The following is a 57,671-nucleotide window of genomic DNA, read 5'->3' as shown; positions in this document are numbered from 1 at the left end:
CAAGTCGCCGCAACCCTTTGAGCACACCTGTGGTGTGTGGGACCGGGGACGTGTCGGCCCCGCCCGCGCGAGGTATCGCCTGCCGCGGCGCGTCACCTCGCACCGAGCCTAAGGCGGGCTCCGGCATCTGCTCCCGTGTCGGGTTCGGGTGTGTCGTACCGAAACACTCGAGTGTCGGGTTCCTCGCCTTCAGTCAGCACCTTGTGTGTCCTAGCCGAACGGGCCACCGCCGAAGGCGCTACCCGCTAGTCCTGTGCCCAGAGGTCGTTGACGACTCGGTTGATGGCTGGTTGGCCGCCCTCGGGCGCTGTGGGGGCCTGTGGTGATTGTACCGGTCGGGAAACTCGGGAAGGTCAAGGTGGCAGCGCCGTTGGTGTCTGGGAGGGTTCTATAGGAGCCTAAGGTCCGGTCGGTCTCCTCAAGCGAACGCTTGGCGAATGCGAATCATGGCGACGTTTCCCCGGTAGTGAGACGAACAATGTGGCGAGACCGCTCAGCCAACCGCACGACCGTGTACATCTCTTTGGCACAGCGCGCCATAACCCAAACCTCGTCGAAGCAGCCCAACGTAAGGCCGTTGACGGACTCAAAAGAGTAAGGCGGGCTGGTCTTGGGACCGAAGTGGTCGTTCAACTGCCAGGCCGAGTGTCCGCCGTCCAATCCCACGGCCAACCATTTGAGGTCTGGTGCGTCAGCCAACTGGTCCTTGCCCGTCTTGATGTCGATGCGCTCTTGAATCGCGGTGCGCAGCGCCTCATGGTCGCCCCAGGCGACACCGCCGCCCACGTTCCCGTGTGTGTAGACCATGCCATGGGGGGCTGGCTCAGGCGGCTTGACCACACTCACCCGCCGCGCTACGAAGGGATCGTCGAAATGGTCGATCAGAAGCTTCGGGTTCCAGAAGCCAGATTGCTCCGCCCAAAGAGGCAGCCACTCCTCGAAGCGCATACCAGCCCGCGCTTCGATCCAAACCCAATCCGCCCGTTCGTAGACAACTCTCCACACGTCAACCAAGCGACGGTTGGCGATGTCGACCATTTCTTCGGGCGTGGCACCAGTGGCTTCCACGTCAGCGAGTACAGGGATCAGCGCATCAACTAGCTGCCGGACCGGTCTTCGTCTGTTGGCTTCCGGTTCCGGATCGCTCACGAGCACGGTCCACTTGTAGGTGAGACGATCGTCGAGCCACTCAGGGCCCGGCCTGTCACCTATCTGAGACCAGAAGCTGTTTCCATACTGATCGGTACGCACAGTCGCCTCGATGTCGGCAACCCGTCCATTTCCCAGCATCATCCGCCACTCGCCGTAGGGGTGAATGCACTCGATACGTAGCGGAACCAAGATTGAAGCAATGGTGTCGCGGGCCACCCGTTCCACAATCTGCGCCAAGCCGCTCATGCCAGCGAAGCTAACACCGATTTCTCGGCTCGTGCGTAGAACAACTGACCCCTCCCGGGCTGGTTCCTAGTTTGGTGCGGGATAGTCGTGCTACCTACACAGAAGCGCGCAACGCAAGGCACACAACGCCGCGGTCCTCTGCCTCGCCCGCCGACACCGCAACATCATCCTCGCCGTGCTCGAAACCCAAACCCCCCTACCAACCCACCAACCCGAAAACCCCACGCGGCTTGACAACAAGACACGCACCCCCACCCGGTTCGAGGGTGCAGTCGGTCTCCGGTTCTCGTCACATCCTCGGAGGCTGTCCCCGCCTGACGCGTCGGGCCTCTTCCGCGGCCGTGGGTGCAAGGTGGTGCGACGAGGAGGATACGTTGGTGGTCGAACACGACGGTTACCTCAAGTTGCCCCACCGAAGCTTTTCTACTACCGCCCGGACCGTCCACACCAGGTGATCGTCGGTTCTCTCCCTAGCTACGACGGCCGGTTAGGCTCTCCCGAGTCGCGGGCGAACTCGGGTTGGGTCTTCTCTCGTAGTCGGCGTAGCTCGCCGAGGTTGTGAGCGGCGAGCTCGTCCCACGCCGCCTGTTCGAGAACATCAACACGGGCGCGGCGTTCGGGGTCGTTATCTATGTGGGCGACCAGTTCGCTGAACTTGCGAGTGCCCATCGGTGTCTCCTCTACTTCCACCAGCATAGAGCAGACTGGAAAAGGGCCATCGGACGGTACGACCATGACCGGTCGAGAAATGGTGTGTGGGTGCTAGGGGGTATGGAGTTGCCCACTTTGGACCGGACTGGCGGGTCCGGTCGGTGAACACCAAGGAGGTGAAGGAAGGTGCCATCGAACCCGCGTTCCGCTCCAACGGGTGCTTCAGCTGGGGACGGACCTCACGACACGACCACCGTGGGTCGCCTCGATCCAATCCGGCACATCGCCTGCAAAAGGGAAGTGAGCTCCTGGGAACCGGCTGCTAGGTAGCGTTACCTATGGTCGGGTGACAGGAGCGCCCGATTGTCGCCTTCTCTGCTTTCGCCGGGTCCTGTGGCCACTTCCTCTCCGATGTCGGCACAAGCCGCGCTTAGGGTCCCCCGGCTTCTAGGGCAGAGTCGTCCTCATCGTCGTCCCACTACGGGAGCCAGTCCGGAGTGCCTTTGTCAAGCAGCCGATGATGAGAACCAGACCCGGTGGTAGCCACAGATCTCGGCCAGCGGCCGCCGCCGCACCATCCGGCCATACGGGGTGTTGAAACGCCCAGCGAGCAGCATCACATGCTCGGTAGCCTGGTGACCAAGCACCCAATCAGGTAGTGGCATCTGTGCCCGGTCCACCAGGCCGTGTACGACAACAGCGATCGCTGCCAACAACACCGGATCGTCACCCTCGTACTGTTGCGGCTCGATGATGAGAGAGCCAGGGTCGTCGGCGGTTTCCAGTTGGCGATGAGCTGCAGGAGGGGGACTCGGTAGGGGCCTCTCGGGTCGGCCGATGCTATTCGGCGCTTAGTCCCATCCCCAGGTCTTGGGTGGCTCGAACGGCTCGAAGCCGAGTTTCGGGTGCCATCGTCTCGGGAGGAGGTGGTCGATGATCTCGTACTTGGGTACCCACACTGGGGTTTCCCACACCGACGTCGGCCAGTGCTGTTCCCGCCAACCGAGTAGATAGGGACCGCGGGCGTTGGTCGGCGCCGCCCCGGCGAGAGCTTCGCCGAGGTCGGGACGCTCTCCCACATCAGCGAGGTAGCCGGTCTTCATCCACACCGCCCGAGGCTTTCCCTCCAGCTCGGCCAGCAGCAGATCGAGCTCGAGGTGTTCGCACACCGCCCACAGCCATTGCTTGATGTCTTCCCAACTGATCCGCGACGGTCGTGCAGCCATGTAGCAGAGCAGCGTCTCGGGCTTCCACATCGGCAGCCCCAAGAACTCGTCCAAGCCGATCTGAGGGTCCCACCGGTGAACGGCGAAGTCGGACAGACAGCGGGGGACCTTGGCGCCGGGGGGCATACCGATGTCCGACTCGACGGGCCGCCACAGCCAGTTATGGAGCATGGCCACGGTCTTGCCGGCAATGCACGCCGGCGTGTCGGGCCGCACCCGCATCCGGGCGTGGAGCTCCAAATACCCTGGCGCCCGTGGGGCGCCCAGCCGGGACCCGGAGAACCCCCACACACCGCGGGTCCGCATCGGGAACAGCCACCCCGCCTCCCGCAGCGCCCTAGCGGTACTCTGCGGAGCCCGGCCGGGCAGCAACTCGGCCAGATCACCCAGAGTGACTATCACCCGGTCCTCCTCCCGCAAGGTATTGACCACGCCAGCCAGCGGACCCCGCACCGGTCGGGTGTCCGGGAAGTCAACCAGATCAGGATGCAGCGCTACAGCCGCTGCAGTAACCATGGGCAGCATCGTAGAGACCCGCTGTCACAACCCACACCACCACCCACCCGGTCACCTACCAACCGCCGCAACACCTTGGTGGTTGTGTACGGCTAGGTGGCTGCGGGTATCAACTTGGGTACATCGACACCCACACGGCCGAGTAGGTGGGTGTCGGCGCCGAGGGTGTCTTGGCACATCACGAGGGACACGTTCACCTCGAACGAGTACCGGTGCTGGTCGACCTGGAGGATGGCACCCAGCTGGGGCCGGTCACAGCCCACCGATAGCTGCTGGTAGCTATCCCAGTATGGGGCATGTGTCGGAACCCACGGGGCGGGAAGCACTTCGTTCCACAGCTCGTGCGGTGGATATGCGGCTTCGCAGGCGTCCAGGAGCCTGGCAGGGTCGGTAGCCCATACCCGTTTCAGTTTCCATGCGATGGTTTGCTGCACCCGCCCAACGTTATGTGCCACATGCTGTTCCCAGCCGAAGATCAGCAGCTCCCACATCGCGGTCACATAGGAGGCCACGTCCCCGACGTCGCCCACAACCTCTCGGGCGGGTGAGTAGCCGAACACCGGGAGTCGAACAAGTTCACGCTCCCCGCAGAACCACGCCCGCACAACAAGGCTATCCGCCCCCTTCCGCTCGCCCTCGAAGGTCAACACCATGCTGTCCAACACTTGGGGATCAACCTCGATCCGCTCGCGCACCCGAACGATGAACGCGGCCTCCAACACCCCCACCTGACCGCTACCAGGCCGGGCCAGAAGCGGGTACGAAGTCAGATCAGGCGGATCCCCCAGCGGCGCTCGGTCTGACAGGATGCTCAGTTCATACATACGAGGCTCAGCCTCCCCTCACTCGGTCCACCCACAACTCGCGGCGACGCCCTCTCTCACGTCACCCGGACGTCGCATCCTCCTCGGACGGCGGTCCGGTTCGATCTTCACTTGAACCACAGCCTCTCACACGGCGGCATCGCACACGGCCACTCGCTGCGATGAGGACAAGCTGGTTCTGTTTCAACCAGCGGCCAAGGGTGCAGCAGCCGGTACCGCTCCCCTCCAACCAACAACTCGTCGGCACGGTTCCGCATATCGGCCAGGTCACGCTCGTAATAGATGCTCCTGGTCCTCGCCTGCCAATACCGCTCAGCCGAACAGAAATCGAGGAGCCGGTCGTAACGGTTAGAGAACCTGAGAACCACACGGGTCCTCACATGGCCGCGTATGGTGGCGGTTCGTACCGCGTCGGCGGTTATGCCGAACAGCGTCGCCGCGCCCATCTTGGTGATCAGATCGACCGGTTCATCCGATGTGATTAGCCGGCCCCCAGGGAGTTCGATCATTGCGTGCCCCGTTCTGACTGCCCACGTTTAGCGAAAGTATATATGGCTGGAAAGGCTATGCCAACACCCGCAGGCCGCCCCTAGAGGAACTGGTCTCCTTCATCGACGGCTACGGTGGAGGATTCCGGGTGTCACCGACTGAGTTAGGCATCGATGTACTCGCCCCATGCCTCCATTACCGGCTTGCGTAGATCGAGGAGGTCGGACCGGGCGTAGGCACCCTCGACGCCGCCAACTGAATGGGCCAATGCCTGTTCTGCCACCTCGCGGGGGACGCCGGTCTCAGAGCACCAGTCCCGAAAGCTCGACCGCAGTCCGTGGACGGTTCCGATATCGAGCCGGCGAAACGTCGCGGCGAGCACCCCGTGGCCGGCCGGTTTGCCACTTCTCCCAGGGAACAGCAACTCGCCACCAGCATGCCGGTACGCCTCGTCTAGCACACGGAGCGCGGCACTGCTGAGCGGTATCCGATGTTCTCGACCTGCTTTCATCCGCTCGGCCGGGACCGTCCATACTCCGGCCTGGTGGTCGATCTCCGACCTGGTAGCGAGCCTGACCTCGGTGGTTCGGGCTGCCGTCAGTGCGAGGAACTCGATGGCCAACCGTGTCGATGTGGCTACAGCTGACTCGCGGACCTTCCGCAGCGCGCCTGCTACTTCGGAGTGGTGGAGAGCCCGGTGGTGAGTCGTCACGTTGGGGCGTTTCGGTAGAACCGCGGTGAGAGCCGGCCCTGCGGCGTCGTCCGGCCGGTAGCCCTGCGCGACCGCCCAGCGCATGACCTGGCTAATCCGTCGTCGTAGAGCCTCGGCTTGCCGGGGTGCCGCATGCCATATGGGAGAGAGCACGGCTAACACGTCCGCGGTCGTGATCACGTCTACTCGTCTGTGGCCGAGCTTCGGATATACGTGGCGACTGAAACCATTACGCCATGCCGATTCTGTGCGGCTACCCGGCTTCCAGCCGTCGCGGTGCAGTGCGATGACCTTGTCGGTGGCCCTCGCGAAGGTCGGGATCCCTCCGCCTCGCGGGTCCCTGCCCGCTTCGATCTCGCGGCGGTTCTTGAGCGCTTTTCGTCGGGCCTCGGCCAGTGTGACGGTTGGATAGGTGCCCAGGCCAAGATACGTTGGTTTACCATTGATTACAACCCGTTGAGCCCATACTCTTGACAACCGGCCGTTGCGGGTTTGCTTAACGCGGAAGGTCAAACCGAAGCCACCGCGCCCGTCGCCGTAGGTTCCCGGCGTGGAAATGGTCTTGCAGAAGGCTGCTGTGAGCGTCTTGGGCCGCCGCATTCTTACCTCGCACGTAGAGCTGGTCGAAATAGGATGTTACTTATGATGTTACATTTTCGGCAGGATTATGTGAAACGAGACGGGTGCCTCTGTAACCGTAGGTTCTGGGTTCAGGGACCAAATACCCTGGCAGATGGCGGTTTTAGGGTACCTTGTGAATCCCTATGAAACCACTGTGGGCGTTGACGGGCTCGAACCGCCGACCTCTTCCTTGTAAGGGAAGCGCTCTCCCAAGCTGAGCTAAACGCCCTGGGAACGCTGCATTGTAGAAGAACCCCAGATGGAGCGACCAGCCCCCGGCCCTACTCCGGATCGCCGCCGTTGGGGAGGCGCACCCGCCAGCCGTCGCCCCGGCTGGACAGCAGGGCATCGGCTTCTTGGGGACCCCATGAGCCGGCCCGGTAGAACGAGGGCCGGAGATCCGCCTCGAGCAACGGCGTGTAGAGCCTCCACGCCTGCTCCACCTCGTCAGACCGGACGAACAGGGTGCGGTCGCCACACATGACGTCGTACAGCAAGGTCTCGTAGGCGTCGGGAAGGTCGCCGAAGGCCTCCTCGTAGGCGAACGACAGCGGCTTGGTGGCCAGCTCGGGATGGTCGCCCGGTACCTGGACATCGAACAGCAGTTCGAAGCCCTCGTGAGGTTGGAGGCGGACGAAGAGGACGTTTCCCTGGTGGCGGCTCCGGTCGAAGGACTTGAAGAGCGGCACCGGCGGCTCGCGGAATGTGACCGCCACCTGGGTCAGGCGGGTCGCCAGTCGCTTCCCGGTCCGCAGGTAGAAGGGCACCCCGTGCCAGCGCCAGCTGTCGACGAAAACCCGCAGCGCCGCATAGCTGGCGGTACCCGACTCCTCGCCCACCCCCGGCTCGTCCCGGTAGCCGCGAACCCTGCGTCCGCTGATCCTGCCGGCCGCGTACTGGCCCAGCACCACGTCGTCGTGTGTGAGGGTCCGGATCGACTGCAGCACCTTCACCTTCTCGTCGCGGATCGCCTCGGCGTCGAACGACACCGGCGGCTCCATCGCCACGAGGCTCAGGACCTGGGTGAGGTGGTTCTGGACCATGTCGCGGAGAGCCCCGGACCGGTCGTAGTAGCCCGCCCTCGATCCGATGCCGAGATCCTCGGCGACGGTGATCTGTACATTGGAGATCCGATCACGATTCCAGACCGACTCGAACAGAGGGTTGGCGAACCGGAACACCAGAAGGTTCTGGACCGTGGCCTTGCCGAGGTAGTGGTCGATCCGGTAGATCCGGCTCTCGTCGAAGGTCTCGTGGAGGACGGAGTTCAGCGCCACTGCGGAATCCAGGTCGACACCGAAAGGCTTCTCCACGACAAGACGGGTCCAGCCCTCACCGCCGGCCAGGCCCGATGCGCCCAGGCCCCTCACGGTGGGGCCGAAAGCCGCCGGGGGTAGGGCCAGGTAGAAGATGCGGTTGCCCGGCAGACCGTGGTCTCGCTCGAGGGCTTCGATGCGGCGCCTCAACCCGTCATATCCGTCCGCTCCGAGCTGGTGGTAGTGCATCACCGCTTCACACCAGTCGGCCGGACCCGCGCCGGGGGTGTCCAGCGGCATCTGGCCGGGTGAGGCCTTCTCGATGGCGTCGCGGGAGTGGGCCCGGAACTCCTGGTCGCCGAGCGCCGCACGGGCGACGCCGAGGATGAGGCACCGATCGACCAACCCGTACTGGCGGACCAGGTGATAGAGGGCCGGCGCCAGCTTCTGGTGATACAGGTCTCCGGTGGCGCCGAACACCACCAGCAAGTGCCGGTCGACCGCTCCGGACCCGATCGTCGGCAGTGATTCCACGGCTACCTACCCTCCAAGCAAGCCCGCGACCGTCTCGACCGCGGAGCGGGGATCACCGGCGAGCCGGACCCGCAGCACCCGGCGGTCCCGGCCGGTCAAGGCCTGGTAGTCGCCGGCCGCCTGACCTTCGAGCAACTCCCCGAAGCTGAAGTCCGCCTCCGGAACATCGATGTCGGGACCCGGGGAATCCACCAGCTGGAGGAACACCCCGTTGTTGGCGCCGCCCTTGTGGAGCTGGCCGGTGGAGTGGAGGAACCGGGGTCCGTAGCCGAGCGTGACCGGCACCCGAAGCCGATCCCGTAGAAGCGGCACGAGCGAGTCCAGAACGGGCGCGGCCGGACCGCCCATGGGAAGGTACGCGTGTATTCCGACGTAGTCACCCGGCTCGATCGTCGCCGCCCAGGCCCGCAGCGCACCCGCTAGCCGGGGGGAGTCGCTGGATGTCTCCTCGACGCTGCCCTCCAAGCCTTCCGGCGACATGGCCTGGCGAGCCAGGTCCTTGGCCACCTGGACATCGGGCTGGTCGAAGGGGTTGATGCCGAGGATGGATCCGGCGGACGCCACCGCCATCTCGCTACGGAACATCTCCGCCCCCAGCTCGTCTATGTGACGAAGGGTTATACCGACCATCGGATGGCCGCGCCGCAGCAGCCCGTCCCGGATCTCCTCCCACCCCGGAGGCTCGTCTCCCTGGAGGGCCATGAAGACGAACAGGCGATCCTGCCCGTAGCTCTCAGGATCGCCCAGAGGCTCACCGGCCACCGGCACGATGCCGGTGCCGTTCTTACCCGTGCTCTCCGCCACCAACTGCTCGACCCAGGAGCCGAAAGCCGTAACCGCCGGTGAGCAGACGTAGGTGAGCTTGTCCCGGCCGGCCAGCGCCGACTCGCCCATGACCGCTCCCAGCCGGAGACCCGGGTTGGCGACAACCGGGCGGTCCGGCCCGCACCCGTCGGCCATGGCGGCCGCACTCGCCTGGAGGCTCTCGATGTCCATGCCGATCAGGGCCGCAGGAACCAGGCCGAACGGCGTGAGCGCCGAATAGCGCCCTCCGACTTCGGGCGGCGTGGCGAAGATCCGGCGGAATCCCCGCTCGCGCGCCAGGGCCTCCAGGCCCGAACCCGGATCGGTCAGGGCCACGAACCGGTCGCCCGGGCGATCATGAACGCTCGACACCTCCCCCCAGAAATAGCGAAACAGTGACAGCGTCTCGATGGTGCCGCCCGACTTGGAGGCCACCAGGACCAGGGTCCGGGCCGGATCGAGGCTGCCGGATACCGCTCTTACGGCCTCGGGGTGGGTGCTGTCGAGAACGGTCAGCGAGGGATGGCCGAGGGCGCTCCCGAACGTCTTGGCGAACACCTCCGGCGCCATGCTCGACCCGCCCATCCCGAGCAACACCACCCGGTCGGTTCCGGGACATGCTTCCTCGGCGAAGGCCCTGATAGCGGGCAGCTGCTCAGTCTCGTAGGGCAGCCGGAGCCACCCCAGCCGGTTGGCGAGGTCAGGTATGTCCTCCGCGGACCACAGGCTGTGATCCCGGTCCCACATCCGCATGGCGTAGTTCTGTTCGTCCCATGCGGCCAACCGGTCGTGAACCCGGTCGGTCAGGCTTCCAAGGGCAAATGAGTGCGTTGGGAGATCAGGCATCATCCGTCCGGTCTGTGTGCTCGATGGTCCGACGTTAACCGGATGCGCTGGGGCTCAAGGTCCATCCTCCAGGCGCTCCGATCCGATTCGGAGACCCGGCATCGATGTAACCCGCAGCCCCTACCGCCTGCATCGCACAACCCATCGAGGCAACCGAAGACAGGTGCTTAGCTGGAGCCTCTCGAAACAAGCCTCTTGACTTTAAACATCGTTGAATGTAGTCACTAGGGTATGGGTACCACAGCGGCGATCCTCAAGGCCATGCGCAAGAACCCGACGGGTGTCCGGTTCGCCGACCTTGCCAAGGTGTGTGACGATCATTTCGGACCACCACGGCGGACCGGCGGCAGCCATCAGGTATACCGCACACCGTGGCCGGGAGATCCGCGGGTGAACATACAAGACAGCCGAGGTATGGCGAAGGCGTACCAGGTGCGACAGGTTCTGAAGGCGATCAGAAAGTTGCAGGAGCATGGCTACTGACCACTACACATACCGGGTAATCTGGTCTCCAGAAGACGGGGAGCACGTCGGTCTTTGCAGTGAGTTCCCGTCGCTGTCCTGGTTGGCGCCAACAGTCGACGAGGCAATGGCCGGAATCCGTCGGCTTGTCAACGAGGTCGCCGGTGATATGCAAGCCGCCGGCGAGCAGCCTCCCACCCCCACCGAGTTGGTTCGGCCAGCCGTGTAGCGGAAGCCGGCCTCCGTGCCAACTGAACATCTTTCAGAACCCCTCCTAGCGAACATGTGTTCGTCTATACTGCCTTGGTCCATGGCAGAACTTCGCTGGACCACGACCGACGCGCCCGGCAACAAGAGTGCGCTGTTCGACGCGGTGGTCGAGCGGCGGATCGGTCGGGGTGCCTACACGGGACTCGAGTTCCTCCACGTGGAGTCGCGCACCATCATCAACCGGATACCTCAATCGTCCGCGTTGCCCTTCGAATACACCATCAACGCCTACCGCGGTTGCAGCCACGCATGCACCTACTGCTTCGCCCGACCCACCCACGATTATCTAGGCCTCGGCATCGGGCGCGACTTCGACACCAAGATCGTGGTCAAGATCAACGCACCCGAGGTCCTGCGCCACGAGACCGCCCCGCAGCGCTGGGCGGGCCACCCGATCGCGATGGGGACCAACACCGACCCCTACCAGGCAGCCGAGGGCAAGTACAAGCTGACCCGCCAGATCGTCGAGATACTCGCCGAACGGGGTAACCCGTTCTCGATCCTCACCAAATCGCCCCTAGCGCTCCGGGACCTGGACGTCCTGACCCGGGCTGCCAGGACCGCCGAAATCAGCGTCAACTTCTCGATCGGAACCCTCGACACCGACGCCTGGTCGCGCTCGGAGCCCGGAACGGCCCACCCCCGCAAGCGCCTCGACGCGGTCCGGCGGCTCAACGAGGCGGGAATCTCCTCCGGCGTGCTGATGATGCCCATCCTTCCCGGCATAACCGATCATCCGAAGCAGGTGGAGGAGTTGGTCAAGGGCGCTGTCGAGGCCGGGGCCCGGTTCATCACGGGTGGTTACTTGCACGTGCGAGGACCGCTCAAGGACCACGTGCTGGGGTGGATAGAGCGGGACTACCCCCACCTGTCACGGTTCTACCGGCACACCTACGGAACCAGGTCCTACGCTCCGCCGGCCATGCGCCGGCGTCTCGGGGGCACGATCGGGCGCGCGAAGAGTGCCCACGGCGCTCCGGGCGGGGAACGCCGGCCGCCCCGCGATGCGACACCCCGGAAACAACCCGACCCCCAACTCGCCCTGTTCGCCTGATCGAGCACCGCGGTCCGGCCGCGGGAGAAAGCCCGGACGGCCGGACCGGACAGCATCAGGCGACCACCGGCACCTCCGCCAGCGCCGCCGCGATGGCCTCGGACGGGTACTCGTAGTCGTGCAGCTCGCCCGACAGGAACGTGTCGTAGGCGGCCATGTCGAAGTGGCCGTGGCCGCACAGTGCGATGAGGATCACCTTCTCCTCACCGGACTCCCGGCACTCATTGGCCTCCCGGAGCGCCCCCGCGATGGCGTGGGTCGGTTCGGGGGCAGGGATGATCCCCTCCGTCCGAGCGAACTGCAGGGCGGCCTCGAAGCATTCCACCTGGCCGATCGCTTCCGCCTCCATCAGCCCGAGTTCGACGATGTGGGAGACCAGCGGTGACATCCCGTGATACCGCAGCCCTCCCGCATGGATCGGATCCGGTACGAACCCGTGCCCCAGGGTGTGCATCTTGATGAGCGGCGTCATGCCGATGGCGTCCCCGAAGTCGTAGCGGTACTCACCCTTGGTTATCGAGGGGCATGCCGCCGGTTCCACCGCCCGGATGGTGGGGTTGATGTTCCCGGCCAGCTTCTCCCGCATGAACGGGTACGACAGGCCCGAGAAGTTGGAACCGCCCCCGGTGCAGCCGATGATCACGTCCGGTGTCTCGTCCACCTTGGCAAGCTGGGCTGCGGCCTCCTGGCCGATCACCGTCTGGTGCAGGAGCACATGGTTCAGCACCGAGCCGAGCGAGTAGTTCACGTCCGCGTTGGTGGCCGCCACCTCGACAGCCTCGGAGATGGCGATGCCCAGACTGCCGGTGCTGTGGGGATCCTTGGCGAGAATGGCCTGGCCGGCGTTGGTCACCTCCGAGGGACTGGAGTGGATCGTGGCTCCCCACGTGCGCATCATGGAGCCCCGGTAGGGCTTCTGGTCGAACGAGGCCGCCACCTGCCAGACCTCGCACTCGAGGCCGAACATCCGGCAGGCCAGGGCGAGCGCGCTCCCCCACTGGCCGGCGCCAGTCTCCGTGGTCAGCTTCCTGACACCTGCTTGAGCGTTGTAGTAGGCCTGGGCGACCGCCGTGTTCGGCTTGTGGGATCCGGCCGGGCTGGCACCCTCGTACTTGTAGTAGATGCGGGCCGGCGTGTCGATCTCCCTCTCCAGCCGGTGCGCCCGGTACAGCGGGGTGGGCCTCCACAGGCGGTAGATGTCCCGGACCGGTTCCGGGATCTCGATGTAGCTGTCCTGCGAGACCTCCTGCAGGATGAGGTCCATCGGGAACAGCGGCGCCAGGTCACCCGGGCCCACCGGCTCGAGGGTTCCGGGGTGGAGCACCGGAGGGGGCGGCGCCGGCAGATCGGGGATGATGTTGTACCAATGGGTCGGGATGTCCGACTCGTCGAGCAGGATCTTGGTCGGTACGGTCATCGACTACTCCTCCGCCTAGCCAACCTAGGCTCGATCGCGGGTACTGCCGGAACGCAGAACGGTACACGCTCGCGGCGCCCGATGCCCACAGCCGGCCTGCGAGTTCCGGCCCCGATCCGAGAACCGTGTCACATGGGAGGCACCCTGCTTTCGCCCGAGTCTCCGCCTGCCACAATGAGACTTGTAGCCGCCTCAGGAAACCGTGAGCACCACCATGTCAACCGCCAACCGGCCGGCCCCGCCCGACCCGAAAGACTTCCTCGGCTTGGACCGTCTCCTCGGTCCTGAGGAACGCCTGCTCAGGGACACGGTTCGCCGGTGGGTGGGCGACCGGGTACTCCCGTCGATCGGCGACTGGTTCGTCGAGGGAATCCTGCCCAGGGAGCTGGCCACCGAACTGGGCGGGCTGGGCCTGCTGGGGATGCACCTGGACGGCTACGGGTGCCCGGGCGCGTCCGCGGTCGAGTACGGATTGACCTGCCTCGAACTCGAGGCGGGCGACTCGGGACTCCGCAGCATGGTGTCGGTCCAGGGTTCGCTGGCCATGTTCCCCATCCGGGAGTACGGGTCGGAGGATCAACGCCGGGAGTGGTTGCCACGGATGGCTTCGGGCGAGGTTCTGGGGTGTTTCGGCCTCACGGAGCCCGATTCCGGCTCCGATGCCGCCTCGATGCGCACGACCGCACGCCGAGACGGTCCGGATTGGATCCTCAACGGCACCAAGACCTGGATCTCCAACGGGTCGGTGGCGGACGTGGCCATCATCTGGGCCCGAGCCGAGGATGGAGTGCGAGGGTTCATCATCCCCACCGATACTCCAGGATTCGCAGCCCGCGACATCCCGCGCAAGCTCTCACTCAGGGCCTCCCATACCTCCGAGCTGACCCTCGACGACGTACGGCTTCCGAGAGAAGCGGCGCTGCCCGGCGTGTCCTCGATGCGTGGCCCGCTGTCCTGCCTGACCGAAGCCCGGTACGGCATCGTCTGGGGAGTGATGGGCGCCGCCCGCTCCTGCTACGAGGCGGCTCTCGACTACGCCACCACCAGGCAGCAGTTCGGCCGGCCGATCGGCGCGTTCCAACTCACCCAGCGCAAGCTGGTGGAGATGATGGTCTCTGTGAACCGGGGACTGCTGCTCGCCCTCCATATCGGCCGTATGAAGGATCGGGGTCATGCCGGCTCCGAGCACGTGTCTCTTGGCAAGTTCGACAACGTCCGGATGGCGCTGGATGTCGCCCGGACCGCCCGCTCCGTGCTGGGAGCGAACGGCATCACCCTCGACTACCCGGTAATGCGCCACATGAACAATCTGGAATCGGTGATCACCTACGAGGGCACCAACGAGATCCATACCCTGATCCTCGGCCAATCCCTCACCGGATTCCAGGCCTTCACGTAGGAGGGCCGCGGCCACCCCCCAATGACCATCTTCATCGGCCTCCTCGCCCCACTGTCCATCGGGCTGGCCGATCACATCGGAACCAACGTGGGCCGGCGCGGGCGCCTTCTGGCCACCGTGCTCGCGATCTACGTTTTCACCTTGCTGTCGACGCTGATCCTGGCGGTCTGGTGGGGCGGAAGCCCCACCGTTCCCGACCTGGTGCTCGGCGGCTGCTCCGGCGTGTCCTCCGGAATGGGTCTAATCCAGCTCTACCGGGGCTACACCACCAGGGGCACGGGAATAGTGGGGCCGGTGGCCGCGGTAACGGGAGCGGTGGTCCCGATCGGGGTGGACACCGTCGTGTCGGGCCTCCCCTCGATGGTGGTCGGCTCGGGACTGGTGGTGGGCCTTATCGGTGTCTGGCTGATCGGCATGAAGGACCCTGGAGCGGAATGGGATCTCATCGCCATGAAACACGGCCTGGCCTCAGGTGTCCTGTTCGGCATCACCGCCACATTGCTGGGCTTGACAAGTGATGACGCGGGGACCTGGCCGGTGGTGCCGGGGAGGGTGGTCGCTGTGGCATTCGTCCTGCTGCTGATCCTCATCCGCAGGGAAGCGACTTGGCCCCACCGGGGCACCACTCCTCAAGCCGTCATGGTGGGCATACTGGGCGGGATCGGGCTCGCGACCTTCACGCTGGCCGCCCAGGTCAACCTGGCCGTGGCCGGCCTGTTCTTCCAGATGGCCTACGGCGTCACGGTCATCTTCCAGGTCCTCTTCTCCGGAGAGCGCACCACCCGTATCCAACAGGCCGGATTCGGGGTAGCGGTGGTTGCCCTGGTGCTGATCATCCTGGGTTAGTGGTCCGCCTGCGAAACAACCAGGCGTGCTCTGGCGGCCACCGGCGCCCCTCGCTGCGTTCCGCCTCCTCAACGTGCCGCTGCGGGCACGCCTTCGTCAGCGGGCCTTGCGAGAAACACCGCTGCCGACGCCATACCACACCGCCATTCCACAGACAGACCACAGTGGTCTGGCGGCCACCGGCGTCCAAGTAGACTTCAGGAGGCCCGGGGGTGTAGCTCAGTCGGCAGAGCACCTGGTTTGCAACCAGGAGGTCGTCGGTTCGAATCCGATCACCTCCACCGGTCGCCGGGTTGGGGACTCTGAGGTCATCCGCACACGAGGGGAGACAGGCATGCACCGGGCAGTCGTCGTCGACGCAGTGAGAACACCCACCGGCAAGCGGAACGGCCGCCTGCAGGGTTACCACCCGGTCGACCTGGCCGCCATCCCGTTGCGAGCCCTGGTGGAGCGCAACCAACTCGACCCGGCCCTGGTGGATGACGTGATCATGGGCTGCGTGACGCAGACCGGGGAGCAGAGTTTCAACGTGGGCCGGAATGCGGCGCTGGCGGCCGGCTTCCCCGAGGACGTGGTGGGCACGACCGTGGATCGCCAGTGCGGCTCGGCGCAGCAGGCCTCCCACTTCGCCGCTCAAGGAGTGATGGCAGGCGCCTACGACGTGGCCATCGCGGCCGGCGTGGAGTCGATGAGCCGGGTGCCGATGGGGATCACGGCCCACCAAGGACCCGGGCGGCCGTTCGGGCCCCGCATGGAAGAACGTTACGCCAACAGCCTGGTGCCCCAGGGGATCTCGGCCGAACTCATCGCCGAGAAGTGGGGCCTGTCGCGGGAGCACCTCGACCGGATCGCCTACCGCTCCCACATGAGAGCCGCCAGGGCCACGGACGAAGGCCGGTTCGCCCGCGAGATCGTCCCGGTCGAGACCCGGGCGAACGGCGCCACAGAGACGGTGACCACCGACGAGGGCATCCGTCCGGACACGTCCCCGGAGATCCTGGCCGGGCTTCCACCGGTTTTCAAAGCGGACGGCGTGGTCACCGCCGGCAACTCATCCCAGATCTCGGACGGCGCGGCGGCCGTGCTGATCATGTCGGAGGACAAGGCCGTTGCACTCGGGCTGGAACCCAAGGTCTACTTCCGGCAATTCGCAATGGCGGGCGTGGACCCGGTCAGCATGCTCACCGGACCGATCCCGGCCACCGCCCGCGCCCTGGAGCGGGCCGGATTGAGCATCGACGACATCGACCTGTTCGAGGTGAACGAAGCCTTCGCCTCCGTGGTCGGGATCTGGCTGGCCGAGAACGGCGGGTCCGACCCGGACGCCCTATGGGAGCGGACCAACGTGAACGGCGGGGCGATCTCCACGGGCCACCCGCTGGGTGGAACGGGCGCCAAGCTGACCGCGACGCTGGTCCACGAGATGGAGCGCCGGCAGGCTCGCTACGGACTCCAGACGATGTGCGAGGGTGGGGGCATGGCCAACGCCATGATTCTCGAGCGGGCCGCGTAGAACGCTGCCGAAGAATCCCGGGATGGCACCGCAAGCCCCGGCAAGACCTCCACCGCCACCGGCCACTGACGGATGACGCTTCTCAACATCATCATCGCTGTGGCGATCGGGGCCGCCATCTGGACCGCCTCGATGGCGGTGATCCGGGCGGTGGCCAATCCCCCACCGGATGTCGATCCAGACGACGTGGTGGAAACCCGCCGGCGTTTCCGGTGCAGCCTCTGCGGCACCGAGGTGACGATGACGGTCACCAACACCACCGCCTCGAACCCGCCGCGTCATTGCCGCGAGGAGATGGACGAGGTCCCGGTCACCTGAGCCCGCCTGGACGGGCAGCTCACCCAGTCACCCCGGTTATCCCCAGCTGTGGATAACTCCGGGGAGAACTACAGGGCTGTAACTAGTGGTCTGGCAGGCCAGGAGCGCATTCCACGTATCGCGGGCGCTCGTCTCTCGGTGGCGGGATGGCGGGCGCGGCACAGGGGAGCCCGGGAAGATCGGAGCAGCCCGGGCTTCAGTGATAGTTGGTGGTCATCAGGAAGCCGCCGCCCATGGCAGCGAGCCCGACCAGCAACAACCACGAAGGCGTGTCGAGCACGTACCGGGTCACAACCAGCAGGACCCCGAGACCCATGAGACCGAACATCACGGCCACGTAGAGCTTCGATGATTCCTTGGCCTTCTTCCCGCGGCTCGCCGCGCTCTTGGGCGGTGTCGGACGACCCGCCGTCTTGGACTTACGACGTCCCTTGGATTGCGGCATGCAGACCAGGCTACCACCGCCCGTTACGAGCAGGCCCGGCCGGGTCGCGGTGGCGGCAGTTCCATGCGGCGGTTCGGTAGGCTTGGCGGGCGATGCGAGTGCTGGTTCTGGACAATTACGACAGCTTCACCTTCAACCTGGTCCAGTACCTGGGCGAACTCGGCGCCGAGCCGACCGTGATCCGCAATGACGAGATGGACGCGCCCGCCGCCGCCCGGTTCGATCCGGAACGGCTGGTCATCTCACCGGGACCCGGACGCCCCGAGAACGCCGGCTATACGGAGTCGTACATCGGGCACTTCGCCGGCCTGGTGCCCATCCTCGGCGTCTGCCTCGGCCATGAGGCCATCGTCACCAAATTCGGCGGCACCATCGACCTCGCCCCCCGGATCATGCACGGCAAGACCTCTTCGATCCGCCATGACGGCAAGGACGTCTTCTCCGGTCTGAGGAATCCCTTCGTCGCCACGAGATACCACTCGCTGGCGGCCAGCGCATTGCCCGACGTGCTCGAGCCGTGCGCCTGGAGCGAGGACGACGTCATCCAGGGAGTCAGGCACCGGGAGCTTCCCATCCACGGTGTGCAGTTCCATCCCGAGAGCGTGCTCACCGACGAGGGAATGGCCCTCCTCGACAACTTCCTGACCGGCCCGTCCTGAAGACGGCCTGGATGTTAGGCCGGGGCATGCTCAGTGATTGTGCTCGTCGTGGTGAAGGTCGATCGGATCGGACTCCAGATGGATGGAGCGTTCGTGGGAGTGGTGCCGATCCGTCTCGTCGTGATGAGGGTCATCGAGGAACAGGTGGGTGCCCTCCACGTTCATCAACCCCAAGCCGTAGGCGGCCGTCAACTGCGATGCCGTGAGAACCTCGCCGGGCGGACCGGCGGTGACGACGCGGCCTGCTAAGAGAACCACGTAGTGCGCATCCCAAGCCTCGGCCAGGTCATGAGTGGTGACGATGACCGTGCAGCCGTGAGCGTTCTCCGAGCGGATGGTGTCCCGAACCGCCTGGATGGACACCACGTCGAGGCCGGTCGCCGGCTCGTCCAGCAGCAGGATGTCATGGTCTTGCGCCAACCCCTGGGCCAGCAGTACCCGGTGGCGTTCCCCGCCCGAGAGCCGGGAGAGATGCCGCCTGGCGAGGTGGGTGATGTTGGTCCGCTCCATCGCCTCGTCAACCATCCTGCGATCCTCCTTGGTGAGAAGGCGCAGGGGCCGGCGGCCGGCGTAGCGACCCATGCTCACCACCTCCCGAACGGTGACCGGCAGCGACGGATTGACCTTGGTCTCCTGGAGCACGTAGGAAGTGCGGTAGGTCCGTCCGTTACTGGACCCCACGGTGACGCTGCCTGATGCCGGTTGGACCAGTCCGGCAATCGCGTTGAGCAGCGTCGACTTGCCTGCGCCGTTGGGGCCGATCAGCGCCGTGATAGATCCGGCCGGGATGTCAACGCTGGACTCCTCTACGACCGTCTTGGAGCCGTAGCGGAACACCGCGTCCCGTACTGTCACGGCCGGTCCGCTAGCCCCCATCGCGCCCCGGCTCGGAGCCTCGGCTGATGCCACGGCCGCCCCCTACTCGCCTACGATCCCGAACTGTCGTCCTCGGAGTCCACCGCAGGGGCAGTGTAGTCGCCGAGTACCACCAGCACGGTCTCGCCTCGCAGGAACACCTCGCCCGGGGCGGGTGCCTGGCGGGCGATCCTCCCTTCCAGTTCGGGCGTGTCGACCGCGGCCCTGGAGGCGGCAACCTCCAGTATGAGACCCAACCCGGCCAGGGTCGCTTCCGCCTCCTCAGGCGTGGCGCCGGTGAGGTCGGGAACCTCGACCAGGTCCGGTCCCGTGGATTCGTAGACGGTGACCATCTCGCCCACCCGCAGTTCCGTACCTCCCGGCGGATCGGTTCGGATCACCACACCCACCTCATGGCTCGGGCTTGGCTCCTGGATGACCTGCACCTGCATGCCGGCCTCCCCGAGCAGGACGATCACATCGGCAACCGATTGGCCGGCCAGCTCCTCGAGTGTGAAGAGATCGGGACCCTCGGAGATCACCAGCTGAACACTCCATCCGGGGTTCACGTCCGCTCCGGGAGCAGGTTCCTGGCGGGCCACCATTCCCCGCGGCACCTCGTTGTTGCGGGCCAGACTGGTCGAGACCTCCAGGCCCAGCCCCTCTAGCATCCCCTCCGCTCGATCGCGGCTCAGTCCGATCACCCGGGGCATCTCGATTGGCTCCGGACCCGCCGAGATCACCAACTCCACAGCCGATCCGACCTGGGCTCTGGCCTCGCCCTCCGGATCCTGGCTGATCACCAGACCCACCCCTATCGTGTCGTGGCGGGCGGTACGGACCGTATAGGCAAACCCCTGTCCCTCGAGTTGCCCGATGGCGCGCTCCCTGGTCGATCCGACCACGGTGGGAACATGCAGTAGGGCGGGCCCGTCGGAGACGACCATGTTGACGGGTGACTCCTCCTCGGCCACCGTCCCCTCCGCCGGCTCGGTCCGTATCACCGAGTCCAACGGAGCCTCGCTCGGCTCCCTGCTCGTCGTGACCAGGAACCCCGCCTCCTGGAGCACGATGCGCGCCTCCTCCTCGGAGAGGCCTGTCACGTCGGGTATTGCAATGGTCACAACCGGCACGGTGGTGGACGGCGCCGAATCACTCGAAAGGCTGTTGAGCAGGAGGTATGCACCGAGCACCACTCCCGCGGCCAGGAGAACAGCAGTCAGGATGAAGGGAAGCTGCGAGGGCTGGCGGGGCTGGCCTCGCAGACGACGGTAGGGATCGTCGTCTCGCGGCGGGGGAGGCGGGAGGTCCTGAGCCGGATGGGCGCGGACGGGAGGAGCCGCCGGGGCCTGACCGACCGGCGAAGGTCGGACCGCCAGCAAGACCAGCAGGTCATGGTGGATGTCGGCGGCCGTCTCGTAGCGCCGATCGGGGTCCTTGTCGAGAGCGCGCATCACCACGTTCTCGAGCTCCAGTGATACATCGGTATTGAGCCTGCTCGGCGGAACGACCTCGGCCGTGACGTGCTGGTACGCCACCGATACCGCGCTCTCCCCCCTGAAGGGGGGACGCCCCACCAGCATCTCGTACAGCACCACTCCGAGGCTGTAGATGTCCGACCGCTCGTCGGCCGGGTCGCCACTGGCCTGTTCGGGACTGAAGTAGGTGGCGGTACCGATGACCGATCCCACCTTGGTGAGGCCTTCGGAGGCGTTGCGGGCCCGGGCCACGCCGAAATCGGTCACCTTGACGCTGCCGTCCGTCGTCAGGAGGACGTTTCCGGGCTTGATGTCGCGGTGGATGACACCGCTGCGGTGGGCGGCGTCGAGCGCCTTGGCGATCTCAGCCGCTATCTCGGTTGCTCGACGCGGTAGAAGCTTGCCCTCGGCCTGGATGATGTCGCGCAGGGACCTCCCCCTGACCAGCTCCATCACCATGAAGTAGGTGCCGTCCTCCTCGCCCCAGTCGTAGACCGACACTATGTTGGGATGGCTCAGGTTGGCGACCGCCCGGGCCTCCTTGCGGAAGCGAGCCACGAAGGTGTCCGTCTCGGCATACCGGTCGTGCAGGATCTTGACGGCCACCTTGCGGTCGAGGAGACGATCCCGAGCCTCGAACACATCCGACATGCCGCCCCGCGCAATCTGCGCGGTCAACTCGTAACGACCCAGCGAGTTCGGAGCAACCATTCAGGAAGGTACCGCTAGACCGCGCACAAGAGGCTCGGATGGTGGCCGTCCACTTTCATACCAGGTAGTTTGCCACGGGCGAGTCCCTTACCGTTTGTTTGTCACGTGGTCTGTCTGTGGAACGGCGGCGTGGTATGGCGTCGGCAGCGGTGTTCCTCGCAAGGCCCGCTGACGAAGGCGTACCCGCAGCGGTACGTCAAGGAAGCGGAACGCAGCGACGGGACACCGATGACCGCCAGAACACGCCAAGCTGTTTCGCAGACAGACCACTATCGCGTCTGTCTGTGGAACGGCGGCGTGGTAAGGCGTCGGCAGCGGTGTTCCTCGCAAGGCCCGCTGACGAAGGTATACCCGCAGCGGTACGTCAAGGAAGCAGAACGCAGCGACGGGACACCGATGACCGCCAGAACACGCCAGGTTGTTTCGCAGACAGACCACTATCGCGTCTGTCTGTGGAACGGCGGTGTGGTAAGGCGTCGGCAGCGGTGTTCCTCGCAAGGCCCGCTGACGAAGGCGCACCCGCAGCGGTACGTCAAGGAAGCGGAACGCAGCGACGGGACACCGATGACCGCCAGACCACCCGGTCGTTCGCAGACAGACCACTTGGAGCTACTCGTCTGAGGCGCCGGTGGGGATCATGCCGATCCAGGTGGCCAGCACCGCTCGACCGACGGAAGCCGCCGCCGCCCTGCCCGGCCCGCCCCCACCGGGCCCGTCGGGATAGACGACCACCGCCACCACGATGGTGGGGCGGGTCGCGGGCCAGACCCCGAAGAACCACCCGGCCGGCTCGCCCGTGCCGGCCTCCGCAACTCCCGAGCTGCCGACAGCCCGCACCGGGCGGCCCTGTGAAGCGCCGCCGACCACCAGCGGCCGGCTCTCTCCATAGAGTGACAGGGCGGCTTCGTATCCGAAGGTGTCGGCCATGGGTTCCGGATCCGTCTGCGAGACCCGGTTGGAGTCGGCGTCGAACACCCGGGCGGTTATGTACGGGCGCATCATCAACCCGTCCTGACCCGCGCCGGCCACCCGCGTGGCAATGCCCAGCGCCGAAAGCGGGTCCATCTCGTCCAGGGTGATCGTTCCCTCGGAGGTCAGCAGTTTCGACAATGACCCGGCGATGGCGCGATTGTCGAGGGGACCGCCCGTGCTCTCCGTCAGGGCGTCCCACACCACCGCGGCGTTCGTCCCGACCAGGGAATTGGGATTGAAGGAAGGCGCACTCGCCATGGCCAGCACGCGACCGGTGGCAGGATCGAGGGCCACCACCGCGCCCCGCCGATCGCCCAGGGCTCGGGCGGCGGTTGCCTGGAGCTCGTGGTAAAGCGTCAGCTGGATCGAACGGGGTCGCAGGTCGTCACCGAGCAGCGCGTTGAGGATCCCCGAGGTTGTCAGGTCACGGCGCGACCGGAGAAGCGAGGCGTGAGCGGCTTCCACACCTCTATCACCGAACAGCGCCGACGAGAAGCCGACTACATGGGCATATACCGACCCGTACAGGTACTCGCGCCGGTATGCGCCCGGATCGAGAGGGTCGGGCACCGATCTGGCCAGCACCACCGCGTCCGCGGAGAGGATCTCGCCGCGCTCCTGGCCCGACCGGGTCAGCTCCACCCGCGGGTTCCGTGGGTTCTGGCGAAGCCGGTCGGCCGCTATCGCCTGCCAGTAGGTGAGGTCCACCACGAGAATCAGGAAGACGACACCGAGAACCAAGACCACCCGGCGGATCGGCCCGTTCACACCCGCTCCTCGTGACTTACGCGGGCCAGAACAGCGAGAATGAGGAAGCCGGCCATCGTCAACGACAACCCGTACGACAGAAAGGGGATCGGCGCGGCGGTGCCGGGCAGGAGCCCCACCGCGCCCGCCACGGAGAGCGCGGTCTGTCCACCAAGGAGCAGCGACAGGCCACCCGCGAGGAGTTTGTGGAAGACCTCGCCGGCCCGCAACGCGATGCCGAACCCGGTGACCACCATCAGGGCGTACGCGGCCAGCACCACGACGGTCCCGGCCAGGCCCAACTCCTCGCCGACGGCCGCGAACGCCAGGCTGGTGGTCGCCTCCGGTATCAGGTCGGGTTCGCCAAGACCGAAGCCGGTACCCGAAAGGCTCCCCGCCGCCAACCCGAACAGGCCCTCGGCGAGCCGGTTCCCCGGACCCTCCGGTTGGGTCCATGGATCAGTCCAGACTGCTATCCGGGTCTCGAGGCCCTCCGACAGCCAGGGACCGGCCACCAGCCAGATGATTCCGGCGCCGAGCCCGCCAACCAAGTAGGCGGACCGGTTGGTGGCCATGTAGGCCATCACGCAGAACATCCCCACCACGATCATGGCCGTTCCGGAGTCCCGGATGGCGACGATGATCACGACTAGCCCCAACAGGAGGACCGACTGCCAGGAGGTCGTGACCCGGGCCGGGTGAAGCGGGGCTGTATACCGACCGCCGGCGGAGAAGAAGGCCTGCCTCTCGGACAGGAGGACGGCGAAGAGGACCACCATCACCAACTTGACGATCTCGCCGGGGTTGAGAACGACCGCCGGACCCGAACTCCACGCCAACCAGATCGTGCCACCGTCCGCGCCCAGAGACGGGACCACGACCAGCCCGGCTGCGAGCGCCAGGAGAGGCCACCAACCGCCGCCCCGATGACCCAGGCCCTTCTCCGAGACGGCGTAGAGCCAGAGGACGGACATGGTGGCGCTGAGCAACAGCCACCAGCCATGAAGGCTGGCCAGGTTCTCGTCCAGCCGATAGACAGTGATGAACCCCACCGCCGCCAGGACGGATGCGGTGGGAATCAGGAGGGGGGTGGCGTCCGGCGCCCACGCTCGCATCGCCACGAGTAGCAGCCCGAACGCCACGGACAGCACCAGAAACGCCGCCAGCGCCGGTGTGGCCCGGACCTCCTCTCGGGCGAGGTTGACGAGCAGGACTCCGAAGGCGGCCAGGCCGCCTGACCCGCAGACGAATACGAGCTCCGCCGACCGGCTCATCGAGTCGGTCCGCCCGGACGTCCGCACCATTCACCAAGAGCCATCGGAAGCGGACAGGGTGTTACGTTCAATCCCCGCTCGCTTCGTCCTCTGCGATCGCCACCACTATTACAGACACGTTGTCCAACCCTCCTGACCGGTTGGCGGCTTCGATCAGCGCCCATACCATCTCGGATGGCGCCCCGCTCTCCAGGATGCGGGCAATTCGATCATCTCTGACCATCGACGTAAGACCGTCGGAGCACAACAGCAGACGATCCCCCACCGAGACCTTCAGTCGAGCTCCGTCAACCTCCAGACCGCGGCCGAATCCCAGCGCCCTCGTGAGGACAGACCGTTCGGGATGGCTACGGGCCTGTGCCGGTTCCAGCCGTCCGGCGTCGACCTCCTCCTGAACGAAGGTGTGGTCGACCGTGAGCTGCTTGAAGCGTCCGGCATGCCACCAGTAGGCCCGGCTGTCCCCGACGTGCGCCAGGGTGACCACGCCGTCGGGACGTAGTTCGGCGACCGTGAGCGTGGTCCCCATTCCGGCTAGTTGGGGTTGCTCGAGAACTTCGTCCAGGATGGCATCGTTGGCCACCCGCACCCGCTCTTCGGGAGTCCCGGGGGCCCCGACCGCCGCCTTGATGGCCACGCTGCTGGCCACTTCCCCACCGCGATGACCCCCCAGCCCATCCGCGACCGCCACCAACAACTCACCGGACGTCCTGCCGTCATGCTCGGGGTGGATCGAGTCCTCGTTCTTGGGACGCCTGTGGCCGGTGTCGCTTCCGGAAGCCCAGACGAACCTCACCTCACCTCCAGGACGGTCTTGCCGATCTGGATGGAGTCACCCCGGCTCAGCGCCACGACCGCGGTCACCCGCTTTCCGTTCACGTACGTACCGCTGGTGCTACCCAGGTCCGCCAGGGTGAGCGACTCCTCCTCGGGATCCAACCGGGCATGGAGATCCGAGGCGTAGGCGTCGTCGATTCGTACATCCGCCTCGCTGCCGCTGCCGAGCACGATCGGGCGCCGGACATCGAATTCCAATCCGGTCTGGGTATCGCTCCTGACCACGGTCAAGCCGGTGCCGGGGCCGCCCAGGACCCTCCAGGGCTTGGCGCCGACATGCTCGGCCACCGCGGTGGCCACCCTCCAGACCAGCAGGTAGACGAGGCCCACGAAGATGAACTTGAGAGCAACCAGGATCGCCGCGGGCATCTAAGAGACCATCCTCAGACGGCGCCCTACCGGGCCGACGTGTGCCCGCGCCATCCGTGCCTCAGCATCCTCAGGGTCGCGCGCCGGTGCCACGCCGGTCAGTCTACGGCACCGGACACCAGCGCCACCAGCGGGTGGTGCCCGACCTCCGGGAAGGTGAACACGGCGCCTTACCTCTGGCATGGAGCCGGGTTGTGGATCGTAGGCTGGTTGGGCACAATCGCGACCAGCGAGCAGGGAGTGGAGAGAGTGCCCGCAGGAAGCCGACCCGTAGTGGTGATCGCCGAGGTGCTGGCGGTAAGTTGCGCGGAGTACCTGCGGGACACCTGCGAAGTGGTGGAGGCGTCCGGGGAGTCCAGGTCCCGCCTCATGGACCTGCTCGCGGATGCGGAGGGGCTGGTGGTCCGCAGCGGCACCAGGGTGGACCGGGAGCTAATGGACGCCGCCCCGCGACTGCGCGTGATCGGCCGGGCCGGCGTGGGCGTGGACAACATCGATCTCGACGAGGCCACCCGCCGCGGCATCCTCGTGGCCAACGCTCCACTGGCCAACAGCGTGTCGGCTGCTGAGCACACCTTCGGGCTGATGCTATCCCAGGCCCGCAACATCGCCCGGGCCGATGCCACCATCCGGGCAGGCAGGTGGGACCGGGCGGCCTTCCGGGGGGTGGAGCTCCACGGCAAGGTCCTCGGCCTGGTGGGTCTGGGCAGGATCGGCACGCTGGTTGCTCAGCGGGCTCTGGCGTTCGGAATGAGCGTGCTGGCCTACGATCCCTACATCACCGCCGACCAGGCTCGGCAGGCGGGAGGGGAACTCAGGGACCTGGACTCGCTGCTGGCGGACTCGGACTTCATCTCCCTCCACCTCCCGAGGACCCCGGAGACCGAGAACCTGCTCGACGCGGTCGCCTTCTCCAAGGTCAAGCCGGGGGTGCGGATCGTCAACGCCTCCCGGGGCGGGATCATCGATGAGGATGCCCTGGCGGCGGCTATCCGCTCGGGACGGGTCGCCGGCGCCGCGCTGGACGTCTTCGCAACCGAACCCCTGGTCGGCGGGCCACTGGTCGACCTACCCCAAGTGGTGCTCACCCCCCACCTGGGGGCATCCACGGCCGAGGCCCAGGACAAGGCCGGTCTGCACGTCGCCGAGGCGGTGGTGGCGGGGCTGATGGGCGAGCCGGTTCCAGCCGCCGTCAACCGGGTTTGACCGCCTCCGCCCTTCTGGCTGTATTCTTATGCATCAAACGTGTATAGTCATGCAGCCATGACACTGCAGGTTTCGGTACTAGGCGCCTCCGGGTACGCCGGGGGCGAACTCATCCGGCTGGTGGACGACCATCCGGAGATGGAGATCGCCTACCTCGGCGCGCACAGCCGGGCCGGATCCCGGCTGGGTGACGTCCATCCGCACCTGGGCGGCGGCGCCCGCCGGCTGGAGCCGACCCGCTCCGACCTCCCGGACGGGATCGACGTCGCCTTCCTCGGCCTCCCGCACGGCTCGTCATGGGAACCGGCGCATCTTCTGGCCGAGGCCGGGGTGGCGGTGTTCGACCTGGGAAGCGACTACCGGATGGACACGCCCGAGCGGTACGAGGCCGCCTACGGGAGCCCTCACCCCCTCCCCGCTCAGTTGCCCGCCTGGCTGTACGGGCTACCCGAGCTGTTCGGCGGCGCCCTCCCCGGTAGCACCCGTGTGGCAGTCCCGGGTTGCTACCCGACCTCGGCCCTGCTCGGCCTGGCCCCGCTCCTGTCTGCCGGTCTCATCGAGGGCCCCATAGTGGTGGACTCCATGTCCGGGGTTACCGGAGCAGGACGCGGGCTGAAGGCCGGGCTCCTTTTCGGAGCGGTGGACGAAAGCGTCAAGGCGTACGGGGTGACGACCCACCGCCACCGGCCCGAGATCGAGATGGGATTGGAAGCCGTCGCCGGTGTCCCCGTGCCCGTGCAGTTCACCCCCCATCTGGTACCCATGCAGCGGGGCATCCTCTCCACATGCTCGGCAACGCTCACCCGGGCCGGGGAGGTCGACTCGACCCTCCGGGACGCCTATCACGACTCCAGTTTCGTGGACGTGCTCGACACACCACCCCAGACCAGGTGGGTGGTGGGCTCCAACCGCGCCCTGATACACTCCGCCGAGGACGGCCCCACCGGACGGGCGATCATCACCGTTGCGATCGACAATCTGGGAAAGGGCGCCGCCGGGCAGGCGATCCAGTGCGCCAACATCGCGCTCGGGCTCCCGGAGACGGCCGGCCTGACCACCGTCGGGTGGTTGCCGTGACCACCGGCCACACCGCCCCCACTCCGCACCGGTCGCGCATCGCCGCCGCCATGGCCAAGGCCAGGGTCCTGACCGAGGCCATGCCCTATATCCGAGCGTTCGCCGGCAAGACCGTGTTGATCAAGTACGGCGGTTCGGCGATGGTGGACGAGACCCTGCGGTCGAGCTTCGCCCGTGACATCACCCTGCTGGGGCTCTTGGGCCTCCGGCCTGTGGTGGTTCACGGCGGCGGCCCTCACATCTCCAGGGCTATGGCTCGGGCGGGGATAGAGCCTCGCTGGGTGGACGGCCTGCGGGTCACCGACGAGAAGACCCTGGGCGTCGTCCGGACCACGCTGGCGGGCACGATCAACCCCGATATCGTTCGGCTGCTGAAGGACCACGGTGCCGACGCCCGAGGATTCGGCGACCTCGGCAGCGGCTTGCTGGTCGCTCGCCGGCTCCATCCCGACCTGGGCTTCGTGGGCGAGATCACCGACGTGCGCACCGAACTGATCGATGGCCTGCTGGACCAGGGCGTGGTGCCGGTTGTTGCGCCCCTGGCGCGCGGCACGGACGGGAACGACTACAACATCAACGCTGACACCGCGGCCGGCGCACTGGCCGCAGCTCTGGGCGCCCGGAAACTCATCTACCTGACCGATGTCGAGGGGCTGTACCGCGACCTCGATGACGAGGACAGCCTGATCGAGGCCATGTTCGTGAACGAACTTCGGGAGTTGCTGGTGAGCGGTAACGTCTCCGCCGGGATGCTCCCCAAGCTGGAGTCGTGCATCAAGGCGCTGGAGGAGGGCGTTCCCCAGGCCCATATACTCGATGGCCGGATCCAGCACGCCGTGCTACTGGAAGTGTTCACACCGGAAGGAATCGGAACGATGATCACACCCGGAGACAGATGGTGACTACCACCCCGACCATCGCCCAGCGAGAAGCCGCCTCGATAATCCAGACCTACGGCCGTTCCCCGGTGACCTTCGTGCGCGGCGACGGCTGCCGCCTGTACGACGAGGACGGCAACGACTACCTCGACTGCCTGGCCGGCATCGCGGTGGCGTCCGTCGGGCATGCGAATGCCGCGGTCGCCGCGGCGGTGGCGCGCCAGATGACCCGGCTGGTCCACGTGTCCAACCTCTACTACATGGTCCCGCAGGTCGACTTGGCAGAGAGGCTCACGGCCCTCTCCGGACTGGACCGGGTGTTCTTCGCCAACTGCGGGGCCACCGCCAACGAGACGGCCATCAAGCTGGCCCGGCGGTGGGGCCAGAAGACGCGAGGTCCCGACTGCTACGAGATCGTGTCCTTGCTGGACTCGTTCCACGGGCGCACGCTCGGCGCCCTGGCCGCCACCGGCCAGCCCAAGAAGCAGGCCGTCTTCCGGCCCCTTCCCCCAGGGTTCGTGCAGGTAACGGCCAACGACATCGAGGCCATATCCCGTGTGGTCGGACCGCAGACCGCGGCGGTGATGGTCGAGACTACGCAGGGCGAGGGAGGAATCCGTCCACTCCGAGCGGACTACCTCCGAGCGCTGCGGGAACTCTGTGACGAACGGGACGTGCTGCTCATCCTCGATGACATCCAGGCCGGGATGGGACGCACCGGATCGTGGTTCTCCTGGCAGCAGCTGGGGGTGGAACCCGACATCGCCACGCTGGCCAAGGCCCTGGCCAACGGCCTGCCGATCGGCGCCTGCCTGTCGACGGAGCGGGCGGCGGCGTTCGACTACGGGGATCATGGCACCACCTTCGGGGGCGGCCCCGTGGTCACCACGGCGGCGCTGGCCGTGCTCGACGAGATCGAGCAGCGCGATCTTCTCACCAACTGCCGGCAGCGGAGCCGGCAGTTCGTCTCTCTCCTGAGCGAAGTCCACGGGGTCAGCGCTGTCCGGGGTCGGGGGCTGATGCTCGGCGCCGTGCTCGACTCCCCGAGAGCGGCCGAGGTCAACGCGGCGGCCCTGTCCAACGGATTGCTGGTCAACAACGTGACGGAGGACACCGTGCGCTTCACCCCGCCGCTGATCATCAGCTCCGACGAAGTGGACGAGGCGGTCGCGAAGTTCGAAGCCTCGCTCACCTAGCGGACGCCGGTTCCGCTACCGGTCAACCTGCCTGGGCCGATCCCGCCCGCAGCGGCCGAGCAAAGACACCGGCTTGGTCGTCTCGCTTCATAGCATGGCCCTATGAGAACGATTATCAATACCCTGACTCCTAAGCCCGGCGTTTCCTGGCGGCTGCTACTGGTTGCCCTATCGGCCTTCGGGTTGCTGGCCACGGCCTGCGCCGATGAGCCGCGGGACAGTCTCGGCGACGGTTCCCTGGGCACTGTGGAGGTCGCCGCGGGTGAATCGATCCAGATCCGCTCCGTCTACACCAACGGTGGAGACCTCATGCTGTTCGGCAACTCGGCGGAGCGGGCCATCGTGTTCGCTGTGGAGGACTACGGTCGCATCCACGGGTTCGCCGTGAACCTCGGAGTCGGACTCGACGACATGTGCTCGCCCGAAGGCGGCATGATCACCGGGTCTATGGTGGTAGCGGAGGGCGATGTGGTCGGTGTCGTCGGAACGAACTGCTCGGCGGCGGCCGCCCATGCGTCGCCCCTCATCACCAGGGCAGGCATGGTCCTGATCTCGCCTTCCAACACGGCGCCGTCCCTGACGTCGGACCTGGCCGGTAACGAGGGCGCAAGCCACTTCGCCGGGTACTACCGGACGGCCCACAACGACCTGGTCCAGGGCGAGTCCGTGGCCCACTTCCTGTCGGGAGAGGGCGTGACCAGCGCTGCGGTGGTCCACGACGGCGGTCCCTACACCCTGGGTCTCGCCACGGCCTTCTCCGACGCGTTCGCCGAACACGGAGGCGCCATAACAGGTACCTGGGAGGTCGACCGCGAGGACGAGGATCTGGTGCCGGTCCTCACCGAGATAGCCGCAGGAGACCCCGATGCCCTGTTCTTCCCGATCTTCTGGCCGACCGGCCGGTACCTGGTGGAGCAGGCCGCTGAGATGCCGGAGTTCTCGGACATGGTGTTCTCAACCGCCGACGGATTGCTCAACGACAACTTCCTTAGCCTGCCCCAGGGCGAGGGCACCTACGTATCGGGCCCCGACACACGCTTCGGGAATAACACCAACCAGACCACCGGCCAGAGCGCGCCCAGCCTCCGGGCCCGGTTCGAGGAGACCGCCGGTGGGTCACCCACCGGGACATTCTGGGGCCATGCCTACGACGCCACGGTGCTGCTCCTGAACGCGATCAGCGCCGCCTCCTACGTGAGGTCGGATGACGGGGTCCTCGTGATCGACCGGGCCGGAGTGCGCGAGTACCTCGACAACCTGTCAGGGTTCCAAGGCGTCACAGGGGTCCTGAGCTGTGACGAATTCGGGGACTGTGGTGGTGCCGGGGTGGTGATCTACGAGCACCTCGACTCCACCGACGTAGATGCCACCCGCCAGAACGTGGTCTACGAGGTCGGACCCGACGACCGGCGGGCACGCGCCTCCCTAACCGGCCACGAGGAGGCGTGAACGGACTCAGGCGGATCGGTCGGGTGGCCTCGAGCTATCGATAATCGGTCCGTCGGCTACGTGAGCGCGACCTATCTCACGAATGTCGACCTTCTACCGTTTATTGGGTAATGAACCTGCCACCGTTCCAGAGGCTCGTCGACGAGCACGGCCAGGCCGTCCACCGTTACCTGTGCGGGATGGTTGGCCGGGATGCGGCCGACGACTGCCTGCAGGAGACCCTCCTGGCGGCGCTGCGTTCCTACGAGAGGCTGCGACACGACCGGAACCTAAGGGGCTGGCTCTTCACGATCGCCCATCGCAAGGGCATCGATCACGTGCGGCGGCACGCAAGGGAAGTACCTTCTCCGTCGCCCCCGGACCGTCCCTCGCCACCCCAGACCGTACGGGACACCGACCTCTGGAACCGGGTGGGCAGCCTGCCGACCAAGCAGCGCACCGCGGTCACCTTGCGCTACCTGGGCGACCTGCCCTATGCGGACATAGCCTCGGTGATGTCCATCAGCGAGCCGGCCGCCCGCCAGAACGTCCGCGCCGGGCTGGCCTCCCTTCGAAAGGACTACACATGAGCAAGATTGCCGACCGGATCAGGAACCTGCCATCGGACGATCACACGGGTGCTATGGACCGTTTCGCCCGCCGGGCGGTCGAGGAGGGATCGGCCCGGGTCGCCTTCAGCGCGGTGGCGTCTCCCATCGGCGATCTAACCGCCCTGGTGACTGCACGAGGCCTCCTCGCCCTCGCGTTCGAGACGGATGACCTGGATCGGATCATGGAGTCTGTGGCTACCAAGTTATCCCCTCGCATCGTCCGGGCCCCGTCGGCGGTGGCACGGGTGCGGTCCTGGCTCGACTCCTATTTCGAAGGCCGTCCGCAGCCCGCGCCCGGTCTCGACCGCTCCCTGATCACCCCCTTCCAGGAACGGGTGCTCGCCGCCACCGCCGCCATCCCGCTGGGCGAGATCCGCACGTACGGGCAGGTGGCCTCCCTGGCCGGAAACCCCAAGGCGGCCCGTGCCACGGGACGAGCCTTGGGCGCCAACCCGATACCGGTCGTGCTCCCCTGCCACCGGGTGGTCGCCGCCGACGGCAGCCTCCACGGCTACGCCGGCGGCCTCGACCGCAAGCGACTGCTACTCGACCACGAAAAGGCCATATTCGGCGCCCGGGCATCGTGACTCTCCGGTAGGCCGGTTGTCCGATCATTACCCTTCCCGTATGCGGCCTACCGTCATCATGAAGGCGGCCATGACCCTCGACGGTCAGTTGGCTGCGGCGGACGGGACATCCCAGTGGATCAGCTCGCCGGAGGCGCGCCGGGATGCTCACCGGCTGAGGGCACAGGTCGATGCGGTAATGGTCGGCGCCGGGACGGTACGGGCCGACGATCCCCGGCTGACGGTCAGGCTGCCCGCGGAGAGCGATGAGGGAGTGGCGCAACCGGTCCCGGTGATCGTGGCCGGGTCAGGTCCGCTTCCGACCGGAGCGCAGCTGTTCCGCCGTGATCCCATCGTGCTGGCGCCGAGGGAGCTGGACCTGCCCGGGCGGCTGATCGTGGCGCCCGACTCGACGGGTGACCGCGTGAACCTCGCTCACGGCCTCGACCAGTTGGGGTCGCTTGGGATAGCGACCATCATGCTGGAGGGAGGGTCCGGCATGTTCCTCTCGTTCCTCGACGCCGGTCTGATCGACCGGGCTGTCCTCTATTACGGCCCGCTCCTGGCCGGAGGGGTCGGTGCTCCCCTGTTCGGGGGAAGCTGGGCGACGCTGGCCGATGGGCGCGCTGTGCAAATCAACGAAGTCCGCCACCTGGGCCGCTCGATCCGGCTCGATGCCGATCTGGCCTGCTGAGGGAGAACTGAGGCTCCTGCGGCCCTGCAGCCATCGTCGAGATCGTGACCACCCTACGGACCGGCAACCACCCGCAGCGGCCCCGGGAACCGTGAACAACGCCCTGAGACGGTAACGTGTGGCCTCTTGGAGGATGCGGTGACATACGAGTGGTGGCAGGAGGCTGTCTTCTACCAGATCTATCCCCGCAGCTTCATGGACTCGAACGGGGACGGGATCGGCGATCTGGCCGGTATCACCTCCAAGCTCGACTACCTGTCCGGCACGCTCGGCGTCGACGCCTTGTGGATCTCGCCCTTCTATCCCTCCCCGATGGCCGATTTCGGGTACGACGTGGCCGACTACACCGATGTGGACCCCATGTTCGGCACGCTCGCCGACTTCGACGCTCTCGTGGATGGCGCCCACGAACGGGGCATGAAGGTCATCATCGACTGGGTACCGAACCATTCCTCGTCCCGACACCCCTGGTTCCTGGAGTCCCGCTCCTCCCGCGACAATCCCAGGCGCGACTGGTACGTGTGGAAGGACCCGGCGCCCGACGGCTCGCCGCCCAACAACTGGATCTCGGTCTTCAGCGGCCCGGCCTGGACCCTCGACGACCACACCGGCCAGTACTACCTCCATAGCTTCCTGCCCGAGCAGCCCGATATCAACTGGCGCAACGACGAGACCCGGGCGGCGATGCTCGATACGCTCCGCTTCTGGCTGCGCCGGGGTGTGGACGGGTTCCGCCTCGACGCCTGCCACTTCTCGATGAAGGACCCCCTCTACCGATCCAACCCGGTGCTGGAAACTCCCAGACACGGCTACAAGAACCTCGGCGAGTACGACTCCCTCGATCACGTCTACGACCGGGGTCACCCCGACATCCACGGCCTGTTCCGGGAGGTCCGGGCCGTGCTTGACGGGTTCTCGGCGGAGCAACCCCGGTTCTCGGTCGGGGAGATACACCTGGAGGGCGAGGAGTGGGCCTCCTACTACGGCGACGGGGACGAGCTCCACATGCCGTACTACTTCGGGATGCTCCACGGGGACTGGACCGCCTCGTGGGCCCGCCAGGTGGTCGAGACCCAGGAAGAGGTCCTACGGCCGGGAGCGTGGCCCAACCACGTCGTGGGCAACCACGACGAGATCCGGATCGCAACCCGGTACGGGGAGCGCCGGGCCCGCCTCGCCACCATGATGCTCCTCACCCTGCGGGGAACCCCGACTCTCTACTACGGGGACGAGCTGGGCATGGTCCAGGCCGACATCCCGCCGGATCAGCAGCAGGATCCGTGGGGCCGTCGCCAACCCGGCTTGGGACGGGACGGATGCCGCACCCCCATGCAATGGACCGCCGGCGAGTACGCCGGCTTCACGACCGGCCGGCCGTGGCTGGCCACCGTCGACCCCGACGGCACCAGGAACGTCGAGGCGCAGTTAGGCGATCCGGACTCCATGCTCGGCCTCACCCGCCGCCTCATTGAGGTGCGGAAGGGCTCCCGGGCGCTCCGAACGGGTTGCTACGAAGCCATCGAGGGCCTGCCGGAGACCGTGTTCGCCTACCGCCGCCGCTCCGGAGGCGAAACGGTGCGCGTCTACCTCAACTTCGGTGACGAACCGGTCCGGCTCCCGGCGGAAGGGACCATGCTGGCGGCTACCCGCACGGGTGCGAAGGGTCCGATCGGCGGTGTCCTGGCTCTGGATGGTCTCGACGGAGCGGTCCTGGCTTCGTGACCCGGCGGTTCCCGGAGGGTTTCCTGTGGGGCGCCGCCACGGCGTCCTACCAGATCGAGGGGGCGGTGGCCGAGGACGGGAGGTCAGAGAGCGTCTGGGATCGATTCTGCCGGCTTCCCGGACGGGTGCTCAACGGCGACACCGGTGATGTGGCCTGCGATCACTACCACAGATGGCGCGACGACATCCGGATCATGGAGGACCTGGGGCTGTCGGCCTATCGCTTCTCGGTGGCGTGGCCCCGGGTGGTGCCTAGCGGCAGGGGCCCCGCCAACCAGGCCGGCCTGGACTTCTATGACCGGCTGGTGGACGGGCTACTGGAAGCGGGAATAGAGCCGTTCGTCACCCTGTTCCACTGGGATCTCCCGCAGTGCCTCGAGGATGAGGGCGGGTGGAGGGTGCGGGGAACGGCGCATGCCTTCGCCGACTACGCCGCGGCCGTCGAGTCCCGGCTCGGGGACCGAGTGCGGCACTGGATGACCCTCAACGAGCCCTGGGTGGTGGCGCACCTCGGCCACCGTACCGGTCAGCACGCCCCCGGCCTGGTCGGCTCGGGGGCGGAACTGGACGTGGTCCATCACCAGTTGCTCGGACATGGCCTGGCATCCCAGACGCTGCGGGCCGGGCACTCCGGCCACGAGGTGGGTATCGCTCTCAATCTCGAGCCCCGGATGCCGCGCTCGGATCATCCACTGGACCGCGACGCGGCCGCCCTCGAGGAGGGCCTGATGAACCGGTGGTTCCTGGACCCGCTCTTTCTCGGACGGTACCCGGACGACCTCCTGGCCGTTGCGGGCTGGTCGGCGTCGGCGGTCGCCGATGGCGATCTCGAGATCATCGGCCGCACGCCCGATTCGATCGGCCTCAACTACTACCGCACCGACGTGGTCGGACACCCGGGTCTCAGGGACTGCGACCGGCCGCCTCCGCTTCGCGACCCGGCCGCCGAGGCGACCGAGATGGGCTGGCCCGTGACACCCGAAGGCCTGGGCGCGATGCTCCGGATGCTGGCGGGGTACGGCGCCCGCGCCGTCTACGTAACCGAGAACGGTGCCGCCTACCCCGACACGATCCGGGACGGGGACCGTGTCGAGGACGAGGATCGCCGCTCCTACCTGGAGCGCCATCTTGTCGAAGCTGCCAGGGCGATAGATGACGGCGTTCCGCTCCGGGGCTACTTCGCCTGGACCCTGCTGGACAACTTCGAGTGGGGCTTCGGTTACTCGCGCCGCTTCGGCCTCGTCCATGTGGACCACGCCACCCAGCGGCGAACTCCCAAGGCCTCGGCCTACTGGTACCGGGATGTCATCGCCCGCAACGCCGTCTGACCCGACGCCCGGCAGGTGGGTGGTGTTCAGCGATTTCTAAGACGACTTAGCAACTAGCGAATCGCGGTTGTCGCGGCCCGGTAGGCCCTGGCCATGAACGAGGCCATCTGCTGGCGGGTCGTGCAGGCATCGGGGGAGAAGGTCGTCCCCGAGGTGCCCTCCGTCAAACCCAGCCCGTAGATGCGGCCGATGTCTCCGCTCGCCGCCGTATCTCCCCCGTGGAGGTCCGTGAAGGGGGTCGCAACCACGGGAGCGAGTCTTCCCGTCACCACGGCGTGGAACCTGGCCAGGAGGGTCGCCATCCGGCCGCGGGCCACGCATGCATCGGACGAGATGCTCGTGAACGGCTCACTTGCGATGATGCCGAGCCCGTACAAGCCCCGGATGTCGTCCCGATGGGCGTCCGAGACCTCCCCGAGATCCGTGAAGGGCGTCTCGGCCAGGGGAGGGTCCTCGCCCTGCACGGCCCTGAACAGCCGGGCGAGGAAGGAAGCCGCCTGTGGCAGCGACAGGAGCGTGCGCGGGGAGAAGGTGGTGTCCGAGGTGCCTGCCGTGACACCGAGCCCGTAGATGCGGCGGATGTCGTCACGGTGGGCGTCCGAAGCCTGCCCGAGATCGGTGAATGGCGTCTCTACCACCGGAGCCTCGCCCGCCGGAGCCCCTCCGTCCGCCGTGGGGTTCCCGAGCTGCAGGCCGACGATCACCGGATCGTGGTCGGATGACCGGAAGGCGTTGGCCTCGTAGATCGGTAGGGCTGCCGATTCCCGCTCGTACGCCCGCTCGCCCGGGTCACGGACATCGTCGTTGTAGTCGAACAGCGGAGGCTCGTCGGCGTTGATGTACCACCCGGCTACCCCGGTGACCTGGCGCAGCATCGACGGGCTGCCCATGGCGTAGTCCAGGTATCCGAGCTGGCCGTCGAACAGGTACCCGTAGGCGTCGGTTCCCACGAACCGCCTGATCAGGTCGGTATAGCCAACCGCTTCCAAGGCCCTGACCGGATCTTCCCGGGCGTAGGCGTTCAGATCACCGATGATCAGGATGTCGGGATCCCCGCCGGCTGTCGGATCGGAGGCGAGGTACCGGGCAAGGGCTTCGGCGGCCGCCGTCCGGATGCCGTTGCAGTTGCCCTGACCGTCCCGGAGATCCGGATCGCCCAGTTCCTCGCAGCTCGATCCCTTCGACTTGAGATGGTTGACGGCCACCGTGAAGCGCTCTCCGGTCGCCACCTCCTCGAACGTCTGGATCAGGGCGGGCCGGTTCTTCGTGTCCAGGAAAGTCGCATCGACCGACGTGTCGATGATGGCGTGCGGCCCGGCGGGCGTCACCGACTCCGGCCGGTAGACCAACCCGACCTTGATGACATCGCCTCCGATTGTCCCCGTGTCCACGTAGGCATACCTGTCGGAGCCCTCCGCGAAGTTGAGGGCGTCGACCAGACCGGCGAGCGAGGCCGAGGCGTTGTTCTCGAGCTCTACCAACCCGAAGACATCCGCGTCGATGGCCACCATCGCGGCCACGATCTTGTCACGCTGCCGGCGCAGTTCCGCCGCCGAGTCGGCGCCCCGGCAACCGAGACCGCCGTCCGGACCGCATCGCGGCGTCCCGTCGTCGATCGTGGTGAAGTAATTCAGGACGTTGAAGCCGGCCACCCGGAGGCGGCCGCCCGCACCGGCGGGAGCAGCGGGCCGCGGATTGTCCGCGGTGAAGGTGTAGTCGAACCTCTCGGGCACGGGCTGAATCCGCCACGCGCCGGATGCCCAGTGCATCACGCCACCCAAGCCCTTGATCGAGTCGCCGCCCCGGAAGCGATTGGTGTTACTCAACCCGCCACTCGGATACGGGTAGGCCTCATCCTCCCCCTGCGGCGGGAAGGTGGCATCGTTCTGGTCTCTGCTGCCGTCGTCGAGGATGATCCGTCTGGTGGCCAGGTCGGCCAGGAACGCCGCGTATCCGGCCACGCTCGGCGTGTGTCCATGGGTGAACTGGTACGGCCGGCGCCCCTCGGTGAGCACCAACTCCCCGTACCGGGCGAGCCAGTAGTACTCGCTGACCACCAGCTTGCCGGGGAACGTGACGATCATGCCTTCGAGGTTCTCGAAGGTTCCCTCCGCCCGGGTGCTGCCGGGGGCGGGAAGCATCACTGCCGTCGGGGTCGGGAGATCGTTTCCGGACGAGCGGACCGTGACGCTTCCGGCGGAAGCGTTGATCTGGCTGGCGCCGCCGAACTCCCCCGCCGTCCCGACCACTGCCACGCTGTCGCCCACGGACAGGCCGGCCGGGCACGCGGTGGAGCAGTAGACGAAGATGCCTTCGGAGGTCTCCGGGTCGCCGTCGCTGTCGGCGTCCTCCTCCTGGAGGAAGAAGCCACTCAACACGTCATCCCGCTCGAACAGGGAAGTGGTTATCGCCTCGACCGCAACCTGTCCTGTGATCGCGACGGTCGCTCCGCTGCCCTGTATCTGCGAGATGCGCAGCAGTTCGGGAGAGGCTGTGGCGGTGGCCGGCGCGTCGGAGCGGCGCACCTGGTCGGCGAACGCCGGTACGGATGCGTGGGCCGGTCCGGCCCCGACCACGGTGAACCAGGCAACCATCAGGACCAGTGCGGCCCGGGCGCCGGCGGAGAGGCGTGTCAAGTCAAAGCCTTCCCGGCTGGCGTGTGCATGCGACGTGCCGACCGTCGACGTGCAATCGACGCCGAATCGCGAGGGAATGGTCCTGGTCTCATCATTGCTCCAGAGTCCGCTGACGGAAGGTGCCCCGGCCGGCGGCCGGGGCACCTTCTCCCGACGTACGGGAGGGTCCTACATGGCGGGTACTTTCAAGACCCAGCCGATGTGGATCAGATCGGGGTTGGTCAAGGACCGGCCGTCGGCCTGAACCTGCCCCTCGTTGAGGGCGAAGATCTCGGGCCAGCGGTTCTCGTCCCCGAGGTGGGTCATGGCGATCTTCCGCAGGGTGTCGCCCGCCCGGACGATTACCCCGGTGGTCTCGGGCTCGGGCTCGAGGGCGATGATCCTGCCCCCGCCACCGGCCGGGTAGTCCGCGGCCGTTATCTTGCCTCCGAGATCCATCGATATGTAGTTGGCCAGAGCCTGCTGGTAGCTGACGCCCAGCTTGGTGAAGGCGATGTCGGCCAACGGGTAGCAGTCCCCGCCGTTTGCCAGGAAGTCGATCGTGGCCAGAGCGACCGGACCTCCGGCCACCACCTGCCCATCACTGACGATCACCGTGCCGTCGTCGAGGACGACCTCTCTCACCCGCTCTCCGGGATTGCCGACCAGGGAGCAGTCGCCGTCGCGGGCGATCTCCCGGGCAGGAGCGGCCGGATCGTAGGTGAGCGTGAACCCTGATACCTGGGCGAACTGGCCCCCGGCGCCGGGCAGGCGGTCCAAGCCCTGCTCCAGCAGGACATGGAAGATCTCCCGTGACACCTCGGCCACCACGACGAAGTTCCTGAACGGAGCGATGTCCCAGGTGGTGCCGACGGTTATCTCTCCCGGCGGGATCAGCGAGCTGTTGCGGATACCCCCGCCGTTCTGGATCGCCACGTCCGCTACCGGGATACCGAACGATTCGGCCAGGTTGGTAGCGGTGGCTCGTAGCGCGTCGGCCATGAGGTTGCCCTCGTTGGTCGCCATGATGCGGATCTGCGGACGGCGGCCGTCCAACGCCACCTCGCTGGTCCCGATAACCTGGGCGTCGATCAGCGCCACCGCCGCCGACAGGGGCTCGATGACCTCGGCCTGGACCGTGGGATCGGGCTCCACGTCGAAGCCCACCCCGATCGACCGTCCAACCGCCGCGGTCACGTTGCCGGCGGCGTCGAAGGTGACGTTCAGCTCACCGATGCAGCGGTACCCGCCCGGGGCGGTGATGACCGGCACCATCGTCCCTGAGGCATCCTCCACCATGATCGGGTACGGCGCCACCGCTTCCTCCTCGGCCAGGCAGGTGTCGCCCTCGTTCTTCAGGAGGTCGTCGCCTCCTCCGGCGATCACCACGTCGACTCCGGAGAGGCTCCCGACCAGCTCAATCTCCTCGGCCACATCCTGGAGATGGCTGACCAGGATGATCTTGTTGACTCCCTGGCCGGTCAGGCTCTCCACCGCCGCCGTCACCGCCGGCAGGACCGGGGATACGACCGCGTTCCGCGGAGTGGAGATGTTGGGCAGCATCGGGGTGACGGCGCCGATCACGCCGATCCGCTCGCCGCCGGTCTCGATAACCGTGCTACCCGCGATGAGGCCCTGGTCCACCAGCGCCTGCAGCATCGGCTCCCCGGAGAAGTCCACGTTGGCGGACAGGAAGGTCACCGCCGGCGAGAAGCCGGTCACGAACCGGGCTGTGACCTCGGGACCCAGGTCGAAGTCGTGGTTGCCGAGGGCCATGGCGTCGTAGATACCGCTCAAGGCAATGGAGTCATAGAGAGCACCCTCACGGGCCAGGGATACGCCCAGCTCCTGGGATGCCAGGAAGTTGTCCCCCGAGGTCAGCGTCACCACTCCCGTACCGGAAGCCCCGGCCTGCAGCTGCTTCATGAGCGCCACGAACCGGGCTACGCCGGGATCGGCGTTCTCGTCGGGAAGGAGCTTCGACTCGCCGTCGTTGTTGTGCAGGATGGTAAGGGTGAATCCCTCGTCGCCTGTATCCTGCGCTATCCCGGCCGAGGGTGTTGATACCAGGATCCCGGCCAGTAGCGCTAGCCCGGCAAGGATCGCCAAGGTTCGCCTATGTCTTACAACTGTCATCTCCGCTCCTTCTCCTCTACGGGGTGTGCAAGCCTAGGTGCTAGTGCGCGAGCTTGAGAATCCGGTGAACGGGTTGGGCAGGTGATGGTGGACCCGATCATCCGCCCGATGATGAAGCGGAGTCCCAGCCGCCGCGAGGATGGGGCAGGCCCATGAGCGTGACCGTCCGGTACGGGATCGTCGGTACCGGGATGATGGGCATCGAGCACATCGGGAACATCCGGGCCCTGCCCGGCGCCGAGGTGGCAGCGGTGGCGGATCCGCACCTTCCTTCGCGGCAGGCAGCCCTTGAGGCGCTGGCGGACCAGGACTTGGCGGTCTTCGAGGACCACCGCGCCCTCATCGACTCCGAGTTGTGCGATGCGGTGGTGCTGGCCACCCCCAACATGACCCACATCGATCTGCTCCGCGACCTGATGGAGACCGATCTGCACCTGCTGGTCGAGAAGCCCCTATGCACGAGGATCGAGGACTGCCGGTGGGTGGTAGAAGCTCAGCGGCGGCGGGAACAGGTTCTCTGGGTCGGGATGGAGTACCGCTACATGCCTGCCACCGCCCGGCTGATCGCCGAGGTCCGGAGGGGCACGGTCGGCGACCTGAAGATGCTGGCCATCCGGGAGCACCGCTTCCCGTTCCTGCCCAAGGTGAACGACTGGAACCGGTTCAACGCCAACTCCGGAGGAACCCTGGTGGAGAAGTGCTGCCACCACTTCGACCTGATGAACCACATCATCGGCAACCCCCCGGTACGGGTCTTTGCCTCGGGTAGCCAGGCGGTCAACCATCTGGACGAGTGCTACGGCGGGCACCGGCCTGACATCCTCGACAACGCCTACGTGATCGTGGACTACCGGGACGGGCAGCGGGCCATGCTCGACCTATGCATGTTCGCCGAAGGAGGCGAAAACCAGGAGGAACTGGTGGCGGTCGGCGACCGCGGCAAGGTGGAGGCCCGCATACCGTCCGGCCTGGTGCTGACCGGTCTCCGGGACGGCGAATGGTTCTCTCCGACGGTCGAGACCGCCACCGACAGCCGGATCGCCCACACCGGCGGCCACCACGGAGCGTCATACCTGGAGCACCTGGAGTTCCTAAGAGCCATCCGCAACGGCACGCCGCCCCAGGTCAGCGCCTACGACGGATACCTCGCCGTAGCCATGGGCGTAGCCGCCCAGCGCTCGATAGACGGGCACCGCCCCGTGGAGATGACCGAGGTGCTGTTCTAGTTGACCAGTGCTAACAAACGCACAGGGGCACAACTAGCAACTAGCCCTTTACGGAGCCGGCGAGGATGCCGGTGACGAAGAAGCGTTGGAGGGCGAAGAACACGATGATCGGTAGCAGTGTCGACAGGAACGCGCCGGCGGTCAGAAGGTGTTCGGCCTGGCCGAATTCGCCGGCCAGGGCTGCGATACGGGCTGTGGCCGGGAAGTTCTGCCCCGCGCCTCCCAGCATGGTGACCGCGATCATGTAGTCGTTGTAGGTCCACAGGAACTGGAAGATGGCGAAGGCCGCCAGCACCGGGACCGACAGCGGGATGACCAGCCGCCAGAAGATCTTGAAGTGGTCGGCCCCGTCGATGACCGCCGACTCGAAGATGTCCTTGGGCAACCCGCTGATGTAGTTGTGCAGGAGGAAGATGGCGAACGGCAGCGCGAAGCCGGTGTGGGTGAGCCAGACCGACACATGCCTGCCCGCCAGGTCGAGATCCGGGAACAAGGTCACGGTCTTTTCGAGGATCGGGAGGGTCAGATGGCCTCCGCCGCTGTAGAGCTGGAGTAGCGGTATCAGCGACATCTGGGCCGGTATGGCCAGCAGCGAAACGGTGGCGATGAACAGCCACTCCCGTCCCTTGAAGTCGATCCAGGCGAACGCGTACGCGGCGAAGGCGGCGAAGGCGATCGGGATCACCGTGGCCGGCAGGGCTATGGCCAGGGAATTGAGCAGGGCTCGCCACAGGCCGCCCTGGGCGCCGGCAGCGAGTATGTCGACGTAGTTGTCGAAGGTCAGGGTCTCCGACGGGTTCTCGACGACAACGGCCCACCACCCGGTGGCCCGCTGGGCGTTGCGGGTCCGGAACGAGTTGACCAACAGTCCCAGCGAGGGGATGGTCCACAGCAGGACCAGCATCCACAGCACCCAGGTGGGAATCGACCTCAGAAAGGCGTACGTGCGCTTGCCGAGGCCGGGTCCTCCGGTCGTGCTCAGCGTGGTCATCAGCCGGCCGCCTTCTGCATCCGGCGGATGTTCACGTAGAGGATCGGCAGCACGGCGATGAACAGCACCACCGCCAGCGCCGACCCGAGCCCGAAGTTCAGCTCGGTGAAGGCGCGCTGCCACATCTCGTTGGCGATCACCTGGGTGCCGAAGTTCCCGTTGGTCATCACCTTCACGATGTCGAACACCTTCATGACCAGCACGATCAGGGTGGTGATCACCACCCCGATGGTCGGAGCGATCTGGGGAATGATCACCCGCCAGAAGGCCTGCGCCTCGGAGGCGCCGTCCACCCGGGCCGCCTCGATGAGATCGGACGGTACCGCCTTGATGGCCGCCGAGAAGATCACCATCGTGAAGCCGGTCTGGATCCAGATCAGCACCAGCATCAGCCATACGTTGTTGAAGGGCGCCTGCTGGGCGAATTGGATGGTGGAGGCCACCACATCGCCGTTGTCCCTGACCTCGAAGCCGCCCACCCCGCGCCACAAGGCGTAGGCGAACCAGACCAGCGGCAGGGCGCAGACCGCCGCGCCGGCCCCGACCCCTCGCTCCCCCACCCGCCAGGCCCGGATCGCCAGGCGCACCAGGAGCGCCGCCAGAGCCAGGCTCAGGAGGGCTGCGATCCAGAACCCGGGACCACGGGACAGGCTGAGATTGCCCAGGCCCACCCAGAACGTGTTGATCACTCCCGTCTGCGGCTTCGACACGTCCCGCGCCAGGTACATGAAGCGCCAGATCACGCCGGCGCCCACGAACGAGATCGCCATCGGCATGAAGATGAGCGACTTGGCGACCGACTCCCCCTTGGACCGGTCGGCCAGCACGGCTATGGCAAGGCCCGCCGTCGTCGAGATCACGGTGACCGTGACCACCCACCACAGGTTGTTGAATATCGTTCCCCGCAGGGCCGCGAACACCGCGAACAACGCCAGCAGCGCGCCCAGCGCCGCTAGGCCACCGGATCCGGGCGAGAAGCTGATCCTGTAGCCGCTCTGGCGGCCCAGCAGGACCGAAACGCCCACCCCGATCAGGAGCAGTACCGCGCCCACCCAGAACAGCTTGCTGCCGAAGATGCCGGTCCAACCATCCACGTTGAAGATGTTGGGACTCCCGAACACGTCCCGGTAGTTGACGAAGCCGACGTATTCCTGGCCCCTGGCGTCGTGGAACGAGAGGAACAGGGTCCGGAGAGTCGGGATGATCAGGGTCGAGGCGATGAAGCCCAGCGCCGGCACCAGGAAGATGTAGGCCCGGGCGGACACCTCGATCCGGCCCCGGGCGGATTGGTCGGGAATGGGCTTGAGGCCGGCTAGCGCCCCGACCCCCAAACCGACGCCAATGGCGGCCACGTAGGCATCCGTCATGGTGCCGAGGCCGAGGTCGGGCACCAACCAGGCGCCCACCGCGTACCCGAGGGTCGCCCCCAGCACCGCCGAGCGGAGAGCCGGCGTCTTCCGGCCCCGGACCAGCCGTACCGCCAGGCCCGCCCCGGCACCGGCCAGGGCGAGAATCGCCAGCAGGCCGTATTGCAGGTCGGGCAGGACGGGCCACAGCTCGAGTGTGCCCTGCTCCCGCTCGAAGACGAGGATGACAGCCCGCATACCGGATGCTGCCAGAGCACCGAGCGCAACGCCGGCGCCGGCGCCGATCGCTAGGCGCGTCCCCGGTCGCTCGACAGTGCCCAGCAGGTAGCCCGCCACCGCTCCGATCGCGGTGGCCACCACCGTGCGGAGCACCGGACCGTCGATGACCCGGTTACCCCACAGCATGGCGAAGACGGCGAAGCTGCTAGCGGCTCCCACCAGGGTGGTAAAGACAACCCAGCGATCGGGGGCCAGGTCGAAGAGCTTGTTGGCGGCGATAAAGATCAGCCCGCTGGCGAGAATCGAGACCACCACCCCCGTGGCCGTAGTCTCCAGTTTGTCGACCGAGGTGATTCCCCACCAGGTGAGGGCGCCGAGGGCCGCGCCAACCACCACGGCGATGATCCGCCTGGTCCGGGAGCGCCGGCCGGTGCGGTCGATCCACAGCCCGGCCCCGCCGGCCAGGCCGAGGGCCATGAGGAGGTTGACGGCCACGCTCATGACGCCTACCACCCGCCGGCCTCCTCCATGTAGAGAGCCGACCCGCTAGCCGGGGTTCGGGTGTGTCTCATCGTTGTGGCCGGGCCGTCCTCTCATCAATGAGTTGGACACGGTGGGTGCCTACCGCCTGATAGGCACCCACCGTACAGCACCTAGCTGTTCAGTGCCTTAGGGCCAGGAGGCCTCAATCGCCTGGGTGGCCTCGTCGACCGTCTTGTCACCGTTCACCGCGCTGGTCGCCTCGGACCAGAAGGTCCCGGCGCCCACTGCGGCCGGCATCAGGTCGGAGCCGTCGAACCGGACCACCTCAGCCGTGAACAGGATGTCCAGGAAGGACTGCTCCAGAGGCTGGTAGAGGCCCAGGTCGGCGTTCAGGTTGGGGGACAGGAAGCCGCTCAGCACCGCTCCGCCACCCTTGGACAGATTCTGGAACCGTTGCCGGTTGTCTGCGTACTCGGGGCTGGCGTAGTACTCCATCACCGCCCATACCTCGGGCGCATCCCTGAAGGCGGACACCAGCGTCCCGGCGCCGAGCACCGGGCGGTCACCGCTCACCGACGGGAAGTAGAAGACATCGACACCGTCGGGACCGAACCGCGTGCCATCGGGGAAGAAGGCCGAGAAGAAGGAGGCCTGGCGATGCATCATGCAGTCACCCTCCACCAGCGGCCGGCCGTTGTCCCCGAAGAAGGTCGAGGCGATGGTTCCACCCTCCGCATACACGGCGCCCGGAGTGTTCCAGAGCGCGAGTATCTCGGTCCAGATGGCGTTCATCTCCGGAGTGTTGAACGGGATGGTGTGGGCCACCCACTCGTCGTAGAAGTCAGCACCCTCGTAACGGAGGGTCAGGTCCTCCACCCAGTCCGTGAAGGCCCATCCGGTGGCGCCGCCGGACTCGATGCCCACGCACCACGGCACGTTGCCGTCATCGATCATCTGCTGGCTGAGAGCCTTCAGGTCGGCCCAGGTTCCGGGGACCTCGTACCCGTTGGCCGCGAAGTCGGCCGGCCGGTACCACACCAGTGACTTGAGGTCCGCCTTGGTCGGGATGGCGTACTGGACGCCGTCGACGTTGCCGAATGCGTTCCATGCCGCGCCGATGTTGGCTTCCATGGTGGCGATGACGTCGTCGGGGATCGGCAGGAGCCAACCCTCACGGGCGAAGTCGGCGATCTTGCCGGGCTGCGGGAAGACCGCGATGTCCGGCGGGTTGCCACCGGCTGCCTGGGCGTTGATCAGGTCCGAGAAACTGCGCTCCCCGGTGTACTGGATGGTCATGTCGTTCTGGGCGGCGAAGATGTCGAGCGCCGCCTGATGCGAACCGGCCTCGGCGTCCGAGCTCTCCGGTCCGAACACCGTGACCGTCGTTCCGGCCAGTGGGTTGACCGCTTCGACCTCTACCGTCTCGGTCACCACCTCGGTAACGGTCTCGGTCACGGTCTCCGTAACAACCGATGTCACGGTCTCGGTCTCGGTGACGATCGACGTCACGACCACGGTCTCCGGTGTTGCGGGCGTATCCGACTCGTCCCCGCCGCAGGCGCCTGCTACCAGTGCAAGCGCTGCCAACAGCGCCAGGAGCCGTACGAACTTCACTTTCATGCTTTTCCTCCTCGAAACTTGCGTCGACTACCTGCCGGAAAAGGGCTGACCAGGCAGTCCTTCGCCTCGTGTAGCTGGCGTACCCTACTCGGACACATACACCCGCCCGAAATGCAACGTTCTCGCAATCACAGAACGAGTCGGCTGGTCGACAGGGCCGCGATGCTAGACCCGCCGCGACGCGTAAGGGCCTGTAAATGGGCCTTTTGTTCCCGAGAGTGCCGGACAGGTGAACCTCGCTTGGAGCAGGTCTCGATATAATCCGGCGTACCGGATCCGATCGCACGCCCACCTATCACCGCGCCGCGCTTTGAGGCCGGCGCGATCCTCCAAGCCCGACATGCGGTGGTGGACGCGCCTCGACCCCGACCGATCAGGAGAACGTAGAGATGATGGAGAACCGAGAGGGAGCACCGCTCGAATACAAGGTCCGCGACCTCGGCCTGGCCGGGCAGGGTCGGCGGGAGATCGAGCTTGCCGAACACGAGATGCCCGGGCTCATGGCGCTCCGGGAGCGGTACGGTGCTTCCAAGCCCCTGGCCGGTGCGCGCATCTCCGGCTCCCTCCACATGACGGTCCAGACGGCGGTTCTCATCGAGACCCTGGCGGAACTGGGCGCCGAGGTTCGCTGGGCCTCCTGCAACATCTTCTCCACCCAGGACCAGGCGGCCGCCGCGGTCGTGGTCGGCCGGCCCGAGACGGGCGGGACCCCGGAAGACCCGCGCGGCATCCCCGTCTTCGCCTGGAAGGGCGAAACCCTCGAGGAGTATTGGTGGTGCACGGATCGCATGCTGGCCTGGGCGGGCTCCGACGGCCCCTCCCTCATCGTGGACGACGGCGGGGACGCCACCCTGGTGGTCCACAAGGGGGCCGAGTACGGTCGGCTGGGCGCCGTGCCCTCGTTCGACCCCGACGGCGAGCCCGAGGAGTGGGGCGTGATACTCGACCTGCTCCGCGCCCGGATCGCGGACGATGCCGATTACTTCATCCGGATGGCGGAGTCGGTTCGCGGCGTCAGCGAGGAGACCACCACCGGCGTCCACCGCCTCCACGAGATGCAGACCATGGGACAGCTGCTGTTCCCCGCCATGAACGTCAACGACTCGGTCACCAAGTCCAAGTTCGACAACGTCTACGGATGCCGGCACAGCCTGATCGACGGTCTCAACCGGGCCACGGATGTCATGCTCGGGGGCAAGCTGGCGCTGGTGGCCGGCTACGGCGAGGTGGGCAAGGGATCCGCCGAGGCCCTCCGCGGCCAGGGGTGCCGGGTGGTCATCGCCGAGATCGACCCGATCTGCGCCCTTCAGGCGGCCATGGACGGATTCGAGGTCAACACCATCGAGAACGTGGTGGAGACCGCCGACATATTCATCACCGCCACCGGTAACCGCGACGTCATCACCCTGGAGCACATGTCCCGGATGAAGGACAAGGCCATCGTCGGCAACATCGGCCACTTCGACAACGAGATCGACATGGCGGCTCTGAAATCCGCTGCCGGGGTGACACGCCGCAACATCAAGCCCCAGTACGACGAGTACGTGTTCCCGGATGGCCACGGCATACTGATCCTGGCCGAGGGCCGGCTCCTCAACCTGGGCTGCGCGACCGGTCATCCGAGCTTCGTCATGTCCACTTCGTTCACCAACCAGGTGCTGGCGCAACTCGACCTGCACGACAACGCCGACGAGTACGAGGCCGAAGTGCTTCGCCTGCCCAAGTACCTGGACGAGGAGGTAGCCCGGCTCCACCTCGACCATCTGGGGGCGGAGTTGACCGAGATGACCAAGGACCAGTCCGACTACCTAGGCGTTCCCGTGGACGGCCCCTACAAGCGGGACGACTACAAGTACTAGCCGGCCACCCCTTGCGGCGATAGTTTGCATAATCATGCATCAGCGTGCATACTCTTGCGTACATGGGTACGGAAGCGCGCCGGAGGGCCGTCCGGAACATCCTTTCCGAACAGGCCGTATCGAGCCAGGCCGACCTGGCCGGGCTGCTGGCGGAGCAAGGGTTCCAGGTCACCCAGGCCACGGTCTCGAGGGACCTCTGGGCGGTCGGAGCGGTCAAGACAAGGACGGCGGATGGTTCGTTCCGATACCTCTGGGAACCCGGTTCCGACCCCGGTGATACCCGGGATGCCCTGGCGATGACCCTGTCCACCTACGTGACATCGGTCAGGTCGAGCGGGAACCTGGTGGTGATCAAGACCCCACCGGGAGCGGCCCACGTGGTGGCGGCCGCCATCGACGACGCCGACCTCGGAGGGATCCTGGGTACCGTGGCCGGAGACGACACGATGCTGGTCGTGGCCGGGGAAGAGACCGGCGGACCGGCGGTAGCGCAATTGATAGAAGAGCTGGGAGTGAGCGAATGAGCCGGGTGGTACTGGCGTACTCGGGAGGGCTGGACACATCGGTCATCCTGAAGTGGCTGATCGAGGAGCGTGGCTACGAGGTCGTCTGCTACACGGCGGACGTCGGCCAGGGCGAGGAGGTCGAGGAAGCGGTCGCCAAGGCGTACGCGACCGGCGCGGTCGAGGCCGTGGCCGAGGATCTGCGCGAGGAGTTCGTGGAGGAGTACGTATGGCCGGCCATCCGGGCCAACGCCGTCTACGAGAACTACTACCTGCTGGGCACCTCTCTGGCCCGCCCGGTGATCGCCAAGGGGCTGGTGCGGGCCGCCGAGGAGTACGGGGCACAGGCCATCTCCCACGGCGCTACCGGGAAGGGCAACGACCAGGTGCGCTTCGAGCTGTCCGCCTACGCGTTGAACCCCGACATCCGGGTGGTGGCCCCCTGGAGGGAGTGGTCGATGCGGGGCCGCGCCGACCTCGTGGCGTATGCCGACAAGCACGACATCCCGATCCCGGTCACGCCCGAGAAGCCCTATTCCACGGATGCCAACCTGCTCCACATCTCCTACGAGGGCGGCGTGCTGGAGGATCCCTGGGTGGCGCCTCCGGCCGGTATCTTCCAGATGACCCGCGACCCTGAGGCGGCGCCCGACCAGGCCGAGGAGGTGGTCATCGCCTTCGAGGGAGGCACCCCGGTGGCGGTGGACGGAGTCCGGATGTCGCCGGCCGAGATGCTGGGCCACTGCAACCGCATAGCCGGTGCTCATGGGATCGGTCGGGTCGACCTGGTCGAGAACCGTTACGTGGGCATGAAGAACCGCGGGGTGTACGAGACCCCGGGTGGCACCCTGCTCCATCACGCCCACCGGGCCGTGGAGTCCATCACCCTCGACAGGGAGTTGGCTCACCTCCGGGACCAGCTGATGCCGCGTTACGCCGAGATGGTCTACAACGGCTTCTGGTTCGCCCCCGAGCGGGAGGCTCTCCAGCGGTTCATGGACGAGATCCAGGCCAACGTCACCGGTGAGGCCCGTCTCCGGATGTACAAGGGCAATGCCACCGTGACGGGCCGGCGCTCCGACTCCCACACCCTGTATGACCAGGAAACGGTCACCTTCGAGGAGGGCGGGACGTACGATCAGTCCGACGCCACCGGCTTCATCCGGCTCAACGCCCTCCGCCTTCGCCTGCAGGCCGGCCGCGGCCCCGGAGTGATCCCGTGACCACCCAGATGTGGGGGGGACGCTTCTCCGAGGGTCCCGACCGGATCCTCTGGGACTTCACCGTGGACCACTCCGACCGGCGCCTGCTGCGGGAGGACATCGCCGGTTCCCTAGCCCATGTGGCCATGCTCGCCGAGACGGGGCTGCTGAACGGCGAGGAGGCCGGCACGCTCACCAAAGGCCTGCAAGCCATCATGGCCGAGGCGGACGGGAACGCCTTCCGGTTCCTGGAGAGCGACGAGGACGTCCATTCGGCGGTGGAGCGGCGGCTGGGCGAGCTGGTGGGCGAGGTGGCCGGAAAGCTCCACACCGGGCGGTCCCGGAACGACCAGGTGGCATTGGACCTCCGCCTCTACCTGCTCCGCTCCGCCGGCGCCAGGATCGGTGGTCTCCGTGAGTTCTGCCTGGCGATGGTGGAGGCCGCGGAGCAGGTCGGGGACACGGTGGTGGCGGGCTACACCCACCTCCAGCAGGCCCAAGCCGTCCCGCTGGCCCACCACCTGCTGGCCTACGTCTCGACCGCGCTGAGGGACATCGAACGGTTCGAGGATGTGAGCCGTCGAATGGACGTCTCTCCCCTGGGGGCCGGCGCGCTCGGCGGGAGCAGCCTTCCGCTCGACCCGGACCGTTCGGCCGAGCTGCTGGGGATGGCCGGGCGGTTCATGAACTCCATGGACGCGGTGGCGGCCCGGGACCACGTATCCGAATACGCCTTCGCCTGCACCCAGGCGCTGGTTCACCTGTCCAGGCTGGCGACGGAGTGCGTGCTCTGGACCACCACCGAGTTCGGTTGGGCGACGTTCGGCGACGCGCTGACGACCGGCTCGTCGGCGATGCCCCACAAGAAGAACCCCGACATAGCCGAGCTGACCCGCGGCCGGGCGGCCACGGCCGTCGGTCAGCTAACGGGCCTGATGGCCCTCCAGAAGGGCCTGCCCATGACCTACAACCGTGACCTCCAGGAGGACAAGGCGGCCCTGTTCTCCATCGACGACGCCCTGGCCGGCGCCCTGGAGGCGATGACGGCCCTGATCGGTAGCGCCGAGTTCCACCCGCCCCCGCCCGACCCGGCGGTGACCGCTCTCGACCTGGCCGAGGCCCTGGTCGAACGGGGTGTCCCGTTCCGCGAAGCCCACCGGGTGGTGGGCGCCTTGCTGGCAGCGCTGGCGGCCGGAGGCAAGGCCCTCTCCGAGGCGACCATCACCGAACTGGTGGAGGCCGACTCCCGGTTCGAGCCCGCCGACCTCTCCCTTACCGACCCGGCCGGGTCGGTAGGCAGGCGCCGCTCGACCGGAGGGGCCGGCTTCGCCTCGGTGCGGGAGCAACTCCGGGTACTCAAACACCGCCTGGGCTGACCGAACGCGTCCGCGCCTGCGAACTGAAGGAACGTATAGTCTGCTCAGTCCGTCTTACGGGGAGGAAACAATGGCCGAACAGCCCGTAACCGTCACCGTCATTCCCGACGGCCCTTACGTGGTCTCGGGCTCGGTGCCGTTGCGCGTCAGGCAGGCGGTGGTGTCGGAACACGGCGAACCCCTCACCTGGCGGAGCGAGGAGGTGACCGAGCAGAATCCCGTCTACGCGCTGTGCAGGTGTGGGGAGTCTTCCCGCAAACCGTACTGTGACGGGACGCACGGCAGCGTGGGCTTCGACGGTACGGAAACGGCGCCGGCCGACTCCTTCAAGGAGCGCTGTGCCGACCTGGGCGGTACCGGGATCGAGGTAACTGACGACCGCAGCATCTGCGTGCATTCCGGCTTCTGCGGCAACCGCATAACCAACATCTGGAAGATGACTCCCGAGACCGACGACAGCGTTGTGCGGGCCCAGGTGATGGCCATGATCGAACGGTGCCCCTCCGGCGCCCTCTCCTACACGGTCGACGGCGCCGAGATCGAACCGGCTCTGCCCGTCGAGATCTCGGTCATCACCGACGGCCCTCTGTGGCTGACCGGGGGGATCCCCGTGAAGCGATCGGACGGCGAACCCTTCGAGGTCAGGAACCGGGTCACGCTGTGCAGGTGCGGGCACTCCGCCCAAAAGCCGCTCTGCGACGGGTCCCACAAAGAAGCCGGGTTCACCGGCTGACACGACGCACTCCGGCCGGAGCAGTCATGAAGCTCGAGAAACGGACCCGCCGGGTCTTCGACCTCGACATGGCGTACGTGGACGTGGGCTCGGGCGACCCGATCGTTTTCCTGCACGGGAACCCGACCTCTTCCTTCCTCTGGCGCGGCGTCCTCCCCCATGTCGCGGACCTGGGCCGCTGCATCGCCCCCGACCTGATCGGGATGGGCGACTCGGCCAAGCTGCCCGGCTCGGGTCCCGACGCCTACCGCTACGTCCAGCACCGTCGCTACCTCGACGAGCTGCTACGCCTGCTCGGTGTGAACGAGAGGGTGACGCTGGTAGTTCACGACTGGGGCGCGGCGCTGGGTTTCGACTGGGCGGTACGCCATCCTGGCTCGGTGTCGGGCCTGGCCTACATGGAAGCCATAGTCACCCCCCTGACCTGGGAGGACTGGCCGGAGGTCGCCCGCGGAGTCTTCCGGGGGATGCGCTCGGAGGCCGGGGAGGAGATGGTGCTGCGGAAGAACATCTTCGTCGAGCGGATCCTGCCGGCCTCCGTGATGCGCGACCTGACGGATGACGAGATGGACGAGTACCGGCGACCCTTCCTCCGGCCCGGGGAGGACCGCCGGCCCACCCTCACCTGGCCCCGGCAGATCCCCATCGAGGGCCGGCCGGCCGATGTGCATGCCGTGGTCGCGAACTACTCGGCGCGGCTGGCCCGCTGGGAGGTGCCGAAGCTGTTCGTGAACGCTGACCCCGGCTCCATCCTGGTGGGTCGCCCCCGGGAGGTGTGCCGGGCCTGGCCCAACCAGACGGAGGTCACCGTGAGGGGAATCCACTTCGCCCAGGAGGACTCCCCGGACCCGATCGGTGAGGCCCTGGCCGGCTGGCTCACCTCCGGCGCCGCGGGCGACCGGACGCGCCCTCGGTAGGCTCCACCCCCCATGGACAGCCTCACCCTCCACGCCGAGCGCCGCGAACGCCTCGCCGCCTCCATCGGTGACGGCATCGCCCTTCTGCCCGCCGGTGCAGAGACCCTCCGCAACAACGATGTGGAGCACCCGTTCCGCCAGGACTCCGCCTTCCACTACCTGACCGGATTCGACGAGCCGGACGCCATCATGCTGCTCGACCCCCGGGCGGCGGACGAGCAGTATGTCCTGTTCGTGCGCCCCAGGGACCGGGAGAAGGAGATCTGGACGGGCCTGCGAGCCGGTACGGACGGCGCCAGGGAACGCTACGGCGCCGACGCCTCCTACCCGATCGGGGAGTTCGACACCCTCGTCAGGCAGAGGCTGGTGGGACGCCGGACGGTGTTCCTCCCGTTCGGGAACCCCGGTTTCCACCGCCGGGTACTGAGCCTCACGCGAGCTGTCGCGGGCTTGGGCGAACGCTACGGCAGGCTCGTCCCGAGCGAGTTCCGGGACGTGAGTCCCCTGGTCGGTGAGATGCGCCTCGTCAAGACCCCCCGGGAGATCGACCTGCTGCGCGCCGCCTGCGAGATCACCGCCGAGGCCCACGCCGAGGCCATGCGGTTCGCCCGGCCCGGCCGGTACGAGTACCAGGTGCAAGCGGCCCTGGAGTACGTGTTCAGGATGCGAGGGGCGCGCCGCGACGGCTACCCGTCCATCGTCGCGTCGGGGGCCAACGCCTGCATCCTCCATTACACGGAGAACGACCGGCGCATCGCCGATGGAGACCTGGTGCTGATCGACGCCGGCGCCGAGTACGGCTACTACTCGGCGGACATCACGCGGACCTTCCCGGCCGCCGGGCGGTTCACGGCGCCGCAGCGGGCCGTCTACGACTTGGTGCTGGGCGCCCAGCAGGCCGCTCTGGCCCTGGCCCGTCCCGGCGGCAGCCTGAAGGACCAGCAGGAAGTCGCCAGCCGCGTCCTCACCGAGGGCCTGGCCGAGCTCGGCCTGCTGCCGGGCCCGGCCCGGGATGCGATGCCCATGCACCACTACCGGGAGTTCTTCATGCACGGCACCGGGCACTGGCTCGGCATCGACGTCCACGACGCCGGCGCCTACCGGGTCGGCGGCACTCCCCGGCCTCTGGAGCCCGGCATGGTGTTCACGGTCGAGCCGGGCATTTACGTCGATCCCGAGCGGGAGACGGTCGAGTTGGCGATGCTCGAGTTCGACATCGACGAACAGATGGAGCGGCGCATGTTGCTCGGCCCCGCCAAGGCCCGCGAACTCGAGAAGAAGGAGCGCGACGAGGCCCCGAAGGTGGTGCACCCGATCCCCGAGGAGTTCCGGGGCATCGGCATCCGGATCGAGGACGATGTCCTGATCACCGGGTCCGGCCACGAGGTCCTGACCTCCAACGTGCCCACCGATCCGCGCCGGATCGAGAGCCTGTGCGCCGAGGCGCCGCTGACGCCGTTCCTGGAGCCCTACCGGGCAGCGGCTGCAGGCGGCTGACAACCATGCTCGACTGGCTGCTTACCTCCGGCACCGTTGTCGACGGCACGGGCAGTCCCGGCGCCCGGGCCGATGTGGGCCTGGCGGGCGGGCGCATCGCGGCCGTCGGCTCGCTGGCGGGTCGCAAGGCCCGGCGAACCGTCGACGTGGAGGGCTCGGTCGTCTGTCCCGGATTCATCGATGTCCACGCTCACTCCGAGTTCTCGATACTCAGGGGCGAAGACGTGGAGGCCCGGCTGCGGCAGGGGATCACCACCGACCTGCTGGCACCCGACGGGTTCGCCTACACGCCGGCCGCTCCATCCCGCGTGGCGGACCTGCTCGCCTACCTGGAGGTGTTCAACGGACCGCCCGACGACGCCTGGGAGTGGTCGGATCCGGAGCAGTACCTGGCCCTGTTCGACGGTCGGGCGGCCATCAACGTGGTTCCCCAGGTGGGCTTCCTGGCGGTCCGGGCCGATGCGGTGGGATGGGACCCCGGTCCCGCCGGCCCGGCGGAGATCGGCCGCATGCAGGAACTCACCCGCCAGGGGATGGAGACGGGCGCCTCCGGGATCCAGGTGGGCCTCGACTACTTCCCGGCCGGGCATGCGAGCACGGACGAGTTGATCGCGGTGGCCCGGGTGGTGGCCGAGTACGGCGGGGTCTACTCGTCACACGTGCGGGGAGTACGGGGCGATGTGGCGGCCGGGGTGAAGGAGGCCCTGGAAGTGGGCCGGAAGTCCGGAGTGGCGGTCCACATCTCCCACCTCTTCGGTTCGGACGAGCTGTACCAGCTACTGACCGACGCCAGGGATAGCGGAGTCGATGTCACCTTCGATGCCTACCCCTACATGGCTGCCAGCTCCCACCTGGCCTTCTGCCTACCCCGGTGGTTCGACGACGGGCCTCCCGATCGCCTCATCTCCAGGCTGGGTGACCCGGCGGTCCGGGCCGCCGCCGCGCCGCACATCGAGGAGTTCTTCCGTGAGTACGTACCCGATCCGCAGAACGCCTACTTCTCCGCCTTGCCGGCCGGTCCCTACGAGCATCTCCAGGGACGCTCCCTCACCGACGCCATCGGCCAGGTCGGCCCTACCCTGGCGGAGGTGGTCTGCACCCTGCTGGCCGAGTGCCGGCTCCGGGTCCTGATGATCTACCGGTGGGACGACGAGGCCAAGCTCCGGCGGGCCATGACCCACCCGCTGGGCATGGTGGGGTCCGACGGCCTCTTCCGGGGAACCCACCCCCACCCCCGGGGCTTCGGCGCCCATGCCCGGGTACTGGCGCACCTGGTGCGGGATCGCGGATGGCTGGAGCTACCGGATGCCATCCGGAGGATGACCTCCATGCCCGCCGACCGGTACGGGCTGGCCGATCGAGGGGTGATCCGCGCCGGCGCGGCGGCCGATGTGACCGTGTTCGACCCGGACCGCATCCGGGACCGGGCCACTTTCGTAAACGGCCGGGCAACCGCCGAGGGCGTGAGTCACGTCTTCGTCAACGGTGAGGCCGCCATCGACTCGGGCCGGTTGTCCCACACCGCGGCCGGCCGGGTCCTCCGGGTTTCCGACCGCTGAGCGGAGGGTTCCGGAACGGCCGCCAGACCCTCCGAGGTCGTTCTGCAAACTCGTGATCTCCGGTAGCATGGGCCGATGTCACGAATCGCCAATTCCTTCGCCCTCGCCAGGTCCTCCTGGCACGTACTCAAGGCCGACAAGGAGCTGATCCTGCTCCCCATCATTTCGGGGATCGCCTCCATAATCATCGCCGCCACCTTCATCGTTCCGATCTTCCTCACGGGACAGGGTGGCGCGACGATGGGCGGGTCCAGCCTGCTGGTGCTGCTCCTGATGTACTTCGTGCTGGCCTACATCACCATCTTCTTCAATGCCGCCCTGGTCAGCGCCGCCAACGAGCGGCTGGAGGGTGGGGATCCGACCATCGGGAGCGCCATCCGCGGCGCCGCACGCCGGGCCGGCAAGATCGTTCCCTGGGCGCTGCTGTCGGCCACAGTGTCGGTCATCCTGCGGGCCATCGAGGAGCGGGTCGGGCTGATCGGCCAGCTCATCGTCGGCGCCCTCGGCCTGGCCTGGTCGGTGCTCACGTTCCTGGTCCTGCCGATCATCGTCATCGAGGGATCCGGCGCCGGCGCCGCCTTCAAGAAGTCCGGGTCGCTGCTCCGCAGCACCTGGGGCGAGAACCTGGCCGCGCAGGTCGGTATGGGCCTGGTGGGGTTCCTCCTGATCCTGCCGGGCATCGCGGTGATCCTCCTGGGCATCTCGGCGGGGGGCACGATCGCAGCGGTGGCCCTGCTGATCGGGGTGATCTGGATAATCATCGCCGCGGCATCGGTGGCGGCCCTGAGCGCCATCTACCAGACCGCCCTCTACCACTTCGCGGTCGCCGGAAGCGTTCCCTCCGGGTACTTCGACCAGAACGCCATGCAGATGGCCTTCCGCAGGAGGCGCCGCTAACCCGGATCCGGTAGAGGTCTAGCCGAACCCGAGACGGCGAGAACGCGAAAAACACTCATACTTGTAGGGTTCTCTCGGTTTGGGGCTGGGTCTGACCCACGCGAAAACTGGCCTTTGGTGCCTTTGTCGCGATCTGTCGACCTGGCCCTAGCCGGGAGTCCTGAACCGGGGAGCGGGGTGACCTTATAGGAGCTTCGACTTCGCCGCCTTGAGTGTTCTGTCCGCCGCTCTGCCCGGCTCAGGGTTTGGGATTGTACGCAGTGAA

The 57,671-nt window shown here is 67.0% G+C and carries 48 protein-coding genes, 2 tRNA genes and 2 pseudogenes (1 of these 52 running past the window's edge); 29 read left to right on the top strand and 23 right to left on the bottom strand.

Annotated features, from left to right (window positions below):
* The 9 genes from OXK16_07660 to OXK16_07620 all read right to left on the bottom strand — a co-directional run.
* Positions 1 to 3 carry the 5' portion of a hypothetical protein gene (locus OXK16_07660; protein ID MDE0375821.1) on the bottom strand. 639 nt of this gene lie to the left of the window's left edge, so only the first 3 of its 642 coding nucleotides appear in the window; it begins with the start codon at positions 1 to 3; its stop codon lies beyond the left edge, outside the window.
* A 441-nt stretch (positions 4 to 444) separates the two neighbouring features.
* Positions 445 to 1,398 carry a hypothetical protein gene (locus OXK16_07655; protein ID MDE0375820.1) on the bottom strand — a complete coding sequence of 318 codons (954 nt, stop codon included), beginning with the start codon at positions 1,396 to 1,398 and terminating at the stop codon, positions 445 to 447.
* Between the two features lie 474 nt (positions 1,399 to 1,872).
* Positions 1,873 to 2,067, bottom strand: a complete 195-nt coding sequence (locus tag OXK16_07650; GenBank protein ID MDE0375819.1) for a hypothetical protein — start codon at positions 2,065 to 2,067, stop codon at positions 1,873 to 1,875.
* Between the two features lie 833 nt (positions 2,068 to 2,900).
* Positions 2,901 to 3,791: a hypothetical protein gene (locus OXK16_07645; protein ID MDE0375818.1), complete on the bottom strand. Its 891-nt coding sequence runs from the start codon at positions 3,789 to 3,791 to the stop codon at positions 2,901 to 2,903.
* Positions 3,792 to 3,883: 92 nt separating this feature from the next.
* Positions 3,884 to 4,615, bottom strand: coding sequence for a hypothetical protein (locus OXK16_07640; protein ID MDE0375817.1), 732 nt, complete (start codon positions 4,613 to 4,615; stop codon positions 3,884 to 3,886).
* A gap of 652 nt (positions 4,616 to 5,267) precedes the next feature.
* Positions 5,268 to 5,996, bottom strand: a complete 729-nt coding sequence (locus tag OXK16_07635; protein MDE0375816.1) for a site-specific integrase — start codon at positions 5,994 to 5,996, stop codon at positions 5,268 to 5,270.
* 596 nt (positions 5,997 to 6,592) lie between these two features.
* A tRNA-Val gene (locus tag OXK16_07630) sits at positions 6,593 to 6,666 on the bottom strand.
* Between the two features lie 52 nt (positions 6,667 to 6,718).
* Positions 6,719 to 8,227 carry a glucose-6-phosphate dehydrogenase gene (gene zwf / locus OXK16_07625; protein MDE0375815.1) on the bottom strand — a complete coding sequence of 503 codons (1,509 nt, stop codon included), beginning with the start codon at positions 8,225 to 8,227 and terminating at the stop codon, positions 6,719 to 6,721.
* A gap of 6 nt (positions 8,228 to 8,233) precedes the next feature.
* Complete coding sequence (locus OXK16_07620; GenBank protein MDE0375814.1) at positions 8,234 to 9,814, bottom strand: glucose-6-phosphate isomerase; 1,581 nt, start codon at positions 9,812 to 9,814, stop codon at positions 8,234 to 8,236.
* Between the two features lie 294 nt (positions 9,815 to 10,108).
* Between OXK16_07620 and OXK16_07615 the strand changes: the two genes are divergently transcribed.
* The 3 genes and pseudogenes from OXK16_07615 (at position 10,109) to OXK16_07605 (ending at position 11,663) form a co-directional block, all read left to right on the top strand.
* On the top strand, positions 10,109 to 10,360 hold the full coding sequence (locus tag OXK16_07615; GenBank protein MDE0375813.1) for a toxin HicA: 252 nt from the start codon (positions 10,109 to 10,111) through the stop codon (positions 10,358 to 10,360).
* A pseudogene (locus OXK16_07610) lies at positions 10,350 to 10,526 on the top strand (toxin-antitoxin system HicB family antitoxin). Before OXK16_07615 ends, OXK16_07610 begins: the two are co-directional and overlap by 11 nt.
* Positions 10,527 to 10,649: 123 nt before the next feature.
* Positions 10,650 to 11,663, top strand: a complete 1,014-nt coding sequence (locus tag OXK16_07605; protein MDE0375812.1) for a radical SAM protein — start codon at positions 10,650 to 10,652, stop codon at positions 11,661 to 11,663.
* 55 nt (positions 11,664 to 11,718) lie between these two features.
* On the opposite strand, the gene OXK16_07600 is transcribed toward OXK16_07605, so the two are convergent.
* Positions 11,719 to 13,080 (bottom strand): TrpB-like pyridoxal phosphate-dependent enzyme, encoded by a 1,362-nt coding sequence (locus OXK16_07600; protein MDE0375811.1) that lies wholly within the window; start codon positions 13,078 to 13,080, stop codon positions 11,719 to 11,721.
* A 214-nt stretch (positions 13,081 to 13,294) separates the two neighbouring features.
* Here OXK16_07600 and OXK16_07595 point away from each other — a divergent pair, with 214 nt between their 5' ends.
* The 5 genes from OXK16_07595 to OXK16_07575 all read left to right on the top strand — a co-directional run bounded on the left by OXK16_07595 (position 13,295) and on the right by OXK16_07575 (position 17,156).
* Positions 13,295 to 14,479: an acyl-CoA dehydrogenase family protein gene (locus OXK16_07595; GenBank protein MDE0375810.1), complete on the top strand. Its 1,185-nt coding sequence runs from the start codon at positions 13,295 to 13,297 to the stop codon at positions 14,477 to 14,479.
* Between the two features lie 21 nt (positions 14,480 to 14,500).
* On the top strand, positions 14,501 to 15,325 hold the full coding sequence (locus OXK16_07590) for a hypothetical protein (GenBank protein ID MDE0375809.1): 825 nt from the start codon (positions 14,501 to 14,503) through the stop codon (positions 15,323 to 15,325).
* A gap of 208 nt (positions 15,326 to 15,533) precedes the next feature.
* Positions 15,534 to 15,606, top strand: a tRNA-Ala gene (locus OXK16_07585).
* A 53-nt stretch (positions 15,607 to 15,659) separates the two neighbouring features.
* The gene (locus tag OXK16_07580) at positions 15,660 to 16,838 is read left to right on the top strand and encodes a thiolase family protein (GenBank protein MDE0375808.1); all 1,179 of its coding nucleotides are present in this window, start codon (positions 15,660 to 15,662) and stop codon (positions 16,836 to 16,838) included.
* Positions 16,839 to 16,910: 72 nt separating this feature from the next.
* Positions 16,911 to 17,156: a hypothetical protein gene (locus OXK16_07575; protein MDE0375807.1), complete on the top strand. Its 246-nt coding sequence runs from the start codon at positions 16,911 to 16,913 to the stop codon at positions 17,154 to 17,156.
* Positions 17,157 to 17,352: 196 nt separating this feature from the next.
* On the opposite strand, the gene OXK16_07570 is transcribed toward OXK16_07575, so the two are convergent.
* Entirely contained in the window at positions 17,353 to 17,601 is a 249-nt protein-coding gene (locus OXK16_07570) for a cell division protein CrgA (GenBank protein ID MDE0375806.1), read from the bottom strand.
* Between the two features lie 92 nt (positions 17,602 to 17,693).
* Here OXK16_07570 and OXK16_07565 point away from each other — a divergent pair, with 92 nt between their 5' ends.
* Positions 17,694 to 18,260 carry an aminodeoxychorismate/anthranilate synthase component II gene (locus tag OXK16_07565; protein MDE0375805.1) on the top strand — a complete coding sequence of 189 codons (567 nt, stop codon included), beginning with the start codon at positions 17,694 to 17,696 and terminating at the stop codon, positions 18,258 to 18,260.
* Between the two features lie 30 nt (positions 18,261 to 18,290).
* On the opposite strand, the gene OXK16_07560 is transcribed toward OXK16_07565, so the two are convergent.
* From OXK16_07560 to OXK16_07535, 6 genes are all read right to left on the bottom strand, one after another.
* Positions 18,291 to 19,115: a metal ABC transporter ATP-binding protein gene (locus OXK16_07560; protein ID MDE0375804.1), complete on the bottom strand. Its 825-nt coding sequence runs from the start codon at positions 19,113 to 19,115 to the stop codon at positions 18,291 to 18,293.
* A gap of 71 nt (positions 19,116 to 19,186) precedes the next feature.
* Positions 19,187 to 21,304 carry a Stk1 family PASTA domain-containing Ser/Thr kinase gene (gene pknB / locus OXK16_07555; protein MDE0375803.1) on the bottom strand — a complete coding sequence of 706 codons (2,118 nt, stop codon included), beginning with the start codon at positions 21,302 to 21,304 and terminating at the stop codon, positions 19,187 to 19,189.
* Positions 21,305 to 21,913: 609 nt separating this feature from the next.
* On the bottom strand, positions 21,914 to 23,044 hold the full coding sequence (locus OXK16_07550) for a penicillin-binding transpeptidase domain-containing protein (protein MDE0375802.1): 1,131 nt from the start codon (positions 23,042 to 23,044) through the stop codon (positions 21,914 to 21,916).
* Positions 23,041 to 24,297: an FtsW/RodA/SpoVE family cell cycle protein gene (locus OXK16_07545; protein ID MDE0375801.1), complete on the bottom strand. Its 1,257-nt coding sequence runs from the start codon at positions 24,295 to 24,297 to the stop codon at positions 23,041 to 23,043. Before OXK16_07545 ends, OXK16_07550 begins: the two co-directional genes overlap by 4 nt.
* Positions 24,298 to 24,364: 67 nt before the next feature.
* Positions 24,365 to 25,090: a protein phosphatase 2C domain-containing protein gene (locus OXK16_07540; GenBank protein ID MDE0375800.1), complete on the bottom strand. Its 726-nt coding sequence runs from the start codon at positions 25,088 to 25,090 to the stop codon at positions 24,365 to 24,367.
* Positions 25,087 to 25,500 carry an FHA domain-containing protein gene (locus OXK16_07535; protein MDE0375799.1) on the bottom strand — a complete coding sequence of 138 codons (414 nt, stop codon included), beginning with the start codon at positions 25,498 to 25,500 and terminating at the stop codon, positions 25,087 to 25,089. Before OXK16_07535 ends, OXK16_07540 begins: the two co-directional genes overlap by 4 nt.
* 240 nt (positions 25,501 to 25,740) lie before the next feature.
* On the opposite strand from OXK16_07535, the gene OXK16_07530 reads away from it, so the two are divergent.
* The 10 genes from OXK16_07530 (at position 25,741) to OXK16_07485 (ending at position 36,206) form a co-directional block, all read left to right on the top strand.
* Positions 25,741 to 26,706: a hydroxyacid dehydrogenase gene (locus OXK16_07530; protein MDE0375798.1), complete on the top strand. Its 966-nt coding sequence runs from the start codon at positions 25,741 to 25,743 to the stop codon at positions 26,704 to 26,706.
* A 57-nt stretch (positions 26,707 to 26,763) separates the two neighbouring features.
* On the top strand, positions 26,764 to 27,783 hold the full coding sequence (argC, locus tag OXK16_07525) for an N-acetyl-gamma-glutamyl-phosphate reductase (GenBank protein ID MDE0375797.1): 1,020 nt from the start codon (positions 26,764 to 26,766) through the stop codon (positions 27,781 to 27,783).
* Positions 27,780 to 28,685, top strand: coding sequence for an acetylglutamate kinase (argB, locus tag OXK16_07520; GenBank protein MDE0375796.1), 906 nt, complete (start codon positions 27,780 to 27,782; stop codon positions 28,683 to 28,685). Before argC ends, argB begins: the two co-directional genes overlap by 4 nt.
* Complete coding sequence (locus OXK16_07515) at positions 28,679 to 29,857, top strand: acetylornithine transaminase (protein ID MDE0375795.1); 1,179 nt, start codon at positions 28,679 to 28,681, stop codon at positions 29,855 to 29,857. The genes argB and OXK16_07515 overlap by 7 nt, the downstream gene beginning before the upstream one ends.
* 102 nt (positions 29,858 to 29,959) lie before the next feature.
* Positions 29,960 to 31,306, top strand: coding sequence for a branched-chain amino acid ABC transporter substrate-binding protein (locus OXK16_07510; GenBank protein ID MDE0375794.1), 1,347 nt, complete (start codon positions 29,960 to 29,962; stop codon positions 31,304 to 31,306).
* A gap of 110 nt (positions 31,307 to 31,416) precedes the next feature.
* On the top strand, positions 31,417 to 31,875 hold the full coding sequence (locus OXK16_07505) for an RNA polymerase sigma factor (GenBank protein ID MDE0375793.1): 459 nt from the start codon (positions 31,417 to 31,419) through the stop codon (positions 31,873 to 31,875).
* Positions 31,872 to 32,483: a methylated-DNA--[protein]-cysteine S-methyltransferase gene (locus tag OXK16_07500; GenBank protein ID MDE0375792.1), complete on the top strand. Its 612-nt coding sequence runs from the start codon at positions 31,872 to 31,874 to the stop codon at positions 32,481 to 32,483. The genes OXK16_07505 and OXK16_07500 overlap by 4 nt, the downstream gene beginning before the upstream one ends.
* Positions 32,484 to 32,523: 40 nt before the next feature.
* Positions 32,524 to 33,156, top strand: a complete 633-nt coding sequence (locus OXK16_07495) for a RibD family protein (protein ID MDE0375791.1) — start codon at positions 32,524 to 32,526, stop codon at positions 33,154 to 33,156.
* 138 nt (positions 33,157 to 33,294) lie between these two features.
* Positions 33,295 to 34,878 (top strand): alpha-amylase family glycosyl hydrolase, encoded by a 1,584-nt coding sequence (locus OXK16_07490; GenBank protein MDE0375790.1) that lies wholly within the window; start codon positions 33,295 to 33,297, stop codon positions 34,876 to 34,878.
* Positions 34,875 to 36,206 (top strand): GH1 family beta-glucosidase, encoded by a 1,332-nt coding sequence (locus OXK16_07485; GenBank protein ID MDE0375789.1) that lies wholly within the window; start codon positions 34,875 to 34,877, stop codon positions 36,204 to 36,206. The genes OXK16_07490 and OXK16_07485 overlap by 4 nt, the downstream gene beginning before the upstream one ends.
* A 53-nt stretch (positions 36,207 to 36,259) precedes the next feature.
* Here the strand turns inward: OXK16_07485 and OXK16_07480 are convergent, their stop codons facing one another.
* On the bottom strand, positions 36,260 to 38,842 hold the full coding sequence (locus OXK16_07480) for an ExeM/NucH family extracellular endonuclease (protein MDE0375788.1): 2,583 nt from the start codon (positions 38,840 to 38,842) through the stop codon (positions 36,260 to 36,262).
* Positions 38,843 to 39,010: 168 nt separating this feature from the next.
* Positions 39,011 to 40,957, bottom strand: coding sequence for a 5'-nucleotidase C-terminal domain-containing protein (locus OXK16_07475; protein MDE0375787.1), 1,947 nt, complete (start codon positions 40,955 to 40,957; stop codon positions 39,011 to 39,013).
* A gap of 152 nt (positions 40,958 to 41,109) precedes the next feature.
* Here OXK16_07475 and OXK16_07470 point away from each other — a divergent pair, with 152 nt between their 5' ends.
* Positions 41,110 to 42,183 carry a Gfo/Idh/MocA family oxidoreductase gene (locus OXK16_07470; protein MDE0375786.1) on the top strand — a complete coding sequence of 358 codons (1,074 nt, stop codon included), beginning with the start codon at positions 41,110 to 41,112 and terminating at the stop codon, positions 42,181 to 42,183.
* A gap of 40 nt (positions 42,184 to 42,223) precedes the next feature.
* Here OXK16_07470 and OXK16_07465 read toward each other — a convergent pair whose 3' ends face one another.
* The 4 genes and pseudogenes from OXK16_07465 to OXK16_07450 all read right to left on the bottom strand — a co-directional run bounded on the left by OXK16_07465 (position 42,224) and on the right by OXK16_07450 (position 46,863).
* Positions 42,224 to 43,174, bottom strand: a complete 951-nt coding sequence (locus OXK16_07465; GenBank protein ID MDE0375785.1) for a carbohydrate ABC transporter permease — start codon at positions 43,172 to 43,174, stop codon at positions 42,224 to 42,226.
* Entirely contained in the window at positions 43,174 to 43,902 is a 729-nt protein-coding gene (locus tag OXK16_07460) for a sugar ABC transporter permease (protein ID MDE0375784.1), read from the bottom strand. Before OXK16_07460 ends, OXK16_07465 begins: the two co-directional genes overlap by 1 nt.
* Positions 43,897 to 44,052, bottom strand: a pseudogene (locus OXK16_07455) (sugar ABC transporter permease). Before OXK16_07455 ends, OXK16_07460 begins: the two are co-directional and overlap by 6 nt.
* Before the next feature lie 1,377 nt (positions 44,053 to 45,429).
* On the bottom strand, positions 45,430 to 46,863 hold the full coding sequence (locus tag OXK16_07450) for an ABC transporter substrate-binding protein (GenBank protein MDE0375783.1): 1,434 nt from the start codon (positions 46,861 to 46,863) through the stop codon (positions 45,430 to 45,432).
* Between the two features lie 389 nt (positions 46,864 to 47,252).
* Between OXK16_07450 and ahcY the strand changes: the two genes are divergently transcribed.
* The 9 genes from ahcY to OXK16_07405 all read left to right on the top strand — a co-directional run bounded on the left by ahcY (position 47,253) and on the right by OXK16_07405 (position 57,406).
* Complete coding sequence (ahcY, locus tag OXK16_07445) at positions 47,253 to 48,722, top strand: adenosylhomocysteinase (protein MDE0375782.1); 1,470 nt, start codon at positions 47,253 to 47,255, stop codon at positions 48,720 to 48,722.
* A 44-nt stretch (positions 48,723 to 48,766) separates the two neighbouring features.
* On the top strand, positions 48,767 to 49,246 hold the full coding sequence (gene argR, locus OXK16_07440) for an arginine repressor (GenBank protein MDE0375781.1): 480 nt from the start codon (positions 48,767 to 48,769) through the stop codon (positions 49,244 to 49,246).
* A complete protein-coding gene (locus tag OXK16_07435) occupies positions 49,243 to 50,448 on the top strand; it encodes an argininosuccinate synthase (protein ID MDE0375780.1) in 1,206 nt (401 codons plus the stop codon). The genes argR and OXK16_07435 overlap by 4 nt, the downstream gene beginning before the upstream one ends.
* Positions 50,445 to 51,803: an argininosuccinate lyase gene (gene argH, locus OXK16_07430; protein ID MDE0375779.1), complete on the top strand. Its 1,359-nt coding sequence runs from the start codon at positions 50,445 to 50,447 to the stop codon at positions 51,801 to 51,803. The genes OXK16_07435 and argH overlap by 4 nt, the downstream gene beginning before the upstream one ends.
* Positions 51,804 to 51,873: 70 nt before the next feature.
* A complete protein-coding gene (locus tag OXK16_07425; protein MDE0375778.1) occupies positions 51,874 to 52,536 on the top strand; it encodes a CDGSH iron-sulfur domain-containing protein in 663 nt (220 codons plus the stop codon).
* Positions 52,537 to 52,562: 26 nt separating this feature from the next.
* A complete protein-coding gene (locus OXK16_07420; GenBank protein MDE0375777.1) occupies positions 52,563 to 53,453 on the top strand; it encodes a haloalkane dehalogenase in 891 nt (296 codons plus the stop codon).
* A gap of 12 nt (positions 53,454 to 53,465) precedes the next feature.
* Positions 53,466 to 54,950, top strand: a complete 1,485-nt coding sequence (locus OXK16_07415) for an aminopeptidase P N-terminal domain-containing protein (protein ID MDE0375776.1) — start codon at positions 53,466 to 53,468, stop codon at positions 54,948 to 54,950.
* Between the two features lie 5 nt (positions 54,951 to 54,955).
* Positions 54,956 to 56,509 (top strand): amidohydrolase family protein, encoded by a 1,554-nt coding sequence (locus OXK16_07410; GenBank protein ID MDE0375775.1) that lies wholly within the window; start codon positions 54,956 to 54,958, stop codon positions 56,507 to 56,509.
* Positions 56,510 to 56,584: 75 nt separating this feature from the next.
* Positions 56,585 to 57,406, top strand: a complete 822-nt coding sequence (locus OXK16_07405) for a DUF6159 family protein (GenBank protein ID MDE0375774.1) — start codon at positions 56,585 to 56,587, stop codon at positions 57,404 to 57,406.
* Positions 57,407 to 57,671 lie beyond the last annotated feature (265 nt).

Source organism: bacterium, from assembly GCA_028821235.1.
Taxonomy (GTDB): domain Bacteria; phylum Actinomycetota; class Acidimicrobiia; order Spongiisociales; family Spongiisociaceae; genus Spongiisocius.
The sequence above is the reverse complement of the archived record's forward strand: the minus strand, read 5'-3'. Positions and strand labels throughout refer to the sequence as shown.

What these genes read in the sequence shown, in the direction of transcription:
- OXK16_07655 (MDE0375820.1), bottom strand. Translation starts at nt 1,398, where the DNA reads ATGAGCGGCTTGGCGCAGATTGTGGAACGGGTGGCCCGCGACACCATT.
- OXK16_07650 (MDE0375819.1), bottom strand. Translation starts at nt 2,067, where the DNA reads ATGGGCACTCGCAAGTTCAGCGAACTGGTCGCCCACATAGATAACGAC.
- OXK16_07645 (MDE0375818.1), bottom strand. Translation starts at nt 3,791, where the DNA reads ATGGTTACTGCAGCGGCTGTAGCGCTGCATCCTGATCTGGTTGACTTC.
- OXK16_07640 (MDE0375817.1), bottom strand. Translation starts at nt 4,615, where the DNA reads ATGTATGAACTGAGCATCCTGTCAGACCGAGCGCCGCTGGGGGATCCG.
- OXK16_07615 (MDE0375813.1), top strand. Translation starts at nt 10,109, where the DNA reads ATGGGTACCACAGCGGCGATCCTCAAGGCCATGCGCAAGAACCCGACG.
- OXK16_07605 (MDE0375812.1), top strand. Translation starts at nt 10,650, where the DNA reads ATGGCAGAACTTCGCTGGACCACGACCGACGCGCCCGGCAACAAGAGT.
- OXK16_07600 (MDE0375811.1), bottom strand. Translation starts at nt 13,080, where the DNA reads ATGACCGTACCGACCAAGATCCTGCTCGACGAGTCGGACATCCCGACC.
- OXK16_07595 (MDE0375810.1), top strand. Translation starts at nt 13,295, where the DNA reads ATGTCAACCGCCAACCGGCCGGCCCCGCCCGACCCGAAAGACTTCCTC.
- OXK16_07590 (MDE0375809.1), top strand. Translation starts at nt 14,501, where the DNA reads ATGACCATCTTCATCGGCCTCCTCGCCCCACTGTCCATCGGGCTGGCC.
- OXK16_07580 (MDE0375808.1), top strand. Translation starts at nt 15,660, where the DNA reads ATGCACCGGGCAGTCGTCGTCGACGCAGTGAGAACACCCACCGGCAAG.
- OXK16_07575 (MDE0375807.1), top strand. Translation starts at nt 16,911, where the DNA reads ATGACGCTTCTCAACATCATCATCGCTGTGGCGATCGGGGCCGCCATC.
- OXK16_07570 (MDE0375806.1), bottom strand. Translation starts at nt 17,601, where the DNA reads ATGCCGCAATCCAAGGGACGTCGTAAGTCCAAGACGGCGGGTCGTCCG.
- OXK16_07565 (MDE0375805.1), top strand. Translation starts at nt 17,694, where the DNA reads ATGCGAGTGCTGGTTCTGGACAATTACGACAGCTTCACCTTCAACCTG.
- pknB (MDE0375803.1), bottom strand. Translation starts at nt 21,304, where the DNA reads ATGGTTGCTCCGAACTCGCTGGGTCGTTACGAGTTGACCGCGCAGATT.
- OXK16_07545 (MDE0375801.1), bottom strand. Translation starts at nt 24,297, where the DNA reads ATGAGCCGGTCGGCGGAGCTCGTATTCGTCTGCGGGTCAGGCGGCCTG.
- OXK16_07535 (MDE0375799.1), bottom strand. Translation starts at nt 25,500, where the DNA reads ATGCCCGCGGCGATCCTGGTTGCTCTCAAGTTCATCTTCGTGGGCCTC.
- argC (MDE0375797.1), top strand. Translation starts at nt 26,764, where the DNA reads ATGACACTGCAGGTTTCGGTACTAGGCGCCTCCGGGTACGCCGGGGGC.
- OXK16_07515 (MDE0375795.1), top strand. Translation starts at nt 28,679, where the DNA reads ATGGTGACTACCACCCCGACCATCGCCCAGCGAGAAGCCGCCTCGATA.
- OXK16_07510 (MDE0375794.1), top strand. Translation starts at nt 29,960, where the DNA reads ATGAGAACGATTATCAATACCCTGACTCCTAAGCCCGGCGTTTCCTGG.
- OXK16_07505 (MDE0375793.1), top strand. Translation starts at nt 31,417, where the DNA reads ATGAACCTGCCACCGTTCCAGAGGCTCGTCGACGAGCACGGCCAGGCC.
- OXK16_07500 (MDE0375792.1), top strand. Translation starts at nt 31,872, where the DNA reads ATGAGCAAGATTGCCGACCGGATCAGGAACCTGCCATCGGACGATCAC.
- OXK16_07495 (MDE0375791.1), top strand. Translation starts at nt 32,524, where the DNA reads ATGCGGCCTACCGTCATCATGAAGGCGGCCATGACCCTCGACGGTCAG.
- OXK16_07475 (MDE0375787.1), bottom strand. Translation starts at nt 40,957, where the DNA reads ATGACAGTTGTAAGACATAGGCGAACCTTGGCGATCCTTGCCGGGCTA.
- OXK16_07470 (MDE0375786.1), top strand. Translation starts at nt 41,110, where the DNA reads ATGAGCGTGACCGTCCGGTACGGGATCGTCGGTACCGGGATGATGGGC.
- OXK16_07465 (MDE0375785.1), bottom strand. Translation starts at nt 43,174, where the DNA reads ATGACCACGCTGAGCACGACCGGAGGACCCGGCCTCGGCAAGCGCACG.
- OXK16_07460 (MDE0375784.1), bottom strand. Translation starts at nt 43,902, where the DNA reads ATGTACCTGGCGCGGGACGTGTCGAAGCCGCAGACGGGAGTGATCAAC.
- OXK16_07450 (MDE0375783.1), bottom strand. Translation starts at nt 46,863, where the DNA reads ATGAAAGTGAAGTTCGTACGGCTCCTGGCGCTGTTGGCAGCGCTTGCA.
- ahcY (MDE0375782.1), top strand. Translation starts at nt 47,253, where the DNA reads ATGATGGAGAACCGAGAGGGAGCACCGCTCGAATACAAGGTCCGCGAC.
- OXK16_07435 (MDE0375780.1), top strand. Translation starts at nt 49,243, where the DNA reads ATGAGCCGGGTGGTACTGGCGTACTCGGGAGGGCTGGACACATCGGTC.
- OXK16_07425 (MDE0375778.1), top strand. Translation starts at nt 51,874, where the DNA reads ATGGCCGAACAGCCCGTAACCGTCACCGTCATTCCCGACGGCCCTTAC.
- OXK16_07420 (MDE0375777.1), top strand. Translation starts at nt 52,563, where the DNA reads ATGAAGCTCGAGAAACGGACCCGCCGGGTCTTCGACCTCGACATGGCG.
- OXK16_07415 (MDE0375776.1), top strand. Translation starts at nt 53,466, where the DNA reads ATGGACAGCCTCACCCTCCACGCCGAGCGCCGCGAACGCCTCGCCGCC.
- OXK16_07410 (MDE0375775.1), top strand. Translation starts at nt 54,956, where the DNA reads ATGCTCGACTGGCTGCTTACCTCCGGCACCGTTGTCGACGGCACGGGC.
- OXK16_07405 (MDE0375774.1), top strand. Translation starts at nt 56,585, where the DNA reads ATGTCACGAATCGCCAATTCCTTCGCCCTCGCCAGGTCCTCCTGGCAC.